Consider the following 56,462-nt stretch of genomic DNA (forward strand, 5'->3'; position numbering starts at 1 on the left):
ATAGCTCCGCTATCGAGACGCTCCGGCGCCTTGCGATGCACCGCACCAGACGCCGCGCCCTGACCGACCCTGATCCACCAGACACCCCCTAGCGGCGGACCGCCGAGATGAGTCCGCCCGGCTGCTCCTCGCCCTGCGGCGGGGTGCTGATCGGGCGGCCGTAGGCGGCGGCGCGCTCGCGCAGGGTGTGGGGGTGGGCCTCCCAGCCGTGCCCCGCCAGCCACCCCACCGGGTCGTCCGGCATCTCCGAGACCCACATGGTGGCGGCCGATCCCGGTGCGGCATCCGCGCCGAAGCGTTCGATCACTCCGCGCGAGCCCAGGGTGAGGCCCATACAACTGCCCGGCGCCGACTGCGCGCCGATCCGGGACAGCAGCAACTCCACCGCGTCCTCGGGGAGATAGATCAGGAGCCCTTCGGCGATCCACGCGGTCGGTGCGGTGGGGTCGTGACCAGCGGCGACCAGTGCGGACGGCCAGTCATCGCGCAGATCCACCGCGACGGTGATCCGCTCGCAGCGTGCGACGGCCCGCTCCTGGCTCAGTACGGACTCCTTGAAGTCCAGGGGCGCGGAGGTGTCGACCTCGAAGAGGCGGGTGCCGTCGGGCCAGGCCATCCGGAAGGCGCGGCTGTCCATGCCGGCGCCGAGCAGCACGATCTGTCGGACCCCGGACGCGGAGGCCTCCCGCAACAAGTCGTCGAGGAACTTCGTCCTGATGACGATGGAGAAGGCCAGACCCATGCGACGCCGCCGCGCGGCCTCGTCGCCGGGCAACGGCGGTGCGGAGGGCGCCAAACCGCCCGCAGTGGCGAAGGCCTGTGCGAGGGGGTCGCGGAACAGCGCGTTCTCGCGCTCGGTCTCCAGCGCCCGCACCTTGGCCACCCCCACCGCCGTGGCCCACACTCCCGACGGCCGCACCCGCTCCTGCTCATCAGTCACCGAACCAGCCTAGTTGCACCGTTGTCGCCGGCCGGACGCGGGATGCGGGTCCCTGCGGGGCCGCCGGAATCGAACCAGGTGCATTGAATCCACGGCCAGCGAATCCACGGCCGACGGGTCGACGGCCGGCGGGCCCGGCAGCCGGGGTGGCCGGTGTGAGCCCCGGTGCTGTCCGGGGCTCGACCGGCGCGTATCGTCTCTCCGCGTGACCGCAACCGACGCGCCCCGCACCAACCGTGACCTGCTCATATGGGCCTGGATCCTTGCGATCCCCGCCATTGGTGGCTTCGTGCTGGCGTTCGGCCTGATGCTGTTTCCGACGTCTTTCGACAACAACGGAAGTTTCCAGCCCCCCATGTCGTGCGGTGTGCCCGCGCTGTTCGACCGGCAGGCCTTCACGAAGCAGCACTACGGCCCCGGCGGAGAGCTCGGCGAGCTCGGTACGTCCGGATGCGACGCGGCGGTCGCCACCCGCGAACACCGGGCCGTGGGGGCCCTGGCCGTGGCCGCCCCGCTGGGCCTGCTCGCCCTCACCGTCCACCTGCACCGCCGTACGGACTCCGGTCAGCGCGTGGGCGACCAGGGTGAGACGTCACCGGCGGTCTCGTCCGACTGACCCGGCTGGTGCCGCGAGCTTTTACCGCGTGCCTACGGGCGTTTGCCGCGTGCGTACGGGCAACGCTTCCAGGCCCCGTATGAGTCGCGTCCGCCGCCACCGCAGCTCTTCGGGGGCCACCGCGAGACGGAGCCCGGGGTGACGCGTCAGGAGTGCGCGGAGCGCGATTTCCGTCTCGGCCAGAGCCAGGGGCGCGCCAGGACAGCGGTGGATTCCGTGGCCGAACGCCAGATGCCCCGCGCTGTCGCGGCCCGGATCGAGACGGCCGGGATCGGGATAGCGGGCAGGGTCTCGGTTGGCCGCACCGGGGGAAATGAGCACGGGGACACCGGCGGGGATTTCGGTCTCGCCCAGGGTGATCGCTCGCGTGCTGTACCGGAATGTGGCGATGCCCACCGGGGAGTCGTAGCGCAGCAGTTCGTCCAGAACGGTGCCGATGTGGTCAGGACCGCCGCGTACGCGATCGAGGAGGGCGGGGTGGCGGAGAAGGGCCAGCACGGCGTTGCCGATGAAGTTCGTGGTGGTTTCGTGGCCGGCGACGAGCAGGAGAACCACGAGGGAGACGAGTTCGTCCTCGGTGAGCTGTTCGCCCTCGTCTCTAGCGGCGATGAGTTCGTCCAGGAAGCTGCCGTCCTGGACGCGCCGTCTGGCCTTGATGAGGTCGGTCATGTAACCGGCCACGGCGTGGGAGGCGACATCGATCCGGTGGGGCTGCCCGGCGGAGAACAGCTCGTTCGACCAGGCGCGCACCTGGGCGCGGTCCGCCTCGGGCACCCCGAGCAGTTCGCAGATCACCGTCAGCGGCAGCGGGACGGCGAGAGCGGTGACGAGGTCGGCTTCACCGTCGTCGGGGAGGCCGTCGACGAGGTGGTCGGCGGTCTGCTGGATGTACGGGCGCAGACGGTTGACGGCACCGGTGGTGAATGCCTTGGTCACCAGGCGGCGCAGGCGGGTGTGCTCGGGAGGGTCGGTGGCGAGCATCGTCCGGGCAACGGCCGGGTGCAGATCGCGATTTGAGGTCCGGCCGGCGAAGAACCGGGCGGTGTCCTTGGACAGCCCCGGGTGCGCGAAGGCCGCCTTCGCCTCCGCGTAGCCCGTCACGAGGTAGCTGGGCCCGCTGCCGGATCCGGCGGCCATGTGCCGCACAGGGGCTGCCGCGCGGAGTTCGTCGTAGAAGTCGTAGGGGTTCTCGAAGAACCCCGGGCACGACAGCGGGTCGCTCATGGTGTCGGACCTGCTTCCTTCCCCCGGGCGGTCTCCCCGAGTGTATGGGTCGTCATCAGGTCAGGCGGTGAGCGCCTGGATGACCTGCTCGATCCGGGCGAGCGGGTCGGGACCCGCGGGCCATGTGGTCATCAGCAGGTGGTGGGTGGTGCCGGTCAGGGACAGGGCCAGGGCGGCGGCGCAGTCACGGGTGGCGGGTATCCGGCCGAGGCGCCGTTCGGCCTGAAGATAGGCCGTGAGCGAGCCGCAGCCCGGTGGGCCCCTCACGGGCCAGGACGCGCTGTGCGGCCTCGAACAGCTGGTCCCGTACTCCTGTGATCGGGACACCTCTGGGTGACGTGCGGCTCCTTCTCCTTGTCGTATGGGCACCCGCCCATACCTTGATGGACAAGCGCCCGTACTGGAGATGGGCGCCTCAGCCGCCAGGGGGATCTCATGAGCGCGATCGTCAACATCGAGCAGGACAGCACCTGGAACGGTGACGAAGGCCAGTACTGGGCCGACCATCACGATCGCTGGAACGCGGTCAACGAGGGGTTCAACGAGCCGTTGCTGCGGGCTGCCGCGATCGCGCCGGGCGAGCGGGTGCTCGACCTCGGCTGCGGCGCGGGCCAGACCTCGCGGCTCGCCGCCCGGCGGGCCCACCCGGGCCAGGTGCTCGGCCTTGACCTCTCGGCACCCGAGCTGGACCGGGCCCGCGCGCTCGCGGTCCAAGAAGGCCTGGACAACCTGCGCTTCGAGCGAGGTGACGCCCAGGTCCACCCTTTTCCGCCGGGCGGCTTCGACGTCGCTCTGAGCCGCTTCGGCATCATGTTCTTCGCGGACCCGGCCGCCGCCTTCGCTCATGTCCGCGGCGCCCTGCGCCCCGGCGGACGCCTCGCCCTCGCCAGTCTCTCCGCGCCCGAACGGTTGGACTGGGCGGGCCTGTTCGCCGACTTGCGCGCCTTCGGCCCGGTCCCTGACTTCACCGTCGGCGCGCCCGGCATGTTCTCGCTCGCCGATCCGGCGACGATCCGTCAGCTCTTGACCGGCGCGGGCTTCCGCGACGTACGCGTGGACCTGGTGACGGCGCAGATGAACTTCGGCAAGGACGCCACCGACGCGGCCGCCTTCCTGGCCGGCTCCGGCCCCGCCCGGTCCCTGCTCGAACGTCTCGCCCCCGGGGAGGCCGAGCAGGCCCGCGAGGCGATGCGCCAGGCCTTGGCCCGTTTCGAGGGCCCCGGCGGCGTCCGGCTCAACGCCGAGGCATGCCTGGTCAGCGCCCGCTGCTGACGGCGTCGGTACGTTTCCGCGTCTCCGATGCGCCGGCCTGGCGGCCGGGTCACCTGCCGTACGGACGGCTCGACCAGCGGGTTTCCCGCGCGACAGGCCCGCCGGAGTGGACCGGCCTATGGTCGGTAGGGAAAGGGTTGTCGCCGCCAGGGGAAAGGGTTGTCGCCGGCCGGAAGGCGGGAACAGGCCGTCGCGCGTCACGGTGGCGTACTGGCCGGCCGTCTGGAGGGACCGTCATGGGCCGGGTGCAAGGGCTACAGGGCCGTACGGCCGTCGTGACCGGCGCCGCCCGGGGAATCGGCGCCGCGCTGGCATGGGAGCTGGCCGTGCGGGGCATGCGGGTGGCGCTGCTGGGTCTGGAGGGCGAGGGCCTGCGCGAGGTCGCCCGGGGCCTGTCGGCGGAGACGTACTGCGTTGAGGTGGACGTCACCGACGAGACGGCGATGGAGCGCGCGGCAGCCTCGGTCGGCGAGGAGCTGGGGGCGCCGTCGGTGGTGGTGGCCAACGCGGGTGTCGCCGAGGGCGGCCCCTTCGCCGCCTGCGACCCGGCCACCTGGCGCCGCGTCATCGACGTCAACCTCTGTGGCAGCGCCACTACCGCCCGGGTGTTCCTTCCCGCCCTGCTCGGCAACCGTGGCTACTACCTGCAAATTGCCTCCACCGCCGCGTTCGGCTCGGTGCCCATGATGAGTGCCTACTGCGCGTCCAAGGCCGGCGTCGAGTCCTTCGCCCAGTCCCTGCGTTCCGAGCTCGAGCCGCAGGGCACCAAAGTGGGCATCGCCTACGTGCACTGGACGGACACCGGCATGATCCGCGACGCTGACCAGCACACCGTGCTGCGCGAGCTGCGCGCCCACATGCCGCCCGGGGCCCGCCGCACCTACCCGGTGGAGAGCATCGCCTCCTGGATCGCGCGGGGCGTCGACCGCCGTCTCGCCACCGTCTACGCACCGCCGTGGTTGCGCTGGGTTCAGCCGCTGCGTCCGCTGTTCCCGTCGGCCGTGACCGCCGTCTCGCGCCACGTTCTGCCGCGCATGGCCGACCGGGGTCCGGTCTCCCCGACCGGGCTGCTCGGTCCGGGAGGCAGGGCCGCCGGGTCGGTGCAGCGCGCACCAGAACGGGATTGAACGGGCGGAAACGGTGGCGGACGGGGTGGCGCTTCGGAAAAGTGGACCGCTTCTCGTCGGGCAAGGCGTGCCTATTGCGTCGGCTGTGGCGTTGAAGGGGTGGGTGTGGGCTGGGGGGCTGGGCCGAGGGCTGCTGTTGCGGCTGGGTCTGCGGCTGTGGCACTGGGCTGTTCCGGCTTCGGCACGGGCGGGGTTGCTTCGGCTCCGGCACCGGGGAGGGTGCTTCGGCTCCCGCACGAGGGCCGTTCCGGCTGCCGTCGGCGTGGGAGATCCGGGTTTGCCGGTGTTGGGCGATGTGTCCGCGTACGGTGGGTCCACCGCCGCGCCGCCTTCGAGGTGCGCCCGCGCGGCAGTTGGGAACAACGGTGCTGGAGGGGTTGGATGGCGCAGGTCTCGTCGGGTGAGCTGGACGACCGGGTGCTCGGCCGCACATGGACGGTGCGGCTGGATGCGGCGGCCCGGGGCACGGCGGCGGTGCGCGTCTCGTGCAGTCGGCCGGCCTGTCTTCCGGAGCGGCTGCCGACGGCCGCCGCCGGGCGCACGAACGCGGTCGCTCACCTCAAGGCCCATCTGAAGGCCATTGCCGGGCCGCGCCCCGACGCGTTCTGCGTGTGCAAGGCCGAGGGCTGCCAGGCCCACAACCTGTCCCGGCGCGATGAACGCCCCGAGCGCGGGGAGCCGTGGCGGTGCGGTGGTCCGGTGGTTCTGGCCATCGTCACCGACCGCGAGGGGCGTTGGTGGCGGGCGATGGAATGCTGCTCACGTTGCGCGGCCGCGACCCCCGGCGCCAAAACCGTCGCCACCGCGCCGCCGGCTCCCCGAAAGGGCAACGCCGCCGACGGTAGCGGAGTTCCCGCCGCTGCGGATCGCACCCGCGCAGGCGTCGCGGCCCTGGAGGACACCGCGGTGTTGTTCTCCGACAACGCCAACAGCGCCTCGTCCACTGCGAGATCGGGTGATCCCGCGCCCCCACCGCCCAGATCCGGCCCGCTCCCCCGCGCCCGGGCGGCTACGTCGGCGTCGGCGTCACCGGCTGCGGCTGCGGCGCCCAGAGGGACCAAGCCCTGGGGGAAGATCGGGCAGCGGACTGTGCCGCAGAACTTGCGGCCCGACGTCCTGCGCGTCGAACTCATCGAACTCGGCGACGCGTTCCGCGCCTACCAGCAACGTGCCGAGCCCGACCTCGCCCTCCTCGCCACCCTCCACGAGCGCAAGGCGCGCGCGTTCGCCCTGTGGGCCGACGTCACCCGCACAGAAGCGCTGCGAGAGGAGGCCGAACGTGCCGAGAAGGCCGCGCGGACCACGCGCGCCATGCACGCCAACCGCGCCCACCGTCCGACCTGCGGTGACACGGACGCCACCGGGCCCCAGGTGGAGTGGCTGCTGACGCGAGGCCAGGCCGTCCACGCCCGCGCCGTACTCGACCACGTCCAGGACCATTCTCCGCACCCCGAGGCCGAGGTGCGCCTGGCCGTCCTCATGCTCACCCTGCGGGCCGCGCGCGCCGGCACCGGGAACGTCACCGGTCAGGACCTCACCGGCTGGCTGGCCGGCGACGCGGAACCCGTACTGGAACGTCTGGTCACGGGCGACTGGCTGCGGCTGTCCTGCACCGTGGCGCAGGCTCTGGCGTCCCGGCCCGAGGACGCGGTGGCGTTCACCGTCCCCACCCTGCTGCCGGACCGGCCGCGTCCGTTCGCCTTCGGCAAGACCAGCCGCTCGAAGATCTCGGGCTGGGCCCAGAAGGCGGTCGGCGACCGGAAGCTACGCAAGAAGAAGCTGGGCCCGGCCACCCGGCTCCTCGCCCTGTACGCCGCAGCCCATTCCCGCCCCGACGGCCAACTCGGCCCGGAGCAGGACGGCGGTCTCCACCTGGACCGACTCTCGGCGTTCTGCGCCTTGCCCGCCGAGGAGATCGGCGAGCAGGCCGAACTGCTCGTCACCGCAGACTGGTTCAGCGAGGCCGACACGTCGCAGGACCGGTTGCGGGCCCGATTGTCCGAGCGGGTACTCCCCCTGAGTGGACTGCTCTAGGACTTGGCGCGGCGCGGTGGGCGCCACGGGCGGGGGGCGGAAGGCGGACGTTGGTAGCTGACTTTCAACTCTGGCCGTGAGGAACCGGGCGGCTGAACGAGCCCTATCCCCAACTTCCCTTCTTTATAAGGGAGTTTCGGCCAGGAGATGGGGACTCAGTTCAGGCCGGTAAGAAACTCGCCGAAGAGCCGGTTGGCGGTCTCGGAGTCGTAGAGGCGTTCGAACTCCGCGCGTGCGAGGCTGCGTCGGAACTCGCCGCGGTAGGAGACGTCTCCCGCGTCGTGCATGAGGTCGGTGAACCAGGCGGCGTACGCCTGGTAGTTCCACACGTGCTTGAGGCAGGTGGCGGAGTACGCCTCCAGCGGGCCAGCGTCCTGCTCCATGACCCGCTTCAGGACGGCCGTGGCGAACACGTCGGCGTCGTGCAGGGCCAGGTTCATGCCCTTGGCGCTCATGGGCGGCACGATGTGCGCGGCGTCACCGAGCAGGTACAGGCGGCCGTAGCTCATCGGGGCGTAGACCACGCTGCGCAGCGGCACCAGCGTCTTGCTGGTGATGGGCCCCTTCGCGGGCGACCGGTTCGCCGAAGCGTGCCTCGATCTCGTCCCAGATCCGGTCGTCCGCCCACTCCTCGACGGCGGTGTCCAGCGGGCACTGGAGGTAGAAGCGGCTGGCCCGGGGTCCGCGGGCGAACTGGCCGGCGAAGCCCCGGTCGTGGATCGCCATCATGGACTGGTGGTTGGCGGGGGCGTCGGCCAGTACGGTCAGCCAGGCGTACCCGTACTCGTGGGACTGGCGGGTCAGTAGGTTGTCGGGGATGCTCGCCCGGCTGACGCCGTGGCCTCCGTCGCAGCCGGCGATGAAGTCGCAGGTGATGACCCGCGTCGCGCCCGTACTGTCGCGGTAGCGGACGCGCGGCCGGGGGCCGGCCAGGTCCTCCAGTTCGACGTCCTCGACTTTGAAGCGGAGGTCGCCGCCGTCGCTGACGAAGACGTCGATGAGATTGCGCACGAGGACCTGCTGGGGGCAGAAACGTCCGTCGACGTGGTCGTCGGTCACGTACCTGAAGGGGCGCGACTCGCCGTCGACGCGGAAGTTCAGCACCGGCGCGAAGGGGGCGCCGTCGAGGAGCCGGTCCTCCAGGCCCCGCTCGCGGAACATGCGCGCGGCCCTGGGGTCGACGACCCCCGCGCGCTGGCGCTGCTACGCCGGTGTCCGGACCATAAAGACAGCTCAGGTACGCGCGCCCCTCCCCCACCCCCGCACCGCTCTCCGCGCAGAATTTCCGTGACGTCAGCCGCGCACGAAGCCGGCTGGGTCGGCCATGTAGCGGTCGAGGTCCGGGTCCTCGTGGAGCGCGTTGAACTCGTCGTGAATCTGCCACGCAGGGCCGAGTTCGGCGCGAAGGCGGCTGAGCGCTTGGCGTACCGCCTCGTTGAAATGGTCACACTCCGCTGCACGCCACGGCCCGGGGTTCGGGGGGTAATCCCAGTTCAACGCCGTATCGTAACGAGCTATCAGCCCGTACAGGACATCGCGGAGGTCGCGGCTGATCGGCAGCCGGTCCAGCTCGACCGGGTACCCCCACACCTCCGCGTCCTCGGTGGCCGCCCAGAGGACTGCGCCTGATCCTGCGTCGAAGAAGAATCTCGCGGCGGGCATGGCGTCGAACCCCTCGTTGTGTCGCGGTAGCGCCCATCACGGTACTCGAAGAGGTCGGCACGGCACCCCCCAAGCCACCCCACGGCGTCCGGATGCGGTTGGCACCTCGCCCGCGTCCCCCGGCTCCTCGTGCGCCAGCCAAAGGGTTCGGTGACTGGCCGGTATGGGCCGCCCACAATCCGGCCAATGACTCAGCGCAGCGAAACGATCACCCAGGTGGAGATTTACTTGAAGTCTCACATTGTTCTAAGGTGCAAGTGAGGCCACCGCCTCACCCTTCACCGCCCCGGGAGACCCCCATGCCTGTACGCCGCCTCAATCACGCGGTGCTCTACGTGCGAGACGTCGCTCGCGCCGTGGAGTTCTACACGGACGTATTCGGCTTCAAGCTCGACGTCGACATCCCCGGCCGCGCCGCGTTCCTCAGCGCCGAGGACACCCTCAACGATCACGACCTCGGCCTGTTCTCCGTCGGGGCACAGGCGCCCGGACCCGAGCAGGGTCGCGTGGGGCTTTACCACCTGGCCTGGGAGGTGGGAACGCTCGGCGAACTCGCCGCCATCGCCGTCGAGCTCACCAAGCGCGGCGCCATGGTCGGCTCGACGGATCACCTGGTGTCGAAGTCCCTGTACGCCAAGGACCCCGACGGCAACGAGTTCGAGATCATGTGGCGCGTGCCGCGCGAGGACTGGCCGTCCGAAGCCGACGACGCCCGCCCGAGCGGACTCGACCTCGAAGCCGCGCTCAAGCGTTGGGGACCCGACCTCAAGACGGGTGCGGCCGCCGGGTCGCCCACCTGAGTCAGGAGCGGCCGCCGCTTGCGCCGTGCGTCCGCTCACCCCGGTGCCCGCCGGTCGGCGAGAGAGGCCGCCGCCGCAGCCGGGCGTCAGTTGTCGCCGGCGTCGTCCCGCCGCTCCACGATCACGAGCGTGCCCCGGCTTCCGGGACGGACCGCGTGGACCGTCCCTGCCGGGACCAAATAGAGCTCGCCCGCGCACACCGGCACGGGCCTGCCGTCGACTTCGAGTTCGAGGCGCCCGTCGAGGACGAGAAGCACCTCGGCGGCCTCATGGCTCTCGGCCTTGACCGGCATGTCATCCATCCTCAGCACTTTCACACAGGCGGTACCCATGTCGCCCAGCACACGTGAGCGCCACCCTCCGGGGAGATCGGCGGCGGCATTCATCAGGTTGATCAGGCTCACGACGCACTTCTCCTCTGACCCCCGGTGTGATGTCACCGGACGCCCTCAGCAAGGTCTCTGGATGCCCGAAAAGCTACGTGGCCTGCGCGTACGGTTGGTCGACCGTTTCGCAAAGGATGGCGAGGGCGACCCTGACTGGTGGATGCCATCCCCACGTGGGCGGACCGCGCGTGCTCGGCAACCCGTGACAACAACGAACCATATTTGACCGGTCGTTCCACTGTCACTAGAGTTCGAGCGTGGCCAGAACCAAGGAATTCGATCCGGACGCCGCGTTGCAGTCAGCCCTGGAGCTGTTCTGGCGGCGCGGCTACGAGGCCACCTCGATGGCTGACCTCGTCGAACATCTCGGCATCGGACGTGCCAGCATCTACGCCACCTTCGGCAACAAGCACGAGCTGTACCTGAAAGCGCTGGATCGCTACAACGAGCACCACGACGCGGCTCTGCTGAGCGCACTGTCCCAGCCCGGCCCCGCACTGCCCGCCGTGCGTACGCTGGTACGACGCTTCGCGGCCGAGGCACACGCCAACGACCGGCGTTCCCTGGGGTGTTTCGTCACCAACACGGCCGCAGAACTGGGCGCACACGATACGGCGGCGGCCCGCCGGGTCGAGACGAGCTGGGACCACGTCGAGACTCTGCTGCGCTCAGCGCTGACCCGGGCCCAGGCGCAGGACGAGTTGCCGACCGACCGCGATCCGCGCACACTCGCGCGGATGCTGCTCGTACTGATGCAGGGTCTGCGAGTGGTCGGCAAGGTGTCACAGGACCCGGGCCGCGTGCGGGACGCCGCCGAGCAGGCGTTGAAGCTGCTCGACTGACCAACCCTGCGGGGAGCGTGAGGGTGCGCGTGTGTCTGCCCTTGCGGCCATATTCTAGAACGGTCAGTCCATTATCGAGGCGCCCGCCCCCTGGCACCCCGCAAACGGCCCCGGCACCCGCGCCCCTCAACGCCCCCAACCTCAACTCCCAACGCCCGACCCGGACCCCGAACCCCGAACCCCGAACAACCAAGTGCCGACCTAAGGAGCCACCACCATGACCGCACGCTTCACCGGAAAGACCGTCCTCGTCACCGGCGCGGGCTCCGGCATCGGCCGGGCCGTCGCTCTCGCCTTCGCGGCCGAAGGTGCCTCGGTCGTCGGGGCCGGACGTACCGTCACGGCGCTCGACGAGACGGTTGCGCTGATCGAGAAGGAAGGTGGTTCGGCCGTCGCGGTCACCACGGACGTGACGCGTTCCGAGGACGTCAGAGCCCTGGTCCGTCATACCGTCGAACGCTTCGGCAGCCTTGATGTCGCCGTGAACAATGCCGGCGTCTTCCGGGGCGGTGCCCCCATAGCGGACCTCCCCGAGGAGGACTGGCGCACCATGCTGGACATCAACGTCACTGGCGTACTCCTCAGCCTCCAGGCCGAAGTGGCTCAGATGCGGCGACAGCCCACCGGTGGCGCGATCGTCAACATCGCCTCCAACCTGGGCGCGCACAGCCGACTCCCGGGCCTCGCCGGCTACCTGGCCGGCAAGGCGGCCGTCTCCGCCCTGACCAGGGCGGCGGCCCTGGACCACATCGCCGACGGGGTCCGCATCAACGCCGTCAGTCCCGGCCCCTCCGACACCGCCATGTCGCTGCGCCCGGGCGAGACCGTCGCTGACCGCGCAGCCCGCATGAAGAGCGCGTCGCCGCTGGGACGGGTCTCCTCCACCGCCGAAGTCGCCTCAGCCGTGCTGTACTTGGCGTCGCCGGATGCCGCATCGATCGTCGGCGCCGACCTCGTCATCGACGGCGGCGCCGCCGCCTGACGGCAACCCCTGCGCCGACGCGAGTGCGGTCGCGTTCGCACCGGCGCGGGCCACGGCAGCCGGTCGCGGCAGCGCGGGTCACGAGAGGATCCGGTAACGACGGACCCGGATCACGACAGGCGGCTGGCGGCGCTCGGCCACCTGCCCGGCCGGCCGATCATGTGTCGGTGCGCTCGGCCTCTGCCGCCGACAGCTCGCCCTCCAGTCGCGGGGCTTCCATCGGAAAGAGGATGGGACTGAGCAGGTATTGCGCTCGCTCGGAACTCGGGCGGTTGGTCAGTTTCGGCGCGATGGCCGCACGCAGCTCGCCGATCAGTTCCTCCCGTTCCGCCGGGCTGAGCCAGAGCGCATGTTGCCGGTAACCCACCTGGTCGGCCACCGGATCGGCTCCGTCGCGGTCGAGATAGGCGGTGAACTCGGCCAGCAGCGCGGTCATCGCGGTGGCGAACACCTGCCGGTGGCCCTCGGGCGTGAGCGTGCCGAACCGCCTCGGCGCCGATTACAGCCCGGTCCTGTCGCAACCGGTAGTGCCGTTGCACCGCGCCCCGCACCACCAACACCTCCACGCGCAGCCCGGTCGAGTCCGCCTTCGCCATCCAGGAGCTGACGGGCGGCCACCAGACGCACGTGGGCGCCCTCACCATGACCAGCCGCGCGGTGGCGCACGGCATCCCGGCCTTCGGCGTACGCATCGAAGCCGAGGGGCGCTCGCTGGTCTATTCCGGGGACACGGCGCCGTGCGCGAACCTCGGACGGCTCGCCGCAGGGTGCGACGTGCTGCTGTGCGAGGCCGAGAGCGCCGAGGCTCCCGCCGGGGACGCGCAGGTGCACCACAGCCCCGAGGACACCGGCGAAACTGCCCGCGAGGCTCAGGCGGCCCGGCTGATCGTCACGCACGTCGGCAGGTTCCTCACCCCGGGACAGGCCGTGCGCGCGCCTCGGCCCGGTACGACGGCCCCATCGATTACGCCACGCCCGGTGCCACCTTCTCGATCAGCTGCGGGCGACAACTACTGGACACTGAAGGGGCCAGCTCTGGTCGGTGCCTTGCCACCGACGGCCTCTGCCTCCGCTCCCCCGCCCGAGCTCGTTCTTCGCCCCGCGCCCCGCGCCCCGCGCCGATTTGCCGGCCGTGCTCGCTCTGTGAGGGGCGGAGACTCGGATCGTGGGCGGTACCCCCCCGGAGCCGAGCCAACTCACCCTGCTGTCCGGCGGGTTCCGCCCCTTCCCGGCGCCTCGGCCATGAATCCCTTGAATCCCGTGGGTCACTTCGGCAGATCGGCGGCGAGGAAGGGCACAAGGAGCGCCAGCAGCGCCTCGGGCCGGTCGAGGGGGATGATGTGGCCGCAGTCCTGGAGGCAGTGTCCGGTCAAGTCGTCGGCAAAAAAGCGGAGTTGGCGTTCGAGGCCGGGGCCGACGGGGTGGGAGCCGATGGCCATGGTCGGCATGGTCAGGCGAGCTGTCGTGACGGCGTCCTCGATCTGTCGCCCGCTGGTGGGCAGCGCCCGGTAGTACGAGAACGCGCACCGCAGCGCCTCGCTCCCGGTGTACGCCTCGACGAAGGCCGCGCGGATGTCGTCGGGCACTCCCCGCCCGAGCGTCCCCGCATTGAGGAACCAGTCGATGTACGGGGCCTCGTTGCCGGCCAGTACGGTCTCGGCGAGGCCGGGGACGGCGTGGAAGCCGAACCACCAGGGGGCGCCGCCCGCGAGGACGTGTTCCGCCCCCGGCAGGCGACCGAGCAGGGCCTCCATCACCACCAGACGGCGGACGAGGCCGGGTCGGCGCAACCCGAGCAGGACGGCGGGCGCGGCCCCCGCGTCGATGCCGATCACCGCCGCCGAGGCCTCGCCGAGCGCGTCGAGCAGCCCTTCGGCGTCGGCGGCGAGGGTGCCCGCGTCGTACCCGTCGAGGGCCCGTGTGCTGGCGCCGAAGCCTCGCAGGTCCGGGGCGATGACCTGGTACCGGCCGGCCAGCGGGCCCATGATCTCCCGCCAGACCTGCCAGGTGTGAGGGAAGCCGTGCAGTAGCAGGACCGCCGGTCCCTCCCCCGCGACGGCGACGTTGAGTTCGACCCCGTTCGTCGTGACGCGGCGCAGTTGGTGTGCGGTGGCGAACGGCAAGGTGACTCCCCGGATTAGGCGGTTACGATTGGTTACCAGCGAACGATAGGTAACCGCCTGGCCGCTGCCCAGACGGCACTTTCAGGGAAGGTGGTGAGCCCCAGGTGACCACCCGAGGAGCCCGGGCCGCGCGTACCGGGGCGCGGGGTGATGTGTTCGATCCCCTGTGCCCGACACGGCAGTTGCTGGACCGGATCGGTACGAAGTGGACGTCGATGGCCGTCAAGACGCTGGCCGACGCCGCACCGGACGAGGTGCGCTTCGCGGAGCTGAAGCGCCGGATGCCCGGGGTCTCGCAGAAGATGCTGTCCGTGACGTTGCGCGGTCTGACCCGCGACGGGCTGGTGTCACGCCGGGTCGAGCCGAGCGTGCCGCCGCGCGTCTTCTACCGGCTCACCGAACTGGGGCTGTCCCTGGAAGTGGCGCTCGCGGCGCTGCGGACCTGGGCGGAGGACCACATGGCCGAGATCGACCGAGCCAACCGCACCGCCGACCAGGCGGCGGATGAGGCCGACGAGGGGAACGCGGCCGGGTCCGCCCATGACTAGGGGGCGTCTGGTGGATCAGGGTCGGTCAGGGCGCGGCGTCTGGTGCGGTGCATCGCAAGGCGCCGGAGCGTCTCGATAGCGGAGCTATCGGGGCGATTCGGCAACGCCGCGAGGTGCCGTGCCAGACGCCGCGCCCCCGGCCATGGTCCACCAGACACCCCCTAGCCCGGGTGGGGTAACACGGCGGGTGCCGCGGGAGCGGAGAGGGGACCGTTGGTCGCGACGACCGGCTCGTCGCGCAGCCTCCGCACCCACACCACCGCCCCACCCTCGAACCCGTTCCCCGGCCCGGAAAAGCGCTGCCGGAACCCGCCGAATGGAGCCTCCCCCATGACGACTCCCGCCCCCTCCACCGACTACGACAACCCCGACGCCGTGGACGTCTCTCTGATGATCGTCGGGGATTCGATCAGCCACGGCAGCAGCGGCGACTGGACCTGGCGTTTCCGCCTCTGGAAGCACCTCGATGAAAACCGTGTGCGGGTGGACTTCGTCGGCCCCTTCAAAACGCTCGACAACATCCGGACCGAGGAGACCGGCGACGGCGACAACACATACGCCGACACCAGGTTCGACCGCGATCACGCCGCCAAGTGGGGGCAGCCCTACATCGTCGCCAAGACGACCATTCAGGAGTATGTGGCGACCTACCGGCCCGACTTCGTCCTCGTACTCCTCGGCATCAATGACCTGATCTGGTACGACGTCACCCCGGAGCAGTTCGAGGCCAACCTGCGTGAGTTCATCGCCAACGCCCGCGCCGGACACCACGCCGTCCGTCTCGTCCTCGGCACCATCCTGGAGACCGTCAGGGCCACGCAGGACTTCGACCTCTCCAAGCGCGTGAGCAAGTGCAACGACCGTCTCCGCGCCGTGGCCACCGAACTCCGCCGACCGCTCTCCCCCATCGAAGTGGCCGACACCGCAGCCGAGTTCACCGCCTCCGACCACACCTGGGACGACACCCACCCCAATCCCAACGGCGAGGTGCGCATCGCGGCCGCCTTCGCCGACGTGCTCAGCCAGCGCTTCCAGATCGGCGCCACGTATCCACGCCCCTACCCCGTACTCGACAGCATCCCCATGGAACGCAAAGCACCCGTCCACGTCGACACCGCCGAAGACGCCGGACTCTGACCCCGGCAGACACACCGGCCCCCTCGGTCAAGAAACGTACGGTTCCGAAGCGCCCTTCCGGGGTAGGCGGCGCCCGAAGCCGATGTCCCCCCACGCGGGGGTTGGCGGTCAGCGCTTCACACGGAGGAAGCTGAGGGTGTTCTCGGTGAACGTCAGGCGGGACGGGCACAGCGTGGTGTTCGCGCTGCGCGGAGAGCTCGACCACGACAGCGTGGAGCAGCTGCGCGAGGCGGGGAACAAGGAGCTGCTGGACGGGCGGGCAGAGGGCCCGGTGGTGGTCGACTGCTCCCTCCTGTCGTTCTGCGACTCTTCTGGCATCGGTGAACTCGTCCGGCTGCACCAGCAGTTGTCCTGGCGCGACCGCGCGTTCCGGCTGGCGTCCGTACCGGCCAAGGTGTCGCGTTTGTTGGAGTTGACGGGTCTGAACCAGGTGCTCTCCGTGCACGCCGACATGGCCGGGGCTCTGGCCGTGGACAAGGGTTCCCCCGCCGGTGGCGCGGGCTCGGTCCGACTGAATGAGGGGCAGCGCGCATGACGCGTGTACCGAAGCCGCAGCCGGGCCGGCTCGTCGAGGCCGCCGGTGCGTCCGGCGGCGCGTCCGGCGGCGCGTCCGGCGGCGCGTCCGGCGGCGCGTCCGGTGGCGTCAGGGGTGGGGCGGAGGACGATCTGCGGGCGCTGTTCGGGCAGTCGACGTCCGTGTTCGCCTCCCTGGCCGGCCCGGCGCACATGCTGGAGACGGCCAATGCCGCGTTCTTCGCCGCCCTGGGTGGCGGCGAGCCGCTGCGGACCGGAATGCCTCTGGGGCGGATGGTGCCGGAGCTTGCGGCGCAAGGAGTCATCACCCTGCTGGACCGCGTCTACCGCACCGGGAAGCCCCACACCGGACACGACGCGCGGGTCGTGCTGGGCCGAGGGGACGCGGCGCGGGAGGCGTTCTTCGACTTCTCCTACGAGCCCCGCCTGGACGCCGGCGGAAACGTCATGGGCGTACGCATGATCGGCGTGGAGACGACTCAGGTCAAGCACGCCCAGCGCCTCACCGCCGAGCACCGGGCTCTCCTTGAGCAGATCGCGCGGCAGGCCCCGCTGCCGGAGGTGCTGGACGGCATGGCGCACGTCATCGAGGAGCTGTCGCCCGAGGAGGTGCTGGTCTCCGTGCTGCTTGCCGACCCCGACGGTCGGCACCTGCGCCACGGCGCGGCCCCGAGCCTGCCCGACTTCTACAACCGGGCCATCGACGGCATCGCCACGGGTGAAGGCATAGGTTCGTGCGGCACCGCCGCGCACCGGCGGCAACCGGTGATCGTCACCGACATCGCCACCGATCCCTTCTGGGACGACTTCCGCGACCTGGCCGGACGAGCCGGCGTCGCCGCCTGCTGGTCCACTCCGATCCTGGCCCGCGACGGTTCGCTTCTGGGCACCTTCGCGATGTACCACCGCGTGCCTCGCGCTCCGCAGGAGGCGGATCTCGCGCTGGCACGTGTCTTCGCGGGCACCGCCGCCCTGGCCATCGAGCGCGACACGGCGGAAAAGGCACGTCTGGCGGCCGAGGCCCGTGAGAAGGCCGCGCGCGACGACCTCGCCTTCCTGCTGGACGCCAGCGCCGCCCTGACCTCCGACCTCGACGCGGGCCAGACCCTTCAGCGCCTCGCCGCCTCGTGCGTGCCGAGGCTCGCTCCGCTGTGCGCCGTCGACATCATCAAGGGCGGACGCGTGGTCCGGGTCGCCACCGCCGCTCCCACCGAGGCGCAGCAGGACCTGCTCGCGTCCCACATCCCGGTCTACGACGCCGACGACGACGCCGTGTCCCGTGTGCTGGCCTCCGGCGTGAGCGAGGTCGCCCGCCGCGCCCCCACCGGGCCCGGGCCCTGGCACGACCTGGGCGTCACCGGCTACCTGTGCGTTCCCCTCATGGACCGGGGCAGCGCGTTCGGCACCGTGACGCTGCTGACGACGGACGAGCACACCTTTGACGGTCACACCGTCGCCCTGGCCGAAGAACTCGCCCGTCGCTCGGGCTCGGCCGCCCACAACGCCCGTCAGTACGCCCACCGGACCGCCCTCGCCCGCGACCTCCAGGCCGGCCTGCTCCTGCCGGACCTGCCGACCGTGCCGGGAACCGATGTCGCCACCTACTACCACCCCGCCGGTGAAGGACTCGACATCGGCGGCGACTTCTACGACGTTTTTCCTCTGGACGACGGCCGCTGGGCGTTCATGCTCGGCGACGTCTGCGGCCGGGGCGCCATCGCCGCCACCACCACCGCGCTTGTCCGCCACACCGCGCGCGCCGTCGCCCCCTTCCTGCACGGCCCCGAGGACGTCGTCAAGGCCGTCAACCGGGCCTTGCTGAACCGCCCCGGCAGTCACGGCGGCGGCTTCGTCACCCTCGTGTACGGCCAGCTCTCGCCCGCTCCTGACGGCCTCGACATCGAACTCGTCCGCGCCGGCCACACCCTGCCCCTGGTTCTCGACGACGGCCGCACCGCGCGGGCCGTCGAGGCGCCCGGTTCCCTGCTGGGTGTCTCGGCCGACCCGGACGTGTCACCCCATCGGCTGCGGCTGCGCCCCCACGAGAGCCTGCTGCTCTACACCGACGGCATCACCGAGGCGCGCGCCGACGACGGGGAGCAGTTCGGCGAACAGCGTCTCGCCGGTGCCCTGTGCCGCGCGGGGCGTCCGTCCGGCGCCCGGTACGTCATCGACACCGTGATCGAGGCCGTTCGGGCCTTCACCGGAGGCCACGACATCGACGACGACCAAGCCGTCCTCGTTCTGACGGCCACGGAAACGCCTCGATCCGCGAACGCACCTGCCGGCGATCGCGCCGACGACTCTGTCGGCGACAAGGACATCGCACCCGCAGCGTGCCCGTGAGAGCGCCGGGCCGGTGGCGGGCTTTGTCGTAGGAGCCCGCCACCGTGGAATTTGTTTCGCTTCATCAACTCGGGCCGCTTCGAAGCCGGGTTCCGTCGTTCACCTCGTAGGTATATCGGCCGACGCGTGAAGGCGTATCTTCCTACCGCACTGCCGTCGGTGACGCCAATTCTTCCGGGAACGGCAACACCCACGCCTCACTCGAAGTGGGTATTTCGGCGCGCCCCTCGGTTCGGGAAAAGTCACTGCTGAAGCCGTACATCGGCTTCCAGGAAACCCGTCAACGTCAGGGCGCCGCGCCTGCCATGAAGTTTCGAGCTCTCCCGACATGGCACTGTTTGGTGCCTCCCGGGGGCGGGGCCCCATGCCGGCCGTGCACACCGGACTGCCGGGAGTTGTTGCGATGATCTCACCACTTTCCTGCCGAGGACGGAGCACGATGACGCACGCGGAAGCATTTCGGTTGGCGCGCAGCCCCATCGCAGTGACGGGCGTAGCCGGGATGTTTCCGCAAGCGGCGGACGTCAGAGAATTCTGGCGCAATGTGATGACGGGCCGTGACTGCATCACCGAGGTACCGGAGAAGAGCTGGCGGCTCGCCGATCATTACGACTCCGACATGTTCGCCGAGGACAAAACATATGCCCGGCACGGCGGATTCCTGCCGCCGACGGTATTCGACCCCGCGGAATTCTCGATGCCGCCGTCGACCCTCGATTCCATCGGCCTGGTCCAGCTGCTCAGCCTCCAGGTCGCCCGGGACGTACTGGCGGACGCCGGCTGCGCCGACGCGGATTGGTACGACCCTTCGCGTACCGGAGTGATCCTCGGCGTATGCGGCCAGAACACGACCATGTTCCCGCTCGGGTCACGGCTCTACGGTCCCGTGGTGCGGGAGGCGGCGCTCAGCTGCGGGCTTTCGGCGCGGGACGCCGACGAGATCGAGCGCAGGTTCAAGGCCGCGTCCCCGGGATGGACCGAGGACAGTTTTCCCGGCACGCTCGCCAACGTGGTCGCCGGCCGCATCGCCAACCGCTTCGGGTTCGGCGCGGCGAACTGCACGGTCGACGCGGCGTGCGCCAGCTCACTGGCAGCGCTGCGCATGGCGGTCAGCGAACTGGTCGAGCACCGGGCCGACCTCATGATCACGGGCGGCTGCGACGCGGACAATTCCGTCACCACCTTCATGTGCTTCAGCAAGACGCCCGCCCTCTCGCCCCGGGGCACCGTTCGGCCCTTCGACAGCTCGGCCGACGGAACCCTGATCGGCGAGGGCATCGGCATGCTCGCGCTCAAGCGGCTGTCCGACGCCGAGCGGGACGGAGACCGGATCTACGCCGTGCTGCGCGGCCTCGGCAGCTCGAGCGACGGGCGGACACCGAGCATTTACGGGCCGAGCGGTGAGGGGCAGCTGGCCGCTCTGCGACGCGCCTACGAGGATGCCGAACTGCCGGTCGGCTCCGTCCAGCTCATCGAGGCGCACGGGACCGGCACCTCGGTGGGTGACGCCGTGGAACTCGGCGCTCTCAGCACGTTCCTGGCGCCTGCCGGGGCCGCCCACCGGGCCGCGGTGGGCAGCGTGAAGTCCCAGATCGGTCACACGAAGGCGGCCGCCGGAGCGGCCGGCCTCATCAAGACCGCGCTCGCCCTGCACCACAAGGTGCTCCCCCCGACCATCAACGTCGACACGGTGAGCGAAGCGGCCGACCGCGACGCGCTCTACGTCAACCAGCAGGTTCGGCCCTGGGTGCGTGAGCCCCACCGCCCGACGCGGCGCGGCGGGGTCTCCGCCTTCGGTTTCGGCGGGGTCAACTTCCACGCGCTTCTGGAGGAGTACCCCGCCGCCGGAGATGGCGTGCCGGTGTGGCACACCACGCCGACGGCACACCTGTGGCACGCGCCGGACGTGGACGGTCTGCTGGCGAAGCTGCGCGCGGGCGCGGCGCCGGGCGGGGGCGGCCCGGTCCCCGCCGGGCATGTCCGTCTGGGGGTGGTGGCCGCCTCAGACTCCGAGCGGACGTCGTTGGTGGCGCGGGCGATCGACCGGCTCGAAGGCGGTCCCGGGGCCGAGAGCTGGGAGCTGTCCGGCCAGCTGGTCTACCGTCGGGACGCGCTGCCGCCCGGGGCCAAGGTGGCGGCCCTTTTCGCTGGGCAGGGGAGCCAGTACGTGGGCATGGGCCGGCACGCCCTGCTCGCCCTCCCGCCGGTGCGGGCGTACTTCGACCGCGCCAACGCCCTCTGGGAACCGGGTGAGTTGGGTCTCGAAACGCTGGCCGACGTGGTCTTCCCCGTCTTGGGACAGGAGTACCCCGGGGTCGCCGCGGCCAGGCTGCGGCGCACCTCCTGCGCGCAGGCCGCCATCGGTGCGCTGGCCATGGGCCAGTACCGCTACCTGTCCGAACTGGGCTTCGCCCCGCACGGGTTGCTGGGTCACAGCTGCGGCGAACTGATCGCGCTGTGGGCCGCCGGAAGTCTCACCGACGACGGCTGCCTGACTCTGACACGCCAACGCGGCCAGGCCATGGAGCCGACGGCCGACGCGGATGACCGCGACAGCGGAGCCATGCTCGCCCTCCGGGCCTCGCGAGCCGTATGGGACGAACTAGCCGTCGCTCACCATGAGTTGACGCTGTGCAACCTCAACGCGCCGGATGAGCTGGTGGTGGGCGGCCCCACTCCTGCCATCGAGAGCCTGGCCGACGACTGCCGGGGCCGAGACCTGGTGACGCATCGGCTGCCCGTCGCGGGGGCGTTCCACACCCCGCTGGTCAAGCACGCCGCCGACACCTTCGCGCGGGCCGTCGCCGCGGTCGGTGTGCCCGCTCCGGCCACGCCGGTGTTCGCCGGGGCGCCGGACGCCTCGTACGGCGACGACGCGGGGGCCAACGTGCGGACGCTGAGCGAACAGATGCTGCGGCCCGTGGACTTCGCGAGCCGGGTGCGGGAGATGTACGCCGACGGATTCCGCGTCTTCGTCGAGTTCGGGCCGGGACAGGTGCTGAGCCGGCTCGCCACGCGCATCGTGGACGACCCCTCGGTCCACGTGGTCGCCACGGACGGCGGGGTCGGCACCGACAGCGCGGCGGCCCTGGCCTACGCGGCCCTGCGCCTCGCGGTGCTCGGCCTGGAAATCGAGGACATCAACCGCCATCAGGCGCCCGCTCCCGCGCCACGCGCCGCCGCTTCGCCCGTGGCGCGGCTTCTGGAAGGGCCGTCCTTCGCGGTGGAGGCGCGCCGGCCGCAGTACGAGAGCGCCCTCGCGCAGACGTACCAGTGCGCGTCTGCCACCCCCATGGATGCCGCGCCCCCGGCCCCGGCCCCGGCCCCGGCCCCGGCCCCGGAGACTGTCGCCGCGCCACCCCCTTACGTCGCGCCAGGCCCGTTGGTGGACGCCGCCGCCAGCCAACTCGCCCTGCACACCCAGTACTTGGACGGACAGTTGCACACGGCTCGTACGCTCGCCGAGCTCGTGGCAGGGGCAGCAGGCGAGGAGCCGGACACGACGCTGCTCGCCCAGGTGGAGGCGGTCAAGGAGCACAGCCTCGCGTTGAGCCGGGCCCACATCCATGCCCAGGACGTGATGCTCGAACTCGTACGGCTGGGACGGGACGGGGACGCTCCCCGGGGGCGCGGAGAGGCGAATCGAGGTGCCGGCGTGACGCACCACGACGAAGCCGGCGTCGGGGCTTCGAAGGCCGTCGCGGCCGGGCAGCCGGGACCAGTGGTGCCCCTCCCCCGCCAGTCGTCACCAGGGTCGGCGGGGCTGGCGCCGGGAGCCCGCCAACTCGGCGCGTGCGCATCGGAGTTCGGTGTCAGTTCGGACAGCGCGGTGTCATTGGCCGGGGACCACGGCGAGGCGCCCTCGGCCGGGGGGCACGGCGGCGGGACGGCCTGGGACGGCGGTCGCGGCGGTCACGACGGCGAGACGGCCGCGACCGGTGGCCACAACGGCGAGTCGGCCCCGGGCGGCGGTCGCGGCGGCGAGGCCGTCGGTCCTGACGCCCTGCCGGACCCGGCCTCCTGGGCCGTGGACGCGGCACAGGCCGAGCGGATTCTGCGTGAGCTCGTCGCCGAGAAGACCGGGTACACCGTCGAGATGGTCGCGCCCGACGTGGACATCCAGGCCGACTTGGGCATCGACTCCCTCAAGCAGGTCGAAATCGCATCGGAGGCGTGGCGACGTTATCCGTTCCTGCCGCGTGAGGAGATCTATCGGTTCGCCCAGGCGCGTACGGTCCGCGAACTCGCCGCCATGCTGGCCGAGATCGCCGCAGGGGCCGCAGCGGCAGCGGACCAGGACGAGACCGCGGCCGAGCCCGTACCGCTGGGACGCGGACACCTGACGCTGTGTCACTTGCCGGCGGCCGACACGCTGGCCGACGCGTACGGCCCCCGGCCCACCGCCCTGATCCTGGACGACGGCAGCGCGCTGGCCGATGCGGTGTCCGACGCCCTCGCGGGGCAGGGGTGGGATGTTCGGCGGTTGATGTTGCCCGGAATCACGGTGCAGGGCCACGTCGCTCTGGGCGACTGGCATGAGGAGACTCTGCGCGCGCGGCTCCTCGGCCTGTTGGCCTCTGCGGAACGGCTGGACCTGTGCGTGCTGGCCGCCGGGCATGACGCGCAGAGCACGGGCACGGCGGCCGCCGTGGCCCGGTTGCGGCACGCGGTACTGGTCGCCAAACACGTCACGCCGGCTCTCAAGGACACCGCCGGGTCCGGATATCGGGCCGGGTTCACGGCCGTGGCCCAACTGGACGGCTCTCTCGGCCTCGCCGGGAGCGGCGGTGACCCGTCCGCCGCTCTGCTCGGCGGTCTGGGTGGACTCGTCAAGGCCGTCGCGGTCGAGGAGCCCGACCTGTTCTGCCGTCTCGTGGACATCGCCCCGGCGTGCGATCCGGCTACGGCTGCCGCGCGCTTCGTGACGGAGACGACCGACGCCGTCCGGGTGGCGGAGGTCGCCTGGGACGGGACGCGGCGCGCGGCCCTGGCCGTCACACCAGTGGCTCCGGACGCGCCCGTGCCGGCCGCCGACGCCACCCCGGGGGCCAGCGACCTCCTGGTGGTGACCGGCGGCGCGCGCGGCATCACCGCGTGGTGCTGCGCCGCCCTCGCGGCCGCGCGGTCCTGCGGCTTCGTGCTCCTTGGCCGCACTCCGCTGCGGGACCTGCCCGCCTGGGCCGTCGGCCACGACGATCCGGCCGCACTCGCCACAGCCTGCCGGGAGCACGCGGTGGCCCAGGGCAAGGACGTCGACTCCGCCGCCGTACGCGACGAACTGGACGCCGAGGTACGCCTCGTCCAACAGCAGTCCGAGATCCGCACCACGCTGGCCGCCCTGCGCGCCCAGGGAGCGGAAGCCTCCTATGTGGCGGCCGATGTGGCGGACCCGGCGGCGGTCGCGGCGGCGCTGGCCCCCTACGCGCCTCGGGTGACCGGGGTGATCCACGGCGCGGGCGTACTCGCCGACAAGCCCCTCGCGCTGAAGACGCCGCAGGACATCGGACACGTGGTGGACACCAAGGTGATCGGTCTGTTGAACGTGCTGGCCGCTCTGCCGGGCGAGAACCTGCGCCATCTGGTGCTCTTCACGTCCGTATCCGGCATCTATGGCAACGGCCGCCAGACGGACTACGCGATGGCGAACGAGGCCTTGAACCGGTTCGCCTGCGCCTGGCAGATGGTGCGTCCCGCCTGCCGGGTGCGCGCCATGGCCTGGGGACCCTGGCAGGGAGGCATGGCATCCGCCGAGGCCCAGGCGCTGTTCACCGAGCTGGGGGTCGGGCTGCTCACGCGCGAGCAGGGGTGCGCCCACTTCACCGACGAGCTCGCGGCGGGCCCCGGCACCGGCACGGTGAGCGTCCTTGGCCCCCTGCGCTCGGTGTTCACTGCGCGCGCGCTTCCTGCGGCGGGTCTGACGGTGCTGCGTGGCCTGGAGGGCCTGGCCGAGGAGGCGGTCCTGGTGGACCACAGCATCGACGGTCTTCCCGTGCTGCCGATGACGGCGGCCGTCGGCTGGGGGGTCAACGTGACCGAGCGGCTGCGGTCCGGCCGCCGCGTGAACGAGGTCCGGGACTTCCGGGTACGCAAGGGGCTGATTCTGGACGGCTCGCACCCGCCGCGCGTACGGATCGTCGTGCGGCCCGAGGCCGACGGCGCGGGTGACCTGCGGCTGTCCTTCCACGACGACGGCGTGGACACACCGCTGCCGCGCTACGAGGGCATGTTCCGCACGGCGACGGGGGACGCGGCCCCGCCCCGTCTGTCGCTGCCGTCCGGCCCGGTTGCCGGAGGGAGCCCGCACCCGGCCTACCGGGACGGCTTCCTCTTCCACGGTCCCCTGCTCCAGGGACTCGGCGCGGTCCTGGCGGAGGACGACAAGCATCTGATGGTCGCGGCCAGGATGCCCGACCCCCAGGTGGCCCGGGGCGCGTACGCGGGCGCGCTGTACAGCCCGGCGCTGGCCGATCTGCTGTTGCAGGCGGCGGCGCTGCTCGGACGCAGGCTCTGCGGCCACCGGTGCCTGCCGGTGGCGGTGGAGCGCGTCCAGCTCTTCGCGCCGCTGCCGGACGACGAACCGTTCGTGATCGTCGTCGAACTGCTGGAGCAGGAGCCCCTGGAGCTCGTCTGCACGGTCACCGCGTGCGACCGGCGCGGTGAGGTGCTGCAACGCTGGGAGGCCGTCAAGGGCATTGTGGCCGCGCCGCAGCTCGGCAGCCGGGCGGCGTGGCCCGCGCCGCGCCCGGCCACCGCGTGACCCGAGGGTCATCCACCCATTCCACACCGGTCCGAGCAGACGAGAATTCATGGACGACCTGAGCTTCGACGCATCCTGTCCCGTCATCCCGTGGTGGCCCGATCCGGCTGTCGGGGACACGGCGCGGAGACCGCCCGGCCTGCCCGCCCCCGCGCCGGGCCTTCCCGCTCCCGCCCCGTACTCGACGCGTGCCGCCGCGCTCGCGGAAGAACTGGCGGCCACCGTGCGTGCAGCGCACCACGCCGCGCTGCGAGCCCACCAAGCTCTCCAGGAGGCGCTGCTGGCACCGGCGTCCCGAGCACCCCTGACCGTGCTCCCGACGGCGCCTGTCGCCATGGCGCCGCGTCAACCATCCGCCCTGCGCGCCACGTTGACGTGGTGCCCGGCATCCCCGATGGTCCCCGTCGACGACCTGCGCGTGACGGAGGTCGCGTCGGCCGACGAAGAGGCCTGGGAGGTCCGGCACGAAGGGCTGACCGTCGCGCGGGTGACCGGCCGCCGCGCGGCACCCGCGCCCACCGCGACGCCGTGGCCCGTACGCCAACTCTCCACGTACCCAAGGCATTTCAGGCCCTTGGCTCAGTCGGTACGCGACCGTCTGGGCCGGCCCGAGCTGGACCGGCTCGCCGCGGGGGACCTGGCCGGCGTCCTCGGCGCGTCCTGCGCGGCCGCCGAACCGCCCAGGGCCCTGAGCGCGACCGCGTTCGCGCTCCTGGACGAAGTCGTCGTGACCGGTTCCGGCACCGGCCGCCACGGCCAGGGGCGGGTCACCGCCACGACGCCCGGCGGCCGGGCCGGAACACCCGACTGGGTGGCACTGCTGACCGCCGCGTGGCAGGCCCTGCACGTCCACGCGCTCCATCAGGGCCTGCACCTGTGTCTGCCCGGCCCGTCCGTGACGCCCTGGACCGAGGAGTGCGTCCACATCGAGGTACGGGACGGCGCCCGCCTGTCCGGCCCGCTCCTGATGGCGGCCGACATCGTATCGATCGGCCTGGTCCCGCGCCCGCACGTGGTGGCCGACGTGTCCTTCGGCGACGGCCGCACCATCGCCGCCCGCCTGCGTGGGGTGGGCTGCGTGCTGCGTGAACCCCCGGGGCGCGAGCTCGGTCCGGGTGACAGCGGCTGCGGCACACGCCGCACGCCGGACGGCCGACAGGTGTTCGCCCACGAACTGCACATGGCCCACGCTTCCGAGGGCGACCTGAGCGTCGCCCACGGCGCGGCCCGGCACCGTTCGGCCTGCCTGATCCGTCCCCGGCTGCCGCGCGGCGACCTCCTGATGCTCGACCGCATGATCGACGCCCCGGCCGCCCCGGGCTCCCACCTCTCGGACACGTCGTACGTCACGGAGTACGACGTGCCACACGCGCCCTGGTACGTCGATGAGAACGCGGGCGACGTCCCGCACTTGGCGCTCCTGGAGATGTCGCTCCAGGCGGCCGCGTTCGTCGGAGCATCGCTCGGCGCCTGTACCGAGTATCCGGATCAGAACCTGACCGTACGCAACCTCGAAGGCTCCTCGCGGCTGGTGCGCGCCGTGGACCTGCGCGGCCGTACCGTGCGCCAGCGCACCACCGTGCTCTCCCACACGCCGTTGCCGGGCGCGCTGCTGCAACGCTACCGGTACGAACTGGCCGTGGGCGGTGAGACGTTCTATACGGGAGAGACCGTCCACGGCTTCTTCACCGAGCCGGTCCTCGCCCAGCAGCAGGGCCTGGACGGGGGACGCCTCGTGGCCCCTTGGCTGCGGCGTCAGTCACCACCGCCCCTCGCCCGGCCGCCGCGACCCACCGGCGAACACCCCGCGCCCTCGGGGCGGCTCGCCTTTCTGGAGGGCGCCGACATCTCCTTCGTGGCAGACGGCGGACGCTACTCCCTCGGCTATGTGCTGTGCGACAAGCCCATCGACCCCGACGACTGGTACTTCGGCCGGCACTTCCTGCACGACCCGGTCATGCCCGGCTCCTGCGGCGTGGAGCTGCTTTTCCAGATGGCTCGGGTGTGCCTGCGTTCCGCCGGGATCAGTACCGACGCGACGCCCGAGCCGCGACCGGCGCTCGGCGCCGAGCTGCGCTGGACGTATCGCGGCCAGATCCAGCCACACCACCGAGCGCTCCAGGCCGAGGTGCATCTGCGCGAGGTCATCCGCACGGACGCCGGCACCACGGCGCTGGCCGAGGGCAGCGTGTGGCGGGACGGCCTGCGCATCTACGCCGTGGACGACATCGCTCTTGAGGTCCTGGGCGGCACGACGGGACGGAGGGCGTCATGACCGTGCGTTTCGACATCGCGGGCGTCCGCTACGACCTGGCCGACCTCGATCGGCCGTGTTACGTGGTGCAGATCGACGGACGCACCGGGACGACGACCGAACGGCCCGGGCCCGGCGTCCGAGTGGTCGCGGTGGCGGCGCCCGTCAGCGCGCGCCACCTGGGTTCGCCCGCCTTCCTCGACCGCCACGGGCTGCGCTTCCCGTACATGGCGGGCTCCATGGCGGCGGGGATCTCCTCCGTGGATCTGGTGGTGGCCATGGCCCGCGCCGGCTGCCTCGCCTCCTTCGGGGCTGCCGGGCTGCCCGCGCCCCAAGTCGAGGACGCCGTAAGGCAGTTGGGGCGCCGGCTGCCCGGCCTTCCGTGGGCCTGCAATCTGATCCACAGCCCGGCCGAGCCCGCCGCCGAACGCCGGTGCGTCGATCTGTACCTGCGTCACCGCGTACCGTGCGTCGAGGCGTCCGCGTTTCTGCGGCCCACTCTCGATCTGGTCCGCTACCGGGCGGCAGGGCTGCGGCCGGGGCCCGACGGCACCGTACGCGCCACGCACCGCGTCATCGCCAAGGCGTCCCAAGCCGCCACGGCGTCCTTCTTCCTGCGTCCGGCGCCCGAGGAGTTGGTGACGGAACTGGTCAGGGACGGGCGCCTCAGCACCGACCAGGCCGAACTCGCCCGGCGCGCGCCCCTGGCCGACGACATCACCGTCGAAGCCGACTCCGCCGGACACACCGACCGGCGCCCGCTCGTCACGCAGCTCCCTCTCCTTCTCGCCCTGCGCGACCAGGAGAGCCGCGAGAACGGGCCGGGCGCGGGCGTCGCCATCGGAGCGGCGGGCGGCATCGGCACCCCCCGGGCCGCCTTCGCCGCCTTCTCACTGGGCGCGGACTACCTCGTCACCGGCTCCGTCAACCAGTCCTGCGTCGAGGCCGGCACGTCGACGCGGGCCAAGGAACTGCTCGCGGCGGCCGACGTCGCCGACTGCGCGATGGCTCCGTCCGCCGACATGTTCGAGATGGGCGTGGACGTGCAGGTGCTGCGCCGGGGGACGCTCTTCGCGGGGCGGGCGTCCTGGCTGTACCGCCTCTACCGTACGCACGCCACGCTCGACGACCTCTCGCCGCAGGACCGGCTGCGGCTCGAGGAGCAGGTCCTGGGACGCCCCGTCGCCGAGGCGTGGGCCGAGGTGGCCGAGTATCTGGTCCGTCGGCGCCCCTCCCAGGCGGAGCGCGCGGCCCGCGAGCCCAAGGTGCGCATGGCACTGCTGTTCCGCTGGTATCTGGGCCTGTCCTCCCGCTGGGCGGTCGAAGGCGAGCCTTCCCGCGCCGGTGACTACCAGATCTGGTGCGGCCCCGCGATGGGCGCGTTCAACGCGTGGACGCACGGGACTTCCTGGCAGGACCCACGCAACCGCCGCGTCGCCGAGGTCGCGCGCGCACTGCTCGACGGGGCCGCCTACCATGCCCGGCTCGCCCAACTGCGGTACGCCGGAGTGCGGTTGCCCACCTGGTGCACCGCCTGCCCTCCGCCCGAAGGAGCCGCGTACGCCGGTGACGCACACGCCGGCGCACCCCATCCGCAGGAGCCCGTGCGCCCCGTGCTCCCGCACCCGTCGTCCCCCGAGGGAAGCGTCCATGGTTGAAGTGGACGCCTTCTGGGCCTATGCCATCGGGGCGGGCTGTGCCTTGTCCACGGCCGAGCAACTGCGAGGGGCCGAAGACAGCGACCGGCGGCGCACGGTGCGTGAGCGCGACCTGACCGCGACCCTGCTGTTCATCGGGCTCCTCTTCACCCCCATGGGCATGTGGCTCGCGGTCCGCTTCCCGGGCTGGGAGACGATGTACGCCGTCCGCCACATCCCGCCGTGGGGGCTGGCGCTGTTCAGCGCGGGCATCACCGCGAGCGCCACGCTGGGGTACCTGTGCGCACACCGGCTGCTCGCGGCCGGCCGGATCTCGGCGGCGAGCCTTCAGTACGTCGGCGGGTACACCGCCGTGTTCTTCGTGCTCCTCCACGGCTGGGACGGGACCGGCATGCACCGCTTTCTCGCGCCGACGCCACGCGAGGAGTTCTCCCGAGCGCAGCTCCCGTCCTGGACCGAGCTCGCCACCTGGCTGCGCTCCCCCATCGCCGCCACCCTCCTCGTCATGGGGCTCGTCCTCATGCCCGCGATGTTCTGCCTGAACGCGCGGGCCCACGTCCGGGACGACGGCTCGCGCCGGCCCGTCACGGGGCCCGCCCGGTGGTCCCCCGGTGTCCGCCTCGTCGCTCACGCGGCGCTCATCACCCTGGGGCCGTGCCTGGCCCTGGCTCTCACTGCCCGGCTGGCCGTCAGCGAGCTGGGCGCCCTGCCGGGAGGAACGCTCTGGGCGGCGGCCGCGGGCGCCTTCCTGCGGCCGCGCGGGGCGCTGGCCGCCCACTGCCGCAAAGTGGTCCTCCCCACGCTCCACGACCACACCGAAACATCACCTCCTCCCCCGCTCCCCGGCCCGGCCCACGAGCCGGGCACTACCGACTCGGTCGCCCACCGCTGACTGGCCGGACCACCATCACACCTGACGGAGCGTCACCATGCGCGCCCCCGCGCACACTTACGAAGAACTGCTCGGCGCCACCATGGCCCAAGCGCTCGCGGTGAGCGCCCTCACGCCCGCGAGCCCCGATCTGGTCACGGTGCGCAGCGCCCTTTCGGGCCGTCCGCTGCCGCCGCTCGCCGTGTGCTCGGCGGCCGACGCCCGCGCCGCAGTCGCCCGGGGCCGCGAGGTGAGCGGATCCTGGCTGCGGGCCGGCGCACCGGCACGGCTCCGGGTCATCGCCGGGCTGCGCGACGAAATCCGCGCCCATCGGGCCGACTTGACCAGGCTGCTGCGTCACGGCGCGGGCTTCGGCCCCGCCGACGCGGTCGAGGAATGCCAGGACGGCGAGCGGTTGCTGCGCCATGCCGCGAGGGGAGGAGGCCTCGCCTCGCACCGGTGGCCGCGCTCACCGTACGCGAGCGAGCAGACCGGTGCCCGCGCGGCCACCGTCTCGTACGGGGACGACGCCCGGCCGCTGGCCTCCCTGTGCGAAGGCGCGCTGCCCGCGCTCCTCAGGGGTGGGGCGGTGGTGACCGAGGTGAGCGCGCGCACAGCGCCGGTGGCGCTGGCGGTGACCGCGATGGCCCGGCGCGCGGGCCTGCCCGACGGCGTGTGGCAGGTGGCGGTGCGCGGCGAGGCGCCCGGCGCGATGTCCGGCTCCGGCCTGCGCGCCGTCCTGGCCGAACACGCCGACGCCGTGGCGCCGTTGTGCTGTCCGCCGGACCCGGCCGGGCCCTGGCGGGTACGGTCGCGGCCACCGGGCCTGTTCGTTCTGCGTCACGACGGCAGTGCGCGCGCGGCCGCACGCGCCGCGGTGCGGGCATGCTTCGCCCGCGCGGGCCGTGGCTGCGCCGCCACTCCGCACGTCGCCGTCCACGCCTCGCGGGCCGAGGAGTTCCTGCACCGGTTCAGCCGCGAGGCAGCTGCCTCGACCTGCATGACGACGCTGCCGGACGAACAGCACCTGGCTCTTCTGTCGGAGTGGTTCGACGCATGCCTCGCGGCCGGAGCCCGTTCTCTCCTGCCCCGCCCGCGCACGCTGGAGCACCGGTCGGTCGCGGCTGCGCCCGTCCCGGCGCCGGTCCTCCTCCGGGACGGCGCCGGCCTGAGCGACCCCAGGCCGGAGATCCCCCAGGGGCCGGTCGCGCTCGTCACCGCGTTCACCCACTGGGCGGAGGTCCTGGACCACGCCCGGCGCGGCGGACACCACCTGTGCGTCTTCACCCGCACCCCTCTGCGGTACCTGTCCCCGCAGTTCGGTGACCTCCCCGCTCGCCGCATCCACCTCAATCAGGCGCCCAGAGCGGGTCTGCTGCTCTGACGGCGGGGGAACGCGAGCTCCGCCGGCGCGTCCGGTCGGCTCCCTGGCGCCTCGCGGCGGCGGTCGGCGGACGCGCGCGGGGTGTGCTGTCAGGCCGTCAGACGGGTGCCGCGCCGCCAGACGGCGCGGGTGTTGAGGGTGTCACCGATGTCGGTGGTCGGGTCGCCGTCGACCAGCACGAGGTCGGCGCGGAGTCCTTCCGCGATACGGCCCCGGTCGCCGAGGCGGAAGCGGCGTGCCGTGGTGGCGGTGGCCGCGCGCAGGGCCCGTGCGGGGGTGAGACCGGCCGCGACGAGGTGGCGCAGTTCGTGGTGCAGGCTCGCCCCGTGTGCCATACCCCCGAAGAACGTCTCGGGCATGGAGACGTCGGTGCCGGCCAGCACGTCCACGCCGGCGGCGTCCAGGGCGCGCACGGTGTCGTACACGTCCTGGAGCCTGCCCTGCGGGTAGCGGTTGTAGCTGGAGCGCAGGGTCTGGTCCCACTTGCTGTCGAGGCGTGCGGCGACCCGCGGGTCGTCGGCCAGGTCGGCGGCGGTGATGCCCATCATCGAGGCGTTGAGGGTGACGCAGGGAATGACGAACATGCCCGCGTCCTTGATGAGGCTGATGATCTCGGGGGTGTGGGGCCGGTCCATGAACACATGGGTGACACCGTCGATGCCGGCTTCGGCGGCCATTTCGGTGGCTTCCAGCGTCAGCGCGTGGGCCACGGTGAGGGCGCCGTACTTCTTGGCTTCCGCCACGCCGGCGTTCACGGTGGCCTGGTCCAGCGAGGGCAGTCCCGGGTGCCCCTCCACGCTGCCGTCGTCGATCATGAACTTGATGAAGTCGGAGCCCCGGGCGAGGAGTTGAGGCACGAAGGCGGCCGCTTCCTCGGGAGTGGTGGAGAACGGCATCAGGGGCATCACCGGGGGAAGTTCCCACTTCGGCCGGAACCCCTCGGGCATCAGTTCGCTGGGGTGGCCGCCGGGCGGTGTGATGGCGAAGCCGGCGGAGCGCACGTCGGCGACGGAGTCGTCTTCGGTGATGAGCCCCCGGTTCTCCCGGGTGTTCATGCCCTGCATCTCCAGTTCGGTCGTCACACCGAAGCGCAGGGCCAGCGCCAGGGAGCCCGGCGCGGAGTGGACGTGCGCATCGATGAGCCCCGGCAGCAGGGTGGCGCCACCACCGTCGACGATCTCGCTGCCTTGGGGGGCTTCGCCCCCGACGCGGACGATCCTTCCGCCGTCGAGGACCACGGTCCGTACGCCGAGGGACTTCTCCCCGTCGAAGACCTGCGCGTTGGTGATCGCGGTGAGTGCCATGGAGCCCGCCTCATTTCATTGCCTGTTCGCATGTACATACCGGATGCTATGCATTTACCAATGAGCATGCAAATGGGTGGGCGCGGGCTAGACTCGGGCCATGAGCAGCGCGTCCTTCTCCGATCAGAGCCCCGACGACCTGGCGCTTGACCAGATCGGCCCGGCGCTGTCCCGTCTGCGACGCCGCGCACCCGCTTCGGGCAAGGACCTGTCGCGCAACCTCGTACTCAATGTGATCGCCGACGCTCCGGACGAGACGACGGTCGGCGGCCTCGCCGCAGAGATGGGCATCGCTCAGCCCGTGGCCAGCAGGACCGTCGCCGCCCTCATCCAGGAGGGTCTGCTGCGCCGGGCGGCTTCCCAGCTCGACGGACGCCGCACCGTGCTGGAGCTCACCGAGCACGGCGAGGCCGAGCGCGGCCGCTTCGCCGCCGAACAGCGTGCGGCGTTCCTGGAGATCACCGCCGCCTGGTCGCCGGAGGAACGGCTCCTGTTCGCACGCCTGCTGGTCCGCTACGGCGTCGACGCCACCGCCTGGTCCAGGAGCCGGGCCGCGGCCCGCGACTGAACCGGCGCTCCGGCGCCGCGCTGAGATCCGCGCGACAGCCAGGCCCCACACGTGACGCGGGCCCCACCGGAGAGGGCGCGGGCCCCAACACCCGGCGTCCGTACGGCAGATGAGCCCCACGGCTTGCCTCCCACTCCGGTACGCGGACCTCAAGGGCGCGGGCGGGTAGCGCTACTCCGCGAGGCGGTGCAACCAGTCACACAGAAGGGCCTTCTCCGTGGCGCGCAGCGCGGTCGCAGCGCCGTCTTCTCCCGCCAGCGCCGCGTCGAGGGCGAGCGCGCGGGTCGCCAGGTCCGTCCCGGCAGCGACCGGCGCATCGGTGGTGATGGACCCGATGACGATGTCGCGCAGCCGTGTCGAGGCCGACAGATTCCGCCGCGCCGGGTCTTCACCGATCAGCGCCAGGGCGGCACCGGTCGTCGCGGCGTGGACCACATGGGTCGCCTCCTCCACCGGCACTCGAAGGCGCCCGTCGGCGGCGGCCCGGTCCAGCCGACTCACCAGAAGGGCGTGCGCCTCGTCGGCCGCCGGGGGCCTGCGGCCGGGGCGGGCCGTCCCGTACATGAGCAAGTAGAAGGCGGGGTGTCGCAGGCCGAAGTCGACGTGCAGGTCCCAGCCCCGGTAGAGGTCGGCCACCGGATCCTCGGAACCGCCCAGCACCTCGTGCTTCTCGGTCAGGTACATCTCGAAGCCGTGCGCGGCCAGCTCGTCCAGCAGGCCGTCCTTGTCGCCGAACATCCGGTACAGCGCAGGGGCCGTGATTCCCGCCGCGGTGGCCACGGCCCGCGTGGAAACCGCCTCGCTGCCCCGCTCCTCCAACAGCTCGGCCGCGACTCGCAGGACCCGGTATCTGACGGCGCGCTTGGGATCATCCATGGGATCGATGATACGCCATCTTGCGTATCACTGCCTTAACAGTGCTACGGTCAATACCGGAACACCGATCAAGGCCCTGCCGATGACCATGCGGACGCCCATGCCGCGTCCACACGCATGACCACATCGGCGGCGCGTCCCTGCCTCATACGTTCCGGCGCGCCTTCCGGCGTTCCGGCGTGCGTGCCGGGCGCCCGGCCATCGCTGAGCCGCACCCAGAACAACATCCCCCGTCGGCACGCGCCGACATCATGAGAGGACAACCATGTCCGACATATCGATCGCCATCGCTTCCTACTCCGGTTACGGCCACACGGCCCAGATCGCCGCCGCCGTCGCCGACGGCGCGCTCTCCCTTCCCGGCACACAGGTCCACCGCGTGGACGTCGCGTCGCTGAGCGACGCGGACTGGGAGACGCTGGACGGCGCCGACGCCATCATCTTCGGCTCCCCCACCTACATGGGCACCGCCTCCGGCGCCTTCCACGCCTTTGCCGAAGCCACCAGCAAGCGATGGATGACCCGCGCGTGGAGCGACAAGCTGGCCTCCGGATTCACCAACTCCGGTTCCATGAGCGGGGACAAGATGCACACCCTGCAATACTTCGCGGTCCTGGCCGCCCAGCACGGCATGCTCTGGGTGAGCCTCGGCCTGCTCCCGGGCTGGAACACCACGACCTCCAGCCCCGAGGACGACAACCGGCTCGGCTTCTATCTCGGCGCCGGTGCGCAGAGCTTCAACGACACCGCCGACGTGCATGACGCCGACCTGAACACCGCGCGCCACCTGGGCCGCCGCGTCGCCGAGCAGACCCGCGTCCACTGCGACGGCCTGGCCGCCCAGCGGTAGTCCGCACGTCCGCACATCACCACCGCTCGCCCCGCCCTCCCCGGGCGGGGCGAGCGGGACGGGAGCACACATGACCCCCACCACCCCATCCCCCTTGCAGCGACTCATGATCGGCGGCAGCTGGCAACACGCGGCCGGCCACCGCACCTACGAGGCGTACGACCCCTACACCGGCGAAGTCGCGTCCCGCGCCGCGGCCGCCGACGCCTCGGACGTCGTACGCGCAGTCGAAGCGGCCGAGCGGGCACGCGGCCCCTGGTCGCGGCTGGCACCGAGCGAACGCCGCCGCCTCCTGTGGGCGGCGGCCGAGAAACTGGAGGCCCGCGCCGGGGAACTGACCGAGGCGATGACCGCCGAGATGGGCGGCCCCGCCGCCTGGGGCGCCCACAACGTCAAGGTCCTGGCCGAGAAGATCCGTTACGCGGCGAGCGCCGCCCACGAGGGCCTGACCGGTGACGTCATCCCCTCGGAAGCCACGGGGCGCACCTCGCTCGCCATCCGCAAACCGGTCGGCGTGGTCGCGAGCATCGTTCCCTGGAACGCCCCGGCACTGCTGGTGGGCGCTTCGGTTCCGGCGGCGCTGGTCCTCGGGAACACCGTCGTGATGAAGGCGTCGGAGCAGACACCCCGCACCCATGGCCTGGTCGTCGAGTGCTTCATCGAGGCGGGGCTGCCGGACGGCGTGCTCAACCTGATCACCAACGCACCCGAGGACGCACCCGCCACCGTTGACGCGCTCATCGCCCACCCAGCCGTACGACGCGTGCACTTCACCGGCTCCACCCGCGTCGGCCGCCTCATCGGCGAGAAGGCGGCCTCGCACCTGAAGCCGGCGATCCTGGAGCTCGGCGGCAAGGCTCCGGCCATCGTCCTCGCCGACGCCGACCTGGGCCACGCCGTCGGCGCGGTGGGTTTCGGCGCGTTCGCCAACGCGGGCCAGGGCTGCCTGTCCACGGAGCGCGTCGTCGTGGACCGCGCCGTCGCGGACGAGTTCACCCGGCGTCTGGCCGCCCTGGCCGCCACCATCACCTGCGGGGACCCCCGTGACCCCGGGACCGTCCTCGGCCCCGTCGTCGGCCGGGACACCGTCTCGCGCCTGACCGGTCTGGTCAGGGACGCCGTCGGGGCGGGCGCACGGCTGCTGGCAGGAGGAACGGCCACCGGCCCGTGCTTCGCCCCGACCGTTCTGGCCGACGTCGCACCCGGCATGCGGGTCTACCGTGAGGAGTCGTTCGGGCCGGTGGTCACCGTCGTCGCCGTCGACGGCCCCGAGGAAGCCCTGCGCGTGGCCAACGACAACGACTACGGTCTCACCTCCGCCATCTTCACCCGCGACATCCCCCTGGCCCTGACCCTGGCGCGGCGCATGAACACCGGCATGTGCCACATCAACGGGGCCACCCTCGACGATGAACCGCAGATCCCCTTCGGCGGGGTGAAGAACAGCGGCTACGGCAAGTCGGGCGGCCGGGCCGGACTCGATGAGTTCACCGAGCTCCAGTGGATCACCATCGAAGGCCCCGAGAGCCCGCGCTACCCCATCACCGAATAGCGGGGTCGAACAGCGGGGCCGGCCTCGTTCATGGCGTGCCGTCAAAGGTCGCGGGCGCGTGTGTTTCGCCGACGGCGCCGGCCCCCGGTTTCGGGGGCTTCGCGACAGGGCCGGCGCCACGGAGCAGGGAGGCGATCGCGGCCAGGAGGGCCAGCGCGGCGCCGAAGGCGAACACGACGACCAAGCCGGAGTGGAAGGGCCCGGAGATCAGGGCGGGGAAGAACTCCCGCCCCGTCAGGGCCTGTTGCTGCGCGGTTGTCAGGTGGTCCACTACGCCGCTCGGCTGAAGGAGGTGCTGGACCGGGTTGACGCCGAGTTGCGCCGCGAACAGGGAAGCGACCGGGGGCAGGCTGCCCGCGTGGGCCGCGACGTCGGCGGGTACGCCTTGCTGTCGCAGCCCCGCCGTCAGTGCCTGGGGAAGGCTGTGGGCCAGTCCGGCGATCATGAGCGAGAAGAACACACCGATCGACACGGCGGTGCCGGAGTTCTGGAAGGTGGCGCGCATACCGGAGGCGACACCGCGCGAGCGGGCGGGCACACTGCCCATGATCGAGGAGGAGTTGGGAGAGGCGAACATGCCGCTGGCTATCCCGTTGACCGCGATGAGCACGGCGAAGATCCCGTAACTGAAGTCGATGGGGAGCGCCATCAGCCCCAGGAAGCTGGCGCCGAACAGCAGGGCACCGCCGGTGGACAGACCGCGAGAGCCGAACCGGTCCGACAGATAACCCGACACCGGGCCCGCGGCGAGGAACCCGGCGGTCAACGGCAGCATGAAAATGCCCGCCCACAGTGGGGTGTCGCCGTAGTCGTAGCCGTGCAGCGGCAACCAGATGCCCTGGAGCCAGATGATCAGCACGAACTGCATCCCGCCCCGGCCGATCGAGATGGCCAGTCCCGCCACGTTGCCGAAGGTGAAGGCGCGGCGGCGGAAGAGATCGAGTTGGATCATCGGCGCGGAGACGCGGTTCTCGATCACGACGAAGGCCGCGAGCAGGACGAGACCGCCGGCTATGAGCGCGTCGACGAACGGGTTGGTCCAGCCCATGGTGTGACCGCCGTACGGCTGGAGTCCGAAGGTGACGGCGATCAGGACCGCGCTGAGGCCCACCGCGAAGGTGAGGTTGCCCCACCAGTCGATCCGGCCGCCCTCGTGCCGGCCGCTCTCGCGCAGGGTGCGGTACGCCCACAGGGTGAAGAACACCCCGACGGGCACGTTCACCCAGAACACCGCGCGCCAGTCCCACGCCGAAAGCAGTCCGCCGGCGACGAGCCCGATGAACATCCCTGCGAGGCCCGCGACTTGGTTGATCCCCAGGGCGAAACCACGCTGCTCCTCGGGGAAGGCGTCGGTGAGGATCGCGGCCGAGTTCGCGGTGAGTACCGATCCGCCGACGGCCTGCACCAGACGCCAGCCGATCAGCCACATCGCGCCGTGGCCGCCGTCGAAGGGGTCGAAGGACAGCAGGACCGATGCGGCCGTGAAGACCGCGAACCCGCTGTTGTACATCCGGACGCGGCCGTACATGTCGCCCAGCCGTCCCACCGTGACCACGAGGACGGCCTGTACCAGGCGGTACCCCATGATCATCCACAGCAGGTACGCGATGTTCCCCGGGGCGAGCGGATCCAGATGGATGCCCCGGAAGATCGCCGGCAGGGCGATCAGCACAATGGAGCCGTCCAGCGCGGACATGAAGACCGCGGCGGTCGTGTTCGTCAACGCCGTCCACTTGTAACGGCTTTGGGATGCCCCGTCCCCGTCCAGAGCGAGCGTCCGCGCAGGATCCGCCATCGGCCTTCTCCCTCGTGATCGCGTCCGCGCCCCGGTCGCCCCGGCGACGGTCCGTCGGCGACGCGGCGTCAGATGCGTCAGATGTTCTGGGCCAGCCGTTCAAGAAGCGGGGCGGCCGCCGCCAGTTGTTCCAGCTCCGCCGGCGTGAACTCGCCACTGGTCAGGGCCCGGGCGATGAGCTCGCCCCGGGCGTTGCGCTTGTCCCGCAGCGCCTGGTGGCCGGCGTCGGTCACCGACATCACCGCACGCCTGCCGTCATCCGGGTCCGGCCGGCGCTCGACCAGACCGCGCGCCCGAAGCCCGCCGAGCGTCGCCCCCATGGACTGCGCGGTGATCTGCGCCTCACGGGCCAGCGCCGAGGATGTGGTAGGGCCCGAACGCGCGAGCTGGGCCAGGGCGGTCCGCTCAGGCATCGTCAGTCCCCCCTCGACCGGCACCTGACGCACCCGCCGGACCAGCACGCTGAGACTCGCCAGCAGCGCGGAAGCGACGTCACTCGCGTTCAGGCCACTCGGGTCGCTCGGGTCGGAATCTTGGGGCATGTACTAAGGTTACCTTATCAACCTGCTTTAGCATATGCCGGGACGGGAGAGAACGAGGGCACGCCTCCATGCAGGAGGGCGCTGACGGGAGCCGGCGCCTTTTACAGCAGGAGCGGTGCGACAGCCGGCGAGTCCTAAGCGGGGCTTAGGTCCTCAGCCCGTTACGCCGCCGTGACGACGCGTCTAACGTCCCCGCCATGGATACGACAGGGATTCTGGACGAAGCGCTCGCGCGGCTGCACGCCTGCGGGCCCGAGCGGCTTGGACGGCTCACCAACCACGCGCCGATGGCCGTCGAGGCTCTTGTCGCGCGCGGACAGGCGCGCTCAGTACACCGCTGGCTCGACCTGTACGCGCGCAAGTTGGAGGAATTCCCGTCCGGCGTCGCGCCCGTCACGGCGGCCAATTGGCGTTCCGCGCTGGGCGACCCGAGCCGCGCGGCCGACTGGATCCGCTTCTTCGAGCGGGAGCTCGCCGAACACCCCTGGCGCGAGGTCCTTGCCGCATGGTGGCCCCGCCTCCTGCCCGGCATGTACGGCGGCTCGACCCACCCGGTGATCCGGGTGGGCCACGCCGTGCGCACTCTGCTGTCCGGCGAGATCACCGAACCTCGTCTGAGAGAACTCGCGCACGGCCTTGGCTACTGGGCCGCGCGTCACCGGCCCGTCGCGACGCCGGCCCCGCTGCCCGGTGCCGCGAAGGCGGCCGCCGCTCTCGACACGGTGCCGCGCATCGCCCAGCAGGACGGCGGCTTTCCCGCGCGGCTCGACCGCGTCAGGGCTCTGCCGGTGTGGGCGGCCGGGGTGACGGAACCGCGTGACGCCTACCGCCACCTCACCGAGCTGGTGCGGGCGGCGACACACCGGTACGCCACCCACGGCCACGGCGAGGAGACGATGCTCGTCCACGCGGCCACGGCCCCCAACGCCGTCCTGCGCACCCTGCCCGCGCTCCCGCGGTCCCTGTGGCCGTCCAGCCTGCGGGCGGCGTGGACGGCCGCCGCGGCAGTCACGGCGATGTACGCACCGGCCGCTCCGGTCACGTACACCCCACCCGGCACCTTCACCCCTGAAGAGGTCGTCGAACGGGCCCTGGCTCATGGCGACGAACACGTCATCAAGCTCACCGATACCGCTCTCGACGTCGGCGACGAACCGGCCCTCGCGGCGGCTCTGCGCTCCATGGAGCTGAGCGTCCCGCTCGGGTGAGGCGCCTACCGCCGAGGTGGGCGTGCGGCCGGGGCCCGCGTCCGCTCCCCGCTCCGTTACGGGTGAGCGCCGTCCTGGTACGTACCGGAGGAGAACCCGTCCTTCCAGTGCTCCTCCCACTCGGCGAACTCCAGGCACAGGTGCTCCAGTTGGCGCCACCGGGGCAGATAGTCGGGATGGTCGGAGAACCGGGCGGCCGTCAGGCACAGTTCGTTCCACCACATCTGGATGTCCTGGCGCAGCCGCTGGGTGAGCCCTGGTTCATTGGTGCGGCCCGCGGCCACTTCCATGCCCCAGCTGGTCAGGAGGTCGCAGAGACACAGGGCCGTGTGGTCCGTGCTCTGTCGCAGCCGGTGGGCGGCCCAGGCCGCCTCGCTGCCGGCCTCCTGCCGTTCCGCGAGTTCGGTCAGGCGGGCGCTCAGAAAGTCCCGCAGCGGCGAAGCGTCGGAGGAATGCAGGTCGTCGGAGAACTCCAGAATTTCGACGGGCTCGCGGTCAGACATGGCAGGCTCCCCTCCCGGTGAAACACGACGGTCTCAAGGGGAGAGTATCCAAGGGGCGCCTGCCGCTTGCCAGTTCGCGGCACCACCTCACTCGAAGGTGCGCCGCCGACGCTCCGGCCGCCGACCGGCCCCGCGCGACGACCGGGCAGCGCCCCGCTTGTGGCACCGCCCGGCGCACCGCGAGACGGGACTTCACGCCGAGCCCGTACGCGACGCCCCTCCCCTCTCACCCCCGCTTTTCGAAGCCCGCCAGCAACTCGCGGGGGTCGAAGGTCACCCGGATACGGGTGATGCTCCCGTTCTCCACATGCATCCAGTTCATCGTCGGGGTGGGCGGCGCGACGCTTGTGTGCAGGTCGAACCAGGTGATCACCTCGTCGCCCTCCGCCACCCGCACCCGCACGTCGACCTTCTCCAGCACTCGGCCGAGCCCCTTGAGCCCGGCAAGCGCCTCCTCGGCTCCGGACGCCGCGCCCAGCGTTCCGACGAAGTCGACGTCCTCGGCCAGCACCCCCCGCAATGTCTCGAAGTCGCCCGCCTCCCAGGCCGTGTAGTAGATCTCAGCAAGCTCTCGCGCAGTCTTCGTCGTCGTCATGCCTCCATCCTCCGGCCACCCCATCCATCCGTCCAACAGATAATTCAGATGCGAGCTATCATATCTGCGTATGGAGATTCATCAGCTGCGCTACTTCGCCGCGGTCATGGACGAGGGCACGTTCACCGCCGCCGCTCATCGACTGCACGTCAGCCAGTCGGGGATCAGCACCCAAGTGGCGAAGCTGGAACAGGAGTTGGGGCAGCGGTTGCTCGACCGGTCCGGGCGCCGGATCCGCCTCACCCCGGTCGGCGAGGCCGTCCTCCCGCTCGCGAAGAACGCGCTCGCCACCCTCGACGCCATCCAGCACACCGCCGCCGAGTTCGCCGACGCCGTCCGAGGCCGGGTACGGCTCGGCATGATCATGGGCTGCTCCATCCCGGCCTTCCTCGACACCGTCGCCGACCTCGGCCGCACCCACCCCGGCGTCGAACTCAGCCTGCACGAGGGCCACTCCGACGATCTCCAGGCGCGAGTCCTCTCCGGCGCGCTCGACCTGGCTTTGATCGGGTACGCAGGTGACGTCACCCCGGGCCTCGTGGTGGACGTCGTCGTGGACGAGCCGATCACCGCCGTCGTCCCGGCCGGGCACACGCTCGACCGGCCGGAGCTGCGCCTCACCGACCTCGGCGGGGAAAAGATCCTCTGCCTCTCCCCCGGTACCGGCATCCGCGCCGCGTACGAGGACTCCTGCCGCAGGGCCGGCCGCGACCCGCGCGTGGACCTCGACGCCAGTTCCCCTGACATCCTGCTGCGTCTCGCCGAGCGCGGCGCCGGCATCGCCATCCTCAGCGCGTCCTCGACCCGGGGCTCCGGCCTGCGGAGCATCCCGCTCACCGACGCCACCACGCACGGCCGACTCGGCCTCATCACCCGCCGCGGCCAGCACTCCCCCGCCGCCCTGCTCCTGCGAACCAGCCTCCTGACCGCGTTGCGAACCAGCTAGCGCCGCGACCGGGGGCCGGCCGTTGCCCGGCGCACAGAACATGCCGCCCTCACCATCGAAGGGCAAGGCGCTCGACCGGCCCGGCGCCCCCACAACTCCCGCCCGGGAGCGCCCATTTCATTCCGCCGCGATACCGTGCCGCCATGTCTCGACCAGTGGAAACCCGATCAGTGCCGTCTCCCGTCACGGCGGACGACGTGGACCTCGCCGTGCGGCTCGCGGTCGCCACGCTCCGGAACGCACCCGCCGAGGGATGGGGCGGCAAGGCCGGTTCGCTGGAGTGGGACTGCTGGGAGACCGCCGAACACCTCGCCAACGACCTGTTGTACTACGCCGTCCAACTCGGGCCGCAGAGCCCGCCGTTGGACACCCATGTGCCGTTCGCTCTGAACCGGGAAAGGCCGGCCGCACCCCCGGTCTTCGTCCACGCCGACCGCGCCGAGGGTCCGGACGGTCTGACGCAGGTGCTGGAGGCGTGCGGCGCGCTGTTGGTCGCCATGGTGCGTACCACCTCGCCCCGGGTCCGCGCCCACCACGCCGCCGGAGTGTCCGACCCCGAGGGCTTCGCGGCCCTGGGGATGCAGGAGACGCTGGTGCACATGCACGATCTGGCGGAAGGCCTCGGGCTCGCCTGGGCCCCGCCCTCCGCCCTCTGCTCGCGTGTGCTCGCCCGGCTGTTTCCGGAGGCACCGGACGGCGCGGACCCCTGGCTCACCCTGCTGTGGGCCACCGGCCGCGCCGAACTGCCGGGGCGCCCTCGTCTCACCACGTGGCGCTCGGACAGTACACCGCGAACCTAGGAGCGGCGCGCGCCCACCGCGCTCGCTCAGCCACCCCGTTGCTCAGCCCCCGTGCGCGGTGAGTACGTACCCCTCCGGACCCTCGAAGGAGAACTTCGGCCCGAACGGACTGTCCGTCAAAGGCTCGACGATCTGCACGCCGGCGGCGACCAGCTGGTCGTGGAGTCGCACCGCGTCCGAGGTCCGGAACCAGAGCACGACGCCGAGCCCCGGTCGCGCGCCGCTGGCGAGGCTGACGCCGGGCAGGAGCGCGCGGACCGCGAACGCCGGCTCGGTGGCGAACACGACCGCGTGCGGGGGTGAGACCTCGGCGCGGCGCAGGCCGAGGTGCTGCTCGCAGAAGGCCGCTGCGGCCTCCACGTCGTGGACCTGCAAGGCGATGAAGTCGGGACTCTCGATGGCAACAGACATGGGATTTCCTCGCTGTTCAATGTCAGGACTTTGACATTGAGATTAGGGCACCGGAGCGAGGCATGTCAAAATGCTGACATGAACGAGAGTGTGCCGACCGAGCCGTTCAGCCCAGCGGACGACATCACCCACCACGTGGGCTACCTGCTCAAACGCGCCCAGGCGGCCTTGCGCGGCGCGATGGACAAGGTGCTGCGCGAGCACGGACTGACCGTGCCCCAGTACTCGACCCTTGAGCTCCTGGCGCGACACCCCGGCATGTCGAACGCCGACCTCGCCCGCGCGACGTTCGTCACCCGGCAGTCCGGAAACGTCGTCCTGCGGGGCCTCCAGGAAGCGGGTCTGATCACTCGCCCCGCCAGCGCCGGCCAAGGCCGGGCCCTTCCCGCCCGCCTCACCGAAGAGGGCCGCGCACGCCTCGCGGCGGTACAGGCCGCCGTGTACGCCATCGAGGGGCGCATGGTGGACGCCATCCCGCCCGAGCGCGTCACCGCACTCCTGGCCGACCTCGACCGGATCGCGTCGGCGCTGGGCGGCTGATCCGCTCAGCCGAACGCGGACGCGCGAAGAGGGCTACCGGGCGGGGCGGTCACGGCCTCGCACCGCGGACGAGGAGGACGGCGTAACGGCATTCACCGTCCGTGGTGTTGGCGAAAACGCGCTCTGCCGGTTCGCCCAGTTCGAGGGTGTCGCCCTCGTCGAGTCCGTGGACCGTCTCCCCGTCGTGGAAGGTCAGGTGCCCCTCGATGACCCAGATGACCTGCCGCACGAAGGCGAAGGCCGCGGCCGGATACGGGACGCGGGCTCCGGGCGGCAGGCGGATCTCGGCGAGCTCCACGGGAAACCGGGGTCCGGTGATCTGACGGCGCCGATAACCGGTGGACGGGTCGCGCCACTCCGCTGTCTCATCTCGGCGCCGTACGCCCCCGGCGACCGCCGTTTCGTCCGCTGTCCCATCCGGTGATCCATCGGGGGATTCCTCGGCGAGGGTGAGCAGGGAGGCGACGCTGAGCTCGAAGGCGGCGGACAGCTTGCCGAGGACCACAGCGGTGGGGCTGCTCTCGCCCCGTTCGATCCGACTGATCATGGCCTGCGAGACCCCGGAGGAGGCCGCGAGCCGCGCCAGGGTCCACCGGCGCCGTTCCCGCTCCATGCGGACGCGGGCCGCGATCCGGGCCACCAGGGGATCTACCATGTTGGACATGAATCCAATATACGAGAGGACGCGGCCCGTGTCGGTACGCCCAGCACGCCCGGAAGACACCGAAGCCATCCGTGCGATCCGCAACCACGCCATCGAACACTCGACGGCGCTGTGGACGGAGACCCAGCAGTCCCCCGCCGAGGGAGCGGCCTGGGTCGCGGCCCACCTGGAGCGAGGTTCGGCGTTCGTGGCCGAAGTGGGGGGCGAGACGGCCGGGTTCGCGGTTTACGGCCCCTGGCGTGAGAAGGACGGATACCGCCACACGGTCGAGGATTCGGTCTACGTCCGCGACGACATGCACGGGCTCGGCATCGGTTCCGCGCTCCTGTCCGAGGTCATCGACTCGGCACGTCGAGAGGGTCACCACGTCATGGTCGCCGGCATCGAGGCCGAGAACACCGCGTCGATCCGACTGCACGAACGGTTCGGTTTCCGTGTCGCGGGGACCGTGCCGGAAGCGGGAACGAAGTTCGGCCGATGGCTCGACCTCACCCTCATGCATCTGCGACTCGGCTGAGCGCGGAACGCTGAGCGCGGAACACGGCGACGCACCGCGACAGCCTCCGCCGGACGGGGTCGGGGGCCCGGGTGAGAACTCTCTGGAAAAGGTGACGGGTTCTGTCAGGCTTGGCATGAACCATGAAGGACATGAATGACACGAAGGACACGACCAGCGAAGACACCAGCACGCAGAACACCTCCCGCGAAAGCCCGGCGGGGCCGCCGCTCGCCGGCAGGATCGCGCTCGTAGCGGGGGCCACGCGCGGCGCGGGCCGCGCCCAGGCCGTCGAACTCGGCCGGGCCGGCGCCACCGTGTACGTCACCGGCCGCACCACCCGCACCCGGATCAGCGAGGTCAACCGGAGCACCGAGACGATCGAGGAGACTGCCGAACTGGTCACCTCGGCGGGCGGAGCCGGGATCGCGGTCCCCGTCGACCATCTCGACGAGGAGCAGGTGCGCGCGCTGGCCCGGCGCGTCGACGGGGAGCACGGGCGGCTCGACATCCTCATCAACGACCTGTGGGGCGGCGAGCACCTGACCGGCCACTCCATCTTCGGGAAGAAGTCCTGGGAGACGCCGCTCGCCGACGGCCTGCGCGTCCTGGAACTCGGCGTCCGTTCCCACGTGATCACCGCCGCGCTCCTGCTGCCGTTGCTGATCCGCTCGGACGCTCCCCTGTTGGTGGAGGTCACCGACGGCACCGCGCACTACAACCGCCGCTACCGCGAGAACATGTACTACGACTTGGCGAAGAACGCCCCGATCCGGCTGGCGTTCGGTCTCGGCCAGGAGTTGGCGGAGTACGGCGGTGCGGCGGTCGCGGTGACGCCGGGCTTCCTGCGCTCGGAGCAGATGCTGGCCAACTTCGGGGTGAGCGAGCAGAACTGGCGCGAAGCGATCGCCGAGGAACCGTCCTTCGGCATCGCCGAGTCGCCGGGGTTCCTGGCGCGCGCGGTGGCGGCGCTGGCCGCCGATCCGGACCGCGCCGAGCGCTGGAACGGCAAGTCCACTTCCAGCGCGGAGCTGGCCCAGCGGTACGGCGTGACGGACGTGGACGGCAGCCGTCCGGATGCCTGGGCGTACCTGGAGGAAGTGGTGCACGGCGGCAAGGACGGCTCGCCCGAGGACTACCGCTGATCCTCGCCTTCCGCGCGCGACTCACCTTGCGGGCTGGTCGGGCGGGTCTCATAGAGGGCGGCCAGGGCCACCGCGCGCTCACGGAATCGGGCGCGCAATGAGGCTGGGGCCAACACCTCGACGTCCGCGCCGAGCGGTGCCAGCTGGCCGAACGCGACGTCCTCGGATTCCGCCCGCACGGTGAGGGTGACCAGGCCGGCGGAGTCCGGTGCGCCGGCGGACGCCAGCGCGTCCTCGATCGCGGCCCTGTCCACGGCTGCGGGCAGCCGCCGCAGTCCGTGGCTCGTCAGCCGTACCGTGACCGTGGTGCGCAACAGCGCCCGGGCGAACGCGGCCGACCGTTCCTCCCAGTGCGCGGCCAGGTCGAAGGACGCGTCCCGCTCGAAAGCCTGGTCCGCGCCGGGAGCGGGGCCGATGGCGGCGATCCGGTCGACGCGGTAGGTACGCCAGTCGCCGTCGTCGTCACCGTCCTGCCCGCAGGGGACGCGCGCCACTGCGTACCAGGTGCCGGCTTTCAGGACGAGCCCGTACGGTTCCACCACGCGCACGACGGAAGTGGAGACGGCGCCGTCCTCGCCCGGCCGGGTGTACGTCAGCTCGACGGCCCGGTCCGCCCACACCGCGCGGGCCAGTTCCGGAAGCACCTCGGGGGTGACGGGCTCACGGAACCAGGCGGGGGCGTCGAGATGGAAGCGGCGCACGGAGGACTCGGCGGCCGCGCGCACCGAGGGCAGCAGGGTCGCGCTCAGCTTCAGTCGCGCGGTGTCCGCCGCGTCCGCCAGGCCCAGGTCCCGCAACGCCGCGGGGAGACCGGACAGGAACAGGGTCTCCGCCTCACTCGGGTGGAGATGGGTGAGCCGGGTGCGGTAACCCTGGGCCAGGAAGTACCCGCCGACACGTCCTCGCTCGGACCGCACCGGGACGCCTGCCTCCTGCAACGCCTGGGCGTCCCGGATCACCGTCCGCTCGGAGACCTCGAGTTCGCGAGCGAGGGCGGCGGCCGTCAGGCCGGGGCTGGACTGGATGAGGAGAGCCATACGAATCAGACGGGCAGCACGCATCCCCCAAGGATCACCGACGAACGAGAAGTCCCAAACCGCCGGACCCGCCCACCCACTACGGCTCGGACGCCCGCACCGACGCGCCGGCGTTGAGACCCACGTGGTCGTGCCCACCCAGGCAACCCGGCGGGCGACCGGACCAACTTCCCTACCGCTGACGCAAGTTGCCCGCCCGAAGACCAGACTTGGCAAACTCCCGGTCATCTTTCCTCCGTTCCCTATCCGGGATGTCGCGGACACGCCAGGATCTGGCCCGCGTCGGGCCGTATCCGGTGCTCGGCGCAGGGAGGAGAGCGCATGATGCGCCAACGGCAACGGCGACGGTTCATCACCTGCACCGTCGTGGCCGCCGCGTTCGGACTGATCGGCACCCAGTCGTTCGCGGCGTCCGGCGGCAGCGGGCCCCGGCCCTGGAACGCCCGGCACCAGGCCGACATCGGCCGGCAGCACACCGCGGCCGTGCACGCCGGCAAGGGGATGTCCGCCCTCACCGCCTCCGGGAGCGGCGACGACGGGTCCGACGAGGCGGAGAACTCCGCCGAAGGCACCGCCCAGTACACCGAGGCCCGCACCGCGCCCGGCGTCGTGGCGCCCGGCGCGTACGGGGCGGCCTGGGCTCAGCTCCAGTCGATGCCGCACACCGGGGGCAATTGGGACCACATCACACAGAAGGTCTACGACTCCGACGACCCGCGCTACCGCGACATCAACTCCAACTCCAGCGGCGGGTTCGGAGACGTGACCGGCCGGATCACCGGGATCGCCGCCGACGACCAGGGCTACGTGTACGCGGGCGGCGCCAACGGCGGCGTCTTCCGCTCGCGGACCGGCGGCGGACACTGGGAGCCGATCGCCGACAAGCTGCCCTCCTTGTCGACCGGCGCGCTCGCCCTGGACGGCTCCCAGCGGCTCTGGTACGCGACCGGAGAGTCCAACACGGGGGCAACCTCCTTCGTGGGCACGGGAGTTTATGTCCTGGCCGACCCCCGGCACGGTCAGTTCCAGCCGGGTGGCCGGGTGGGCGGGGCCGAGCTGGAGTCCACGGTCATCCACGCCCTGCGGTTCGCCGGCACCAAGGTGTGGGCGGCCACCAGCCGGGGCGTGTGGTCGCACTCCACCACGACGCTCTCGGGCCCGTGGAAGCTGGAGTTCGCCCCCAATCCGGAGTATCTGCCCGGCGGTTCGAAGGCGGGCGACGAGTCGGCCCCGTACAAGAACATAGCCAACGACATCGCGGTCGACCCCAAGGACCCCTCCAAGGTGCTCCTGGCCGTCGGCTGGCGCGGTGGTGACACCTACAACGGCCTGTACTCCCAGCAGGGCGACGGCAGTTGGAAGCCCACCACCGGTCTGGGCGACCTGCCCACCGACAGCGACGACGTGGGCAACATGACGTTCGGCGCGGCGGCCGACGGTTCTCGCCTGTACGCCGTCGACCAGTCACCGGCGCAGACCAACACCAACCCGGACAGCGGACTCAAGGGCGTGTACGTGTCCAAGTCCGGTTCGCCGTTCGGTCCCTGGACGCAGATCGCCGACTACACCAAGCTGAAGGCGTCCGGTTCGGCGCTCCAGGGCGCGGGCTACATGCCGGGCATCCAGTCCTGGTACAACCAGTTCCTCCAGGTCGACCCGGCCAACGCCGACCATGTCTATCTCGGTCTCGAAGAGGTCTTCGAGACCAAGAACGGCGGCACGAACTGGATCACTCCCGGCCCGTACTGGAACTTCCCGTTCCCCTGCTGGAGCATCGACCCGTCCAAGCAGACCGGCGACTGCTCACCGACCACCCACTCCGACCAGCACGCCGTCGCGGTGGGCACGTACAAGGGCAAGACGTACGCCTACGTGGGCAACGACGGCGGAATCTACCGGCGGCCCCTGAACGGCGCGGTCGACTCGGGCGGTCATGCCAAGGACTGGCAGTCGCTGAACGACGGCACCCTGGACACCTTGCAGTACTACTCGGTCGGCGTCGGCAAGGACCTCGACCACGGCGGCGTCTCGGTCACCGGGGGTCTCCAGGACAACGGTCAGTCGATCCTGCGCGGCCACGACAAGGTCATGGGCTCCAACTTCGGCGGTGACGGCGGTGACACCATCACCGACCCGGCCAATGGCTGCGACATCGCCAACGAATACGTCTATCTCGACATGTGGGTCACGCAGAACTGCGGCGCCAACAGCGGTAGTTGGGTCAATGATCCGGCGAAGGCCACCGAGTATGAGGTGGCTCCGCCCGACAAGGACCTCGGCGGCGCCGGCGCCCGCTTCACCGCCCCCATCACCTCCGACGCCAAGGACACCAACACGTGGGTGGCCGGCGGGCGTCATGTATGGGTGCAGACGAAGGGTTTCGCGATCCGCTCCGGCGCCGAGTGGAAGAACGCCTACGACCTCGGTGACGGCCATGTGGCCACCGCCGTGGCGTCCTCGGGCGGCACGGTGTACGTCGGCTGGTGCGGGCCCTGCAACAACCAGGGCTTCAGCCGTGGCATCGCGGTCGGCAACGCCGACGGCACCGGCTGGCACCAGCTGGGCCTCCCCGTCGACGGAACGATCCCCAACCGCTACATATCCGGCTTCGACGTCGACCCGGCCAACGCCCAGCACGTCTACGTCGCGGTCAACGGCTTCTCCCGGAAGTGGACCGAGGGCCCGGGCGCGGGCGTCGGCCACATCTTCGAATCGAAGGACGGCGGCGCCACGTGGGCCGACATCTCCGCCAACCTGCCGGACGTCCCGGCCGACTCGGCCAAGCTTCTGCCGAACGGCGGCCTCGCCCTCTCCACCGATCTCGCCGTCTTCTACCGGCCGGCCGGCGCCCGCCAGTGGCAGATCCTCGGCAAGAACCTGCCCACCACCGCGACGCTCCAACTACGCCTCGGCCCGGACGGCGCCCTGTACGCCGCCACCCACGGACGCGGCATCTGGTCCTTCGATCCACGGCGCCTGAAGGGACGCGACGACTGACCCGCCCCTGACGACCGGGACGGCCGGCGCGCTCCCCTCCCAGGAACCCGCCCGCCGTCCCCCGCCGCCCCCTCGACCCACCTGCCGACCAACCGGGGCGGAACGTGCCGTTGCAGGGGCGCCGCCCCGGGCCCTGAGTCACGGCTCTGATCCCGGTGGCGGAATTCGGTGGCGGAATCCGGTGGCGGAATCCGGTCGTCGTGGGCCGGCCCTCGTCCAGCGTCCGGACTCGCAAGGCGCTCGGCTGGCGGGTCCGAACCGGTCATGATGCGAAAGTCCGGGTCGCTTTCGGTAAACCGCCATATCTGGCGCCGAGTTGGGGAAGGGTCGTCCTTGTGCCCGCCTCGGGCGATCACGGCGCTGGACACGACGGCTGGAGGGACGCCATGAGCGAGCAGGAGACCTGGACCACGGAGGAGTTCGGTCCGTCCCACACCGGCTCGGTCGGCGTGCTCCTGGCCGACGGCACCGTCCCGCCCCCGGTCCACATCCCGACGAACTCGGGCTCGGGCGGCCAGTCGGTGACGGAGTGGAGCGTCTACGACGGCGGCGACTGGGGGCACGGGCCCCGCGCGGCGGTGCTGCGCGCGGTGTGTTCCTGCGGCTGGAACGGCGCGGAGCACCCGTTGGACTGGGACGAGATCGGAGACCAGCCGCTCTTCGAGGCGGGTACGAGAACGGCCGACCTCTGCATGCGGGACTGGGATTCGCACGCGGTCGACGTGGAGCGGTCGGCCACTCCCCTGCCCGACTCCGTGACCGACCTGCTGGCCCAACTGCACGCGGAGATCGAGAAGTTGTCGAAGACGTCACCTCTGGCGGCTCTGCGCGCGGCCCGCCAGCTGGAGGTGACCGCCGAGGACATCGGATACTGGGCGGCCCACGACGCCCGACAGGACGCGACCCTCGCGCAGGCCGCGGCCGCCCTGGGGCTGAGTGAGAGCGAGACGAGGAAGTTGCTGGCCCGCTTCGGGCGCTGGAGCCTGTACTACTGACCTGCACCACTGACCTGCACCACTGACACGCCGCTTCACCGGTCAGCGCGGTGCCGCAGTGTCACTCACTCACCATCGCTGCGAGCCGGGGCCGCCCCCGCCTCATGGAGGCGCGCCAGCAAGGCCATCAACTGCCGTTGCTCAGCAGGAGCGAGGGGCGCCAGCAGCTCGGCGTTGGCGCTCTCGGCCAGAGCCGCGCAGCGAGCGAGGACCGCCCCGCCCTTCGGGGTGACGGTGACGGCGTTCTTGCGGCCGTCGCAGGGGTCGGGGGCACGCAGGACCAGGCCCTCCTTTTGCAGGTGGTTGAGCATGCCCACCATGTCCTTGGGGTCGACGGCCAGCCGGCGGCCCAAGTCGGCCTGCGCGATGGGCCCGTACTCGGCGGTCGCCGCCAGCACCGCGTGCTGCATGAGCTTCAGCCCCTCCGCCGCGATCGCGTCGGCGACCAGGGCCCGGCCACGGGTCGCGACGCGGCCGACGAGCCAGGACGGCAGGGACTGGATGTGCTGGAGCGGCGTGCGCATGGGCTCAGCCTATCCGAATATCGTTGGACTTCCCCATGAAATTCGACCTATCGTTGGGGCACCCAATGAAAACGGAACGGGGAGGTCCTGTGCTGCGCATCCGCCACGAGGTCAACGGTGGACCCGAGGTTCTGTTCGCCGAGGAGGTCGACCGGCCCGAGGCAGGAGCGGGGGAGGTGCTGATCCGGGTCGAGGCGGTCGGGGTGACCCTGCCGACCGTGCGCAAGGTGCGCGAGGGCAACGGGCCGGTGTCGTTCGGCGGCGAGGTCGCCGGGGAGGTCGTCGCCACGGGTGCGGGGGTCACCGGCTTCGCCGTCGGGGACCGCGTCACCGGACTGTGCTTCGCCGACGCCTACGCCGAGTTCGCGGTCCTCAACGCCGCCCATACCTCCCGCATCCCGCAGGACGCGACCGCCGTGGACGCGGTCGCACTGGTCCGCAGCGGGCTGGTGGCGCGGGGCGCCTATGAGGCCGCGCGCGTGGAGCCCGGCGAATCGGTCCTGGTCACGGCGGCAGCCAGCGCTGTGGGCACGCTGGCCCTCCAGTTCGCCAAGGCCGACGGGGCGGCGCGCGTCGTCGCCGCCGTCAGCGGCGCCGACAAGGCCGACTTCGTACGGGGTCTCGGCGCCGACGAGGTCATCCTGTACGAGGACGAGGACTGGGGCGCCCCGTACGACGTGATCCTCGACGGCGTCGGCGGCGATCTGCTCGGCCCGGCGGTACGGGCCCTGGCGACGGGCGGGCGGCTGGTGGCCTTCAGCTCCGGCGGCGGCACGGTGGAGGCGTACGAACTCCTCGTCCGAGGCGCCTCGATGATCGGCTTCCAGATGCGGGCCATCGCCCTCGGCAAGCCCGAACTCTACGACCGCTGGCTGCGTGAGCTGTGGCAGCTGCGCGATGCCGGCACCCTGCGCACCGCCGTGCACGAGGAGATCCCGCTCGCCGAAGCCGCACGCGCTCACACCGTCATCGAGCAGCGCCGCAATCTCGGCAAGGTCGTCCTGATCCCCTGAGCCCTCCTCTGCGCCATTCCTCGCGCCGTCTCGGGGAACCGCAGGGGCGCGGCGGCCGTCCATGCGACATGAAGGGCGGCTGACCCGGGCCGGGAGGACGCGGGCGCCACCGCGTGCGTGAGGTGGTGACGGGCCGCTCGTCGGTCCCGTTCACGTGCTGTTCGCCGTCCGTCCCTCCCCCGCTGGTCGCGATGTCTGCCTCCGCTGTCAGTCTCCGGACGATTTCCGGGACTCAGGAGGCCGACATGACCAACCCCTCGCGCAGAACCGTTCTCAGGAGCACGGCGGCCGCCGGCGCCCTGGCCGGCGTGCCCGCCTCCGCGCTGTTGTGGAGCCGGCCCGCCGTAGCGGGCACCCCTGGCCCCGAGCAGGTGCACCTCCAGTACGGCAACGAACCCTCGCGCGAGATGACGGTCTCCTGGGCCAGCGCCGGTTCGGTGCGCCGGCCCCGGCTCAGGCTCGGCACGGCCCACGGCGGCTTCGACCACACCCACCAGGCCGAGACCCGGACCTACGTCGACGGACTGAACAAAGTCGAGACGTACACCCATCACACCCGGCTGCACGGGCTGCGACCCGACACCGCGTACGTCTACGAGATCGTCCACGACGGAGCCGCCCCGGTGCGCGGGACCTTCCGCACCGCGCCCGGCCGCGAGCGGGCCGCGTTCCGCTTCACCAGCTTCGGCGATCTGGGCACCGGGTCGTCCTCCTGGAGCAAGTCCGCGCTGCACGGCGCGGCCGCGGTGCGCCAGGTCGAGCGGTTCGACCCGCTCTTCCACCTCCTCAACGGCGACCTGGCGTACGCCAACAACAACCAGGACCGCCAGCCCCAGTGCTGGGACGCGTTCATGAACAACATGTCGGTCTCGGCGCGCAACCGCCCCTGGATGCCGGCGCCCGGCAACCACGAAGTCGAGGCGGGGGGCGGCGAGTTGGGCTACGCCTCGTACCACACCCGGTTCGCCCTGCCGGACAACCACACCCGGGACTTCTGTGGCAACTGGTACAGCTTCCAGGTCGGGTCGGTGCTGTTCCTGTCGGTAGACGGCAACGACATCGCCATCGAGGACGACGCCAGTGTCGATCCGGCCACCGGCCGTTCGGTCTACATCAGCGGGTACAGCGAGGGCGCCCAACTGCGCTGGCTCGAGCGGACGTTGGCGCGGGCCCGGGCGGGGCGGGAGGTGGACTGGATCGTGGTGTCCATGCACCAGTTCGCGATGTCGTCCTCGGCGGCGAGCCACGGCGGCGACATCGGGATCCGTGAACAGCTCCTGCCCCTGTTCGACCGGTACGCGGTCGATCTGGTCCTGTGCGGCCACGACCACGACTACGAGCGCACCCATCCGGTACGGGGCACCGACCCCGGCAGTCTGCTGCGGCCCAGTGTCGTCGACGACGGGCTCCGCGAGATCGACACGTCCAAGGGCACGGTCCACCTGATTCTCGGCGGCGGCGGGACGGCTTCGCACGACGACACCTATCTCGGCGACACGGACGGCAGCGGTGTCCCGGACGCGTTCGTGCGCACCAAGCGCCTGCCGTTCAAGGCCGACCCGGACGCCAAGGAGAAGGCCACGTGGTCGGCGGTGCGCGACCCCGACACCGCTCATCCGTACGGCGTGGCGGTCTTCGATGTCGACCCCGGCCACCTGCCCGGCGGACGTACCAGCATCACCGTGAGCTACTACCACTCCGAGGGGGCGACGGCGTCCAACCCGTTCCCGACACCCGTACTCTTCGACCGCTTCACCGTCCACCGCCCCCGCCGCGACGGGTGGGCCACCCCCGGCCGCCCCCAGCACGCCGGTACTCCCGCCTCCCCGGCGGCCGGGAACGAGGCCGGGCTTCGCTAGGCGGTGCCTGCGCAGTTGGTGAAGGCCGGTCTGGTGCGTGCGCTGTAGATGCTCGCGCCGCCGTTGGCGTCGTACTTCAGAGGGACGGTGATGGTGTCGTCGGCGCTCCACGGGAAGCCCTGGGTGTCGAACGTCCAGGTTCCGGTGGCCTTCGTCGCCAGCTCCGAGAGCGTGACCCATCCGTACTGGCGTGGGGGCACGCTCACGGTCAGCTTGTTGCCCATCTCCTGCTTGAGGTCCACCGTGGTCGCGCCGTTGACCTCGGCGGTGACATCGAGTTTGAGGCCGATGAGATCGCTGCCGAGGGTCAGGCTTCCGCCCAGTTTGAAGCCGATGGTGTTGGTCCACCCCGTGGAGGTGTTCAGCGAGAACTCCCACGGGATCGTGGTCGAGGTGTCGTTGAACCAGATCGGAGAGACGCACGTCTCCGGCAGGGTGAACGGCGGTGTCTGGGTGGTCGTGGACCACGAGCAGGTCGAGGTGTCCTTGGCGCATCGGGCGGCCGCGTAGTCCACGGCGGTGTTCCATGCCGTCTGGTAGACCTCGGCGGGCAGTGTCCACTGCTGGTAGGGCGTGTTGTCGCAGCGGTAGGTGTAGACCCAGTTGTCGCTGTTGGGAGGTATCTGGACGGTCAGGCATGTGTTGTCGCCGACCTGACGGATCCTGAACGCCTTCTGTGCCGATCCGGCGACGGGCTGGAAGTACCACTGCTCGGACGCGCGTCCGTCACAGGGCTGTTGGCGCAGTTGGTAATGGGCGGTGGTCAGGTCCATGCACTTGCCGGTGGTGGCGTTGACGATGGCGAACCCCGAGCCGAGGCTGGTGCCCGTGTTGACGCGCCACCCCGTGGCGGAGCCCGGCGCCGGGTTGACGGAGACGGCCGCGTTGTCGTCGTAACTGCCGCCTTGGACGTCCAGCAGCTTTCCGTTGCTGACGTTGGTGAACGTCAGCTGGATCAATGCCGCCGGGCTCAGGTCCGCTGGGGGCGCGGCGGTGGCCGGCGCGGCACCGACTCCGAGGGCTGCGGCCATCATCGCTGCGACGGTGGTTGCCACTCGCCACAATGATCTTCGTCTACCGGCGCTGGTTCTGGCCACGGTGTGTTCCTCTCATGATGCGTATGCCGGTCGGACGACAGGCGCCAAGGAAGGGGCAGCGTTCCGCTACCCCTTGCGCTTCTTGAGATAGTTCTTTGCCGCGCTGCCCACACGGGCGGCTGCGGCGCCGGCGACTACCGCTGCGGTGAGACCGGTCGGATCAGTGTGGACGTGGGCGAGGTTGGACAACGCGTCTATGGGTGCGGCGGACTCCGTTCTGGTCGTCTTGACCCCTGCGTCGATCTCCGCCGCGCTGTCGACCGCTGTGCGCTCGCCCGTGTTGTTGAGGCGGCACAACGGGCACTCCTTGACGGCGTCGTTCCCATGCAGGGGGCACGCGGCGTTGTGGACGAGGAGGTAGTTCGCACCGGCTCGGACGTGGTAGGTGTGGATGCCGCTGACACTGAGGTTGTAGACGGTCCGGTCGGCGACCGTGCCGCGGTCGTGGATCGTCGTGATCCGCACGGGCAGGGCGCTTGACGGGTCGCGCACCAGGTCCCCGGCCCTGAGGTCCCCGGCGTCCACCCAGCCCCGGCCCTGGACCCAGAAGGGGTGGCCGGCGGTGGCGGTGATCGTCACCTGTCCCGAATCCCCGAAACCGATGTCGATCAGGTGCTTGGCCCCGTGGCCGACGACGAGTTCCGCGAC

The 56,462-nt window shown here is 71.3% G+C and carries 48 protein-coding genes and 2 pseudogenes (1 of these 50 running past the window's edge); 30 read left to right on the top strand and 20 right to left on the bottom strand.

Going from position 1 to position 56,462, the window contains the following annotated elements; translation table 11 throughout:
- Window positions 1-88 precede the first annotated feature (88 nt).
- Window positions 89-940: a class I SAM-dependent methyltransferase gene (locus ACFYM2_RS07850; protein WP_388834281.1), complete on the bottom strand. Its 852-nt coding sequence runs from the start codon at window positions 938-940 to the stop codon at window positions 89-91.
- 205 nt (window positions 941-1,145) lie between these two features.
- Between ACFYM2_RS07850 and ACFYM2_RS07855 the strand changes: the two genes are divergently transcribed.
- Window positions 1,146-1,556, top strand: a complete 411-nt coding sequence (locus ACFYM2_RS07855) for a hypothetical protein (protein ID WP_388459922.1) — start codon at window positions 1,146-1,148, stop codon at window positions 1,554-1,556.
- A 21-nt stretch (window positions 1,557-1,577) separates the two neighbouring features.
- Here the strand turns inward: ACFYM2_RS07855 and ACFYM2_RS07860 are convergent, their stop codons facing one another.
- Complete coding sequence (locus ACFYM2_RS07860; RefSeq protein WP_388834284.1) at window positions 1,578-2,780, bottom strand: cytochrome P450; 1,203 nt, start codon at window positions 2,778-2,780, stop codon at window positions 1,578-1,580.
- Window positions 2,781-2,840: 60 nt separating this feature from the next.
- On the bottom strand, window positions 2,841-3,047 hold the full coding sequence (locus ACFYM2_RS07865) for a hypothetical protein (RefSeq protein WP_388834287.1): 207 nt from the start codon (window positions 3,045-3,047) through the stop codon (window positions 2,841-2,843).
- Between the two features lie 168 nt (window positions 3,048-3,215).
- On the opposite strand from ACFYM2_RS07865, the gene ACFYM2_RS07870 reads away from it, so the two are divergent.
- The 3 genes from ACFYM2_RS07870 to ACFYM2_RS07880 all read left to right on the top strand — a co-directional run bounded on the left by ACFYM2_RS07870 (window position 3,216) and on the right by ACFYM2_RS07880 (window position 7,213).
- Window positions 3,216-4,052 carry a class I SAM-dependent methyltransferase gene (locus tag ACFYM2_RS07870; RefSeq protein ID WP_388834290.1) on the top strand — a complete coding sequence of 279 codons (837 nt, stop codon included), beginning with the start codon at window positions 3,216-3,218 and terminating at the stop codon, window positions 4,050-4,052.
- 236 nt (window positions 4,053-4,288) lie between these two features.
- Entirely contained in the window at window positions 4,289-5,179 is an 891-nt protein-coding gene (locus ACFYM2_RS07875) for an SDR family oxidoreductase (protein WP_388834293.1), read from the top strand.
- A 381-nt stretch (window positions 5,180-5,560) separates the two neighbouring features.
- Complete coding sequence (locus ACFYM2_RS07880) at window positions 5,561-7,213, top strand: hypothetical protein (protein ID WP_388834296.1); 1,653 nt, start codon at window positions 5,561-5,563, stop codon at window positions 7,211-7,213.
- Between the two features lie 155 nt (window positions 7,214-7,368).
- Here the strand turns inward: ACFYM2_RS07880 and ACFYM2_RS07885 are convergent.
- Together ACFYM2_RS07885 and ACFYM2_RS07890 are read right to left on the bottom strand one after the other, a co-directional pair.
- Window positions 7,369-8,374 (bottom strand): annotated as a pseudogene (locus tag ACFYM2_RS07885) (FAD-dependent monooxygenase).
- A gap of 132 nt (window positions 8,375-8,506) precedes the next feature.
- Window positions 8,507-8,875, bottom strand: coding sequence for a hypothetical protein (locus ACFYM2_RS07890; protein ID WP_359008839.1), 369 nt, complete (start codon window positions 8,873-8,875; stop codon window positions 8,507-8,509).
- Window positions 8,876-9,174: 299 nt separating this feature from the next.
- Here ACFYM2_RS07890 and ACFYM2_RS07895 point away from each other — a divergent pair, with 299 nt between their 5' ends.
- Entirely contained in the window at window positions 9,175-9,675 is a 501-nt protein-coding gene (locus tag ACFYM2_RS07895; protein WP_359008837.1) for a VOC family protein, read from the top strand.
- Between the two features lie 86 nt (window positions 9,676-9,761).
- Here ACFYM2_RS07895 and ACFYM2_RS07900 read toward each other — a convergent pair whose 3' ends face one another.
- Window positions 9,762-10,079: a cupin domain-containing protein gene (locus ACFYM2_RS07900; RefSeq protein WP_388834299.1), complete on the bottom strand. Its 318-nt coding sequence runs from the start codon at window positions 10,077-10,079 to the stop codon at window positions 9,762-9,764.
- Window positions 10,080-10,318: 239 nt separating this feature from the next.
- Between ACFYM2_RS07900 and ACFYM2_RS07905 the strand changes: the two genes are divergently transcribed.
- Both ACFYM2_RS07905 and ACFYM2_RS07910 read left to right on the top strand, forming a co-directional pair.
- On the top strand, window positions 10,319-10,903 hold the full coding sequence (locus ACFYM2_RS07905) for a TetR/AcrR family transcriptional regulator (RefSeq protein ID WP_388834302.1): 585 nt from the start codon (window positions 10,319-10,321) through the stop codon (window positions 10,901-10,903).
- A gap of 217 nt (window positions 10,904-11,120) precedes the next feature.
- The gene (locus ACFYM2_RS07910) at window positions 11,121-11,885 is read left to right on the top strand and encodes an SDR family NAD(P)-dependent oxidoreductase (RefSeq protein WP_388834305.1); all 765 of its coding nucleotides are present in this window, start codon (window positions 11,121-11,123) and stop codon (window positions 11,883-11,885) included.
- 157 nt (window positions 11,886-12,042) lie between these two features.
- Here ACFYM2_RS07910 and ACFYM2_RS07915 read toward each other — a convergent pair whose 3' ends face one another.
- Window positions 12,043-12,321 (bottom strand): hypothetical protein, encoded by a 279-nt coding sequence (locus ACFYM2_RS07915; RefSeq protein WP_359008830.1) that lies wholly within the window; start codon window positions 12,319-12,321, stop codon window positions 12,043-12,045.
- A gap of 116 nt (window positions 12,322-12,437) precedes the next feature.
- Here ACFYM2_RS07915 and ACFYM2_RS07920 point away from each other — a divergent pair.
- Window positions 12,438-12,880, top strand: a pseudogene (locus ACFYM2_RS07920) (MBL fold metallo-hydrolase); the annotation flags it as partial.
- Window positions 12,881-13,150: 270 nt separating this feature from the next.
- Here the strand turns inward: ACFYM2_RS07920 and ACFYM2_RS07925 are convergent.
- Window positions 13,151-14,008, bottom strand: coding sequence for an alpha/beta fold hydrolase (locus tag ACFYM2_RS07925; RefSeq protein ID WP_388834309.1), 858 nt, complete (start codon window positions 14,006-14,008; stop codon window positions 13,151-13,153).
- A 104-nt stretch (window positions 14,009-14,112) separates the two neighbouring features.
- Between ACFYM2_RS07925 and ACFYM2_RS07930 the strand changes: the two genes are divergently transcribed.
- The 9 genes from ACFYM2_RS07930 to ACFYM2_RS07970 all read left to right on the top strand — a co-directional run bounded on the left by ACFYM2_RS07930 (window position 14,113) and on the right by ACFYM2_RS07970 (window position 31,497).
- The gene (locus ACFYM2_RS07930) at window positions 14,113-14,556 is read left to right on the top strand and encodes a winged helix-turn-helix transcriptional regulator (protein ID WP_388459938.1); all 444 of its coding nucleotides are present in this window, start codon (window positions 14,113-14,115) and stop codon (window positions 14,554-14,556) included.
- Window positions 14,557-14,886: 330 nt separating this feature from the next.
- Window positions 14,887-15,693 carry a GDSL-type esterase/lipase family protein gene (locus tag ACFYM2_RS07935; RefSeq protein WP_358993943.1) on the top strand — a complete coding sequence of 269 codons (807 nt, stop codon included), beginning with the start codon at window positions 14,887-14,889 and terminating at the stop codon, window positions 15,691-15,693.
- 145 nt (window positions 15,694-15,838) lie between these two features.
- Window positions 15,839-16,228, top strand: coding sequence for an STAS domain-containing protein (locus ACFYM2_RS07940; RefSeq protein WP_388459939.1), 390 nt, complete (start codon window positions 15,839-15,841; stop codon window positions 16,226-16,228).
- Window positions 16,225-18,573 (top strand): SpoIIE family protein phosphatase, encoded by a 2,349-nt coding sequence (locus tag ACFYM2_RS07945; RefSeq protein WP_388834312.1) that lies wholly within the window; start codon window positions 16,225-16,227, stop codon window positions 18,571-18,573. The genes ACFYM2_RS07940 and ACFYM2_RS07945 overlap by 4 nt, the downstream gene beginning before the upstream one ends.
- Before the next feature lie 439 nt (window positions 18,574-19,012).
- Window positions 19,013-25,330: an SDR family NAD(P)-dependent oxidoreductase gene (locus ACFYM2_RS07950; RefSeq protein WP_388834315.1), complete on the top strand. Its 6,318-nt coding sequence runs from the start codon at window positions 19,013-19,015 to the stop codon at window positions 25,328-25,330.
- Window positions 25,331-25,379: 49 nt separating this feature from the next.
- Window positions 25,380-27,605 carry a 3-hydroxyacyl-ACP dehydratase gene (locus ACFYM2_RS07955; protein ID WP_388834318.1) on the top strand — a complete coding sequence of 742 codons (2,226 nt, stop codon included), beginning with the start codon at window positions 25,380-25,382 and terminating at the stop codon, window positions 27,603-27,605.
- The gene (locus tag ACFYM2_RS07960) at window positions 27,602-29,242 is read left to right on the top strand and encodes a PfaD family polyunsaturated fatty acid/polyketide biosynthesis protein (protein ID WP_358993955.1); all 1,641 of its coding nucleotides are present in this window, start codon (window positions 27,602-27,604) and stop codon (window positions 29,240-29,242) included. The genes ACFYM2_RS07955 and ACFYM2_RS07960 overlap by 4 nt, the downstream gene beginning before the upstream one ends.
- Complete coding sequence (locus ACFYM2_RS07965; protein WP_388834321.1) at window positions 29,235-30,134, top strand: hypothetical protein; 900 nt, start codon at window positions 29,235-29,237, stop codon at window positions 30,132-30,134. Before ACFYM2_RS07960 ends, ACFYM2_RS07965 begins: the two co-directional genes overlap by 8 nt.
- Window positions 30,135-30,171: 37 nt before the next feature.
- Window positions 30,172-31,497, top strand: a complete 1,326-nt coding sequence (locus tag ACFYM2_RS07970) for an aldehyde dehydrogenase family protein (RefSeq protein WP_388834324.1) — start codon at window positions 30,172-30,174, stop codon at window positions 31,495-31,497.
- A gap of 89 nt (window positions 31,498-31,586) precedes the next feature.
- Here ACFYM2_RS07970 and ACFYM2_RS07975 read toward each other — a convergent pair whose 3' ends face one another.
- Complete coding sequence (locus tag ACFYM2_RS07975; RefSeq protein WP_358993963.1) at window positions 31,587-32,801, bottom strand: amidohydrolase family protein; 1,215 nt, start codon at window positions 32,799-32,801, stop codon at window positions 31,587-31,589.
- Window positions 32,802-32,901: 100 nt separating this feature from the next.
- Here ACFYM2_RS07975 and ACFYM2_RS07980 point away from each other — a divergent pair, with 100 nt between their 5' ends.
- Complete coding sequence (locus ACFYM2_RS07980; RefSeq protein ID WP_358993966.1) at window positions 32,902-33,369, top strand: MarR family winged helix-turn-helix transcriptional regulator; 468 nt, start codon at window positions 32,902-32,904, stop codon at window positions 33,367-33,369.
- Window positions 33,370-33,540: 171 nt separating this feature from the next.
- Here the strand turns inward: ACFYM2_RS07980 and ACFYM2_RS07985 are convergent, their stop codons facing one another.
- Window positions 33,541-34,245, bottom strand: coding sequence for a TetR/AcrR family transcriptional regulator (locus ACFYM2_RS07985; protein ID WP_388834327.1), 705 nt, complete (start codon window positions 34,243-34,245; stop codon window positions 33,541-33,543).
- Between the two features lie 265 nt (window positions 34,246-34,510).
- Here ACFYM2_RS07985 and ACFYM2_RS07990 point away from each other — a divergent pair, with 265 nt between their 5' ends.
- Window positions 34,511-35,095 (top strand): flavodoxin family protein, encoded by a 585-nt coding sequence (locus ACFYM2_RS07990; protein WP_358993972.1) that lies wholly within the window; start codon window positions 34,511-34,513, stop codon window positions 35,093-35,095.
- A 70-nt stretch (window positions 35,096-35,165) separates the two neighbouring features.
- On the top strand, window positions 35,166-36,647 hold the full coding sequence (locus ACFYM2_RS07995; protein ID WP_388834330.1) for an aldehyde dehydrogenase: 1,482 nt from the start codon (window positions 35,166-35,168) through the stop codon (window positions 36,645-36,647).
- Between the two features lie 28 nt (window positions 36,648-36,675).
- Here the strand turns inward: ACFYM2_RS07995 and ACFYM2_RS08000 are convergent, their stop codons facing one another.
- Window positions 36,676-38,442 carry an MFS transporter gene (locus tag ACFYM2_RS08000; protein WP_388834333.1) on the bottom strand — a complete coding sequence of 589 codons (1,767 nt, stop codon included), beginning with the start codon at window positions 38,440-38,442 and terminating at the stop codon, window positions 36,676-36,678.
- A 77-nt stretch (window positions 38,443-38,519) separates the two neighbouring features.
- Entirely contained in the window at window positions 38,520-38,984 is a 465-nt protein-coding gene (locus ACFYM2_RS08005; RefSeq protein WP_388834336.1) for a MarR family winged helix-turn-helix transcriptional regulator, read from the bottom strand.
- A gap of 197 nt (window positions 38,985-39,181) precedes the next feature.
- On the opposite strand from ACFYM2_RS08005, the gene ACFYM2_RS08010 reads away from it, so the two are divergent.
- A complete protein-coding gene (locus ACFYM2_RS08010; protein ID WP_388834339.1) occupies window positions 39,182-40,192 on the top strand; it encodes a questin oxidase family protein in 1,011 nt (336 codons plus the stop codon).
- A 56-nt stretch (window positions 40,193-40,248) separates the two neighbouring features.
- On the opposite strand, the gene ACFYM2_RS08015 is transcribed toward ACFYM2_RS08010, so the two are convergent.
- Both ACFYM2_RS08015 and ACFYM2_RS08020 read right to left on the bottom strand, forming a co-directional pair.
- Window positions 40,249-40,695, bottom strand: coding sequence for a hypothetical protein (locus ACFYM2_RS08015; RefSeq protein WP_358993987.1), 447 nt, complete (start codon window positions 40,693-40,695; stop codon window positions 40,249-40,251).
- A 226-nt stretch (window positions 40,696-40,921) separates the two neighbouring features.
- Window positions 40,922-41,290 carry a nuclear transport factor 2 family protein gene (locus ACFYM2_RS08020; RefSeq protein WP_388834341.1) on the bottom strand — a complete coding sequence of 123 codons (369 nt, stop codon included), beginning with the start codon at window positions 41,288-41,290 and terminating at the stop codon, window positions 40,922-40,924.
- 70 nt (window positions 41,291-41,360) lie between these two features.
- On the opposite strand from ACFYM2_RS08020, the gene ACFYM2_RS08025 reads away from it, so the two are divergent.
- Together ACFYM2_RS08025 and ACFYM2_RS08030 are read left to right on the top strand one after the other, a co-directional pair.
- Window positions 41,361-42,236: a LysR family transcriptional regulator gene (locus tag ACFYM2_RS08025; protein ID WP_358993993.1), complete on the top strand. Its 876-nt coding sequence runs from the start codon at window positions 41,361-41,363 to the stop codon at window positions 42,234-42,236.
- A gap of 143 nt (window positions 42,237-42,379) precedes the next feature.
- Window positions 42,380-43,036 (top strand): hypothetical protein, encoded by a 657-nt coding sequence (locus ACFYM2_RS08030; RefSeq protein ID WP_358993996.1) that lies wholly within the window; start codon window positions 42,380-42,382, stop codon window positions 43,034-43,036.
- A 42-nt stretch (window positions 43,037-43,078) separates the two neighbouring features.
- Here the strand turns inward: ACFYM2_RS08030 and ACFYM2_RS08035 are convergent, their stop codons facing one another.
- Complete coding sequence (locus ACFYM2_RS08035) at window positions 43,079-43,447, bottom strand: VOC family protein (protein WP_388459953.1); 369 nt, start codon at window positions 43,445-43,447, stop codon at window positions 43,079-43,081.
- A 78-nt stretch (window positions 43,448-43,525) separates the two neighbouring features.
- On the opposite strand from ACFYM2_RS08035, the gene ACFYM2_RS08040 reads away from it, so the two are divergent.
- Complete coding sequence (locus ACFYM2_RS08040) at window positions 43,526-43,987, top strand: MarR family transcriptional regulator (RefSeq protein WP_358994001.1); 462 nt, start codon at window positions 43,526-43,528, stop codon at window positions 43,985-43,987.
- 49 nt (window positions 43,988-44,036) lie between these two features.
- On the opposite strand, the gene ACFYM2_RS08045 is transcribed toward ACFYM2_RS08040, so the two are convergent.
- A complete protein-coding gene (locus ACFYM2_RS08045; RefSeq protein ID WP_358994003.1) occupies window positions 44,037-44,651 on the bottom strand; it encodes a helix-turn-helix domain-containing protein in 615 nt (204 codons plus the stop codon).
- On the opposite strand from ACFYM2_RS08045, the gene ACFYM2_RS08050 reads away from it, so the two are divergent.
- Both ACFYM2_RS08050 and ACFYM2_RS08055 read left to right on the top strand, forming a co-directional pair.
- A complete protein-coding gene (locus ACFYM2_RS08050) occupies window positions 44,650-45,168 on the top strand; it encodes a GNAT family N-acetyltransferase (protein ID WP_388834344.1) in 519 nt (172 codons plus the stop codon). The two genes, ACFYM2_RS08045 and ACFYM2_RS08050, sit on opposite strands and share 2 nt — an antisense overlap.
- A 131-nt stretch (window positions 45,169-45,299) precedes the next feature.
- On the top strand, window positions 45,300-46,292 hold the full coding sequence (locus ACFYM2_RS08055; RefSeq protein ID WP_388834347.1) for an SDR family oxidoreductase: 993 nt from the start codon (window positions 45,300-45,302) through the stop codon (window positions 46,290-46,292).
- Here ACFYM2_RS08055 and ACFYM2_RS08060 read toward each other — a convergent pair.
- Window positions 46,283-47,353, bottom strand: coding sequence for a helix-turn-helix transcriptional regulator (locus ACFYM2_RS08060; protein WP_388834350.1), 1,071 nt, complete (start codon window positions 47,351-47,353; stop codon window positions 46,283-46,285). The two genes, ACFYM2_RS08055 and ACFYM2_RS08060, sit on opposite strands and share 10 nt — an antisense overlap.
- Window positions 47,354-47,650: 297 nt before the next feature.
- On the opposite strand from ACFYM2_RS08060, the gene ACFYM2_RS08065 reads away from it, so the two are divergent.
- Both ACFYM2_RS08065 and ACFYM2_RS08070 read left to right on the top strand, forming a co-directional pair.
- Complete coding sequence (locus tag ACFYM2_RS08065; protein ID WP_388834353.1) at window positions 47,651-50,326, top strand: glycosyl hydrolase; 2,676 nt, start codon at window positions 47,651-47,653, stop codon at window positions 50,324-50,326.
- A gap of 386 nt (window positions 50,327-50,712) precedes the next feature.
- Window positions 50,713-51,321 carry a hypothetical protein gene (locus ACFYM2_RS08070; RefSeq protein ID WP_388459958.1) on the top strand — a complete coding sequence of 203 codons (609 nt, stop codon included), beginning with the start codon at window positions 50,713-50,715 and terminating at the stop codon, window positions 51,319-51,321.
- Between the two features lie 65 nt (window positions 51,322-51,386).
- On the opposite strand, the gene ACFYM2_RS08075 is transcribed toward ACFYM2_RS08070, so the two are convergent.
- Window positions 51,387-51,845 (bottom strand): MarR family winged helix-turn-helix transcriptional regulator, encoded by a 459-nt coding sequence (locus ACFYM2_RS08075; protein ID WP_358994020.1) that lies wholly within the window; start codon window positions 51,843-51,845, stop codon window positions 51,387-51,389.
- Window positions 51,846-51,934: 89 nt separating this feature from the next.
- Between ACFYM2_RS08075 and ACFYM2_RS08080 the strand changes: the two genes are divergently transcribed.
- On the top strand, window positions 51,935-52,858 hold the full coding sequence (locus ACFYM2_RS08080; protein WP_388834356.1) for a zinc-binding alcohol dehydrogenase family protein: 924 nt from the start codon (window positions 51,935-51,937) through the stop codon (window positions 52,856-52,858).
- A 245-nt stretch (window positions 52,859-53,103) separates the two neighbouring features.
- Window positions 53,104-54,717, top strand: a complete 1,614-nt coding sequence (locus tag ACFYM2_RS08085) for a purple acid phosphatase family protein (protein ID WP_388834359.1) — start codon at window positions 53,104-53,106, stop codon at window positions 54,715-54,717.
- Here the strand turns inward: ACFYM2_RS08085 and ACFYM2_RS08090 are convergent.
- Together ACFYM2_RS08090 and ACFYM2_RS08095 are read right to left on the bottom strand one after the other, a co-directional pair.
- Complete coding sequence (locus tag ACFYM2_RS08090) at window positions 54,714-55,772, bottom strand: ricin-type beta-trefoil lectin domain protein (protein ID WP_388834363.1); 1,059 nt, start codon at window positions 55,770-55,772, stop codon at window positions 54,714-54,716. The two genes, ACFYM2_RS08085 and ACFYM2_RS08090, sit on opposite strands and share 4 nt — an antisense overlap.
- Window positions 55,773-55,880: 108 nt before the next feature.
- Window positions 55,881-56,462, bottom strand: partial view of a PA14 domain-containing protein gene (locus tag ACFYM2_RS08095; RefSeq protein WP_388834366.1) — the 3' end only. Its footprint extends 5,166 nt past the window's final position; the window shows 582 of its 5,748 coding nt (coding positions 5,167-5,748); its start codon lies beyond the right edge, outside the window; its stop codon occupies window positions 55,881-55,883.

It is taken from the genome of Streptomyces sp. NPDC006711, from assembly GCF_042869775.1.
GTDB lineage: Bacteria > Actinomycetota > Actinomycetes > Streptomycetales > Streptomycetaceae > Streptomyces.

Coding starts and splice junctions, on each gene's coding strand:
- ACFYM2_RS07980 (WP_358993966.1), top strand. CDS start 32,902: ATGAGCAGCGCGTCCTTCTCCGATCAGAGCCCCGACGACCTGGCGCTT.
- ACFYM2_RS08055 (WP_388834347.1), top strand. CDS start 45,300: ATGAATGACACGAAGGACACGACCAGCGAAGACACCAGCACGCAGAAC.
- ACFYM2_RS08065 (WP_388834353.1), top strand. CDS start 47,651: ATGATGCGCCAACGGCAACGGCGACGGTTCATCACCTGCACCGTCGTG.
- ACFYM2_RS07910 (WP_388834305.1), top strand. CDS start 11,121: ATGACCGCACGCTTCACCGGAAAGACCGTCCTCGTCACCGGCGCGGGC.
- ACFYM2_RS08085 (WP_388834359.1), top strand. CDS start 53,104: ATGACCAACCCCTCGCGCAGAACCGTTCTCAGGAGCACGGCGGCCGCC.
- ACFYM2_RS07880 (WP_388834296.1), top strand. CDS start 5,561: ATGGCGCAGGTCTCGTCGGGTGAGCTGGACGACCGGGTGCTCGGCCGC.
- ACFYM2_RS08000 (WP_388834333.1), bottom strand. CDS start 38,442: ATGGCGGATCCTGCGCGGACGCTCGCTCTGGACGGGGACGGGGCATCC.
- ACFYM2_RS08030 (WP_358993996.1), top strand. CDS start 42,380: ATGTCTCGACCAGTGGAAACCCGATCAGTGCCGTCTCCCGTCACGGCG.
- ACFYM2_RS07915 (WP_359008830.1), bottom strand. CDS start 12,321: ATGACCGCGCTGCTGGCCGAGTTCACCGCCTATCTCGACCGCGACGGA.
- ACFYM2_RS07960 (WP_358993955.1), top strand. CDS start 27,602: ATGACCGTGCGTTTCGACATCGCGGGCGTCCGCTACGACCTGGCCGAC.
- ACFYM2_RS07955 (WP_388834318.1), top strand. CDS start 25,380: ATGGACGACCTGAGCTTCGACGCATCCTGTCCCGTCATCCCGTGGTGG.
- ACFYM2_RS07945 (WP_388834312.1), top strand. CDS start 16,225: ATGACGCGTGTACCGAAGCCGCAGCCGGGCCGGCTCGTCGAGGCCGCC.
- ACFYM2_RS08025 (WP_358993993.1), top strand. CDS start 41,361: ATGGAGATTCATCAGCTGCGCTACTTCGCCGCGGTCATGGACGAGGGC.
- ACFYM2_RS07935 (WP_358993943.1), top strand. CDS start 14,887: ATGACGACTCCCGCCCCCTCCACCGACTACGACAACCCCGACGCCGTG.
- ACFYM2_RS07965 (WP_388834321.1), top strand. CDS start 29,235: ATGGTTGAAGTGGACGCCTTCTGGGCCTATGCCATCGGGGCGGGCTGT.
- ACFYM2_RS08005 (WP_388834336.1), bottom strand. CDS start 38,984: ATGCCCCAAGATTCCGACCCGAGCGACCCGAGTGGCCTGAACGCGAGT.
- ACFYM2_RS07950 (WP_388834315.1), top strand. CDS start 19,013: ATGACGCACGCGGAAGCATTTCGGTTGGCGCGCAGCCCCATCGCAGTG.
- ACFYM2_RS08020 (WP_388834341.1), bottom strand. CDS start 41,290: ATGACGACGACGAAGACTGCGCGAGAGCTTGCTGAGATCTACTACACG.
- ACFYM2_RS08060 (WP_388834350.1), bottom strand. CDS start 47,353: ATGCGTGCTGCCCGTCTGATTCGTATGGCTCTCCTCATCCAGTCCAGC.
- ACFYM2_RS08035 (WP_388459953.1), bottom strand. CDS start 43,447: ATGTCTGTTGCCATCGAGAGTCCCGACTTCATCGCCTTGCAGGTCCAC.
- ACFYM2_RS07860 (WP_388834284.1), bottom strand. CDS start 2,780: ATGAGCGACCCGCTGTCGTGCCCGGGGTTCTTCGAGAACCCCTACGAC.
- ACFYM2_RS08070 (WP_388459958.1), top strand. CDS start 50,713: ATGAGCGAGCAGGAGACCTGGACCACGGAGGAGTTCGGTCCGTCCCAC.
- ACFYM2_RS07895 (WP_359008837.1), top strand. CDS start 9,175: ATGCCTGTACGCCGCCTCAATCACGCGGTGCTCTACGTGCGAGACGTC.
- ACFYM2_RS07890 (WP_359008839.1), bottom strand. CDS start 8,875: ATGCCCGCCGCGAGATTCTTCTTCGACGCAGGATCAGGCGCAGTCCTC.
- ACFYM2_RS07990 (WP_358993972.1), top strand. CDS start 34,511: ATGTCCGACATATCGATCGCCATCGCTTCCTACTCCGGTTACGGCCAC.
- ACFYM2_RS07985 (WP_388834327.1), bottom strand. CDS start 34,245: ATGGATGATCCCAAGCGCGCCGTCAGATACCGGGTCCTGCGAGTCGCG.
- ACFYM2_RS08045 (WP_358994003.1), bottom strand. CDS start 44,651: ATGTCCAACATGGTAGATCCCCTGGTGGCCCGGATCGCGGCCCGCGTC.
- ACFYM2_RS07970 (WP_388834324.1), top strand. CDS start 30,172: ATGCGCGCCCCCGCGCACACTTACGAAGAACTGCTCGGCGCCACCATG.
- ACFYM2_RS08050 (WP_388834344.1), top strand. CDS start 44,650: ATGAATCCAATATACGAGAGGACGCGGCCCGTGTCGGTACGCCCAGCA.
- ACFYM2_RS08010 (WP_388834339.1), top strand. CDS start 39,182: ATGGATACGACAGGGATTCTGGACGAAGCGCTCGCGCGGCTGCACGCC.
- ACFYM2_RS07975 (WP_358993963.1), bottom strand. CDS start 32,801: ATGGCACTCACCGCGATCACCAACGCGCAGGTCTTCGACGGGGAGAAG.
- ACFYM2_RS07870 (WP_388834290.1), top strand. CDS start 3,216: ATGAGCGCGATCGTCAACATCGAGCAGGACAGCACCTGGAACGGTGAC.
- ACFYM2_RS08040 (WP_358994001.1), top strand. CDS start 43,526: ATGAACGAGAGTGTGCCGACCGAGCCGTTCAGCCCAGCGGACGACATC.
- ACFYM2_RS08015 (WP_358993987.1), bottom strand. CDS start 40,695: ATGTCTGACCGCGAGCCCGTCGAAATTCTGGAGTTCTCCGACGACCTG.
- ACFYM2_RS07875 (WP_388834293.1), top strand. CDS start 4,289: ATGGGCCGGGTGCAAGGGCTACAGGGCCGTACGGCCGTCGTGACCGGC.
- ACFYM2_RS07995 (WP_388834330.1), top strand. CDS start 35,166: ATGACCCCCACCACCCCATCCCCCTTGCAGCGACTCATGATCGGCGGC.
- ACFYM2_RS08075 (WP_358994020.1), bottom strand. CDS start 51,845: ATGCGCACGCCGCTCCAGCACATCCAGTCCCTGCCGTCCTGGCTCGTC.